The sequence below is a fragment of the Pseudomonas sp. NPDC089734 genome, from assembly GCF_044748865.1.
Taxonomy (GTDB): Bacteria; Pseudomonadota; Gammaproteobacteria; order Pseudomonadales; family Pseudomonadaceae; genus Aquipseudomonas.
This window is the reverse complement of the sequence record NZ_JBIVGV010000002.1, coordinates 345,235-400,168: the sequence shown is the minus strand read 5'-3', so window position 1 is coordinate 400,168 and position 54,934 is coordinate 345,235. Positions and strand designations below refer to the sequence as shown.

At 58.8% G+C, this 54,934-nt stretch carries 53 protein-coding genes, 1 tRNA gene and 2 pseudogenes (2 of these 56 running past the window's edge); 21 read left to right on the top strand and 35 right to left on the bottom strand.

Annotated elements, in window-relative coordinates; genetic code table 11:
• From ACIPY9_RS04490 to ACIPY9_RS04480, 3 genes are all read left to right on the top strand, one after another.
• Nucleotides 1–1,010 carry the 3' portion of an MFS transporter gene (locus ACIPY9_RS04490; protein ID WP_400697328.1) on the top strand. Its footprint begins 355 nt before the window's first position, so 1,010 of the gene's 1,365 nt are visible here — the last part of the coding sequence; the start codon falls outside the window, past its left edge; its stop codon occupies nucleotides 1,008–1,010.
• A gap of 21 nt (nucleotides 1,011–1,031) precedes the next feature.
• On the top strand, nucleotides 1,032–2,306 hold the full coding sequence (locus ACIPY9_RS04485) for a glucarate dehydratase family protein (RefSeq protein WP_400697326.1): 1,275 nt from the start codon (nucleotides 1,032–1,034) through the stop codon (nucleotides 2,304–2,306).
• A 167-nt stretch (nucleotides 2,307–2,473) separates the two neighbouring features.
• Nucleotides 2,474–2,803: a hypothetical protein gene (locus ACIPY9_RS04480; protein ID WP_400697324.1), complete on the top strand. Its 330-nt coding sequence runs from the start codon at nucleotides 2,474–2,476 to the stop codon at nucleotides 2,801–2,803.
• A gap of 301 nt (nucleotides 2,804–3,104) precedes the next feature.
• Here ACIPY9_RS04480 and ACIPY9_RS04475 read toward each other — a convergent pair whose 3' ends face one another.
• From ACIPY9_RS04475 to ACIPY9_RS04455, 5 genes are all read right to left on the bottom strand, one after another.
• The gene (locus ACIPY9_RS04475) at nucleotides 3,105–4,373 is read right to left on the bottom strand and encodes a methyltransferase (RefSeq protein ID WP_400697322.1); all 1,269 of its coding nucleotides are present in this window, start codon (nucleotides 4,371–4,373) and stop codon (nucleotides 3,105–3,107) included.
• Between the two features lies 1 nt (nucleotide 4,374).
• Nucleotides 4,375–5,064, bottom strand: coding sequence for an ABC transporter permease (locus ACIPY9_RS04470; protein ID WP_400697321.1), 690 nt, complete (start codon nucleotides 5,062–5,064; stop codon nucleotides 4,375–4,377).
• On the bottom strand, nucleotides 5,061–5,756 hold the full coding sequence (locus ACIPY9_RS04465; RefSeq protein WP_400697319.1) for an ABC transporter permease: 696 nt from the start codon (nucleotides 5,754–5,756) through the stop codon (nucleotides 5,061–5,063). The genes ACIPY9_RS04470 and ACIPY9_RS04465 overlap by 4 nt, the downstream gene beginning before the upstream one ends.
• A gap of 66 nt (nucleotides 5,757–5,822) precedes the next feature.
• Nucleotides 5,823–6,587, bottom strand: a complete 765-nt coding sequence (locus tag ACIPY9_RS04460; protein ID WP_400697317.1) for an ABC transporter substrate-binding protein — start codon at nucleotides 6,585–6,587, stop codon at nucleotides 5,823–5,825.
• Nucleotides 6,588–6,600: 13 nt separating this feature from the next.
• A complete protein-coding gene (locus tag ACIPY9_RS04455; protein WP_400697316.1) occupies nucleotides 6,601–7,374 on the bottom strand; it encodes an ABC transporter ATP-binding protein in 774 nt (257 codons plus the stop codon).
• A gap of 531 nt (nucleotides 7,375–7,905) precedes the next feature.
• On the opposite strand from ACIPY9_RS04455, the gene gabP reads away from it, so the two are divergent.
• Complete coding sequence (gabP, locus tag ACIPY9_RS04450) at nucleotides 7,906–9,297, top strand: GABA permease (RefSeq protein ID WP_400697314.1); 1,392 nt, start codon at nucleotides 7,906–7,908, stop codon at nucleotides 9,295–9,297.
• Between the two features lie 126 nt (nucleotides 9,298–9,423).
• Here gabP and ACIPY9_RS04445 read toward each other — a convergent pair whose 3' ends face one another.
• The 5 genes and pseudogenes from ACIPY9_RS04445 to ACIPY9_RS04425 all read right to left on the bottom strand — a co-directional run bounded on the left by ACIPY9_RS04445 (nucleotide 9,424) and on the right by ACIPY9_RS04425 (nucleotide 13,167).
• On the bottom strand, nucleotides 9,424–9,909 hold the full coding sequence (locus tag ACIPY9_RS04445) for a hypothetical protein (protein WP_400697312.1): 486 nt from the start codon (nucleotides 9,907–9,909) through the stop codon (nucleotides 9,424–9,426).
• 138 nt (nucleotides 9,910–10,047) lie between these two features.
• Nucleotides 10,048–10,491, bottom strand: a pseudogene (locus ACIPY9_RS04440) (methyl-accepting chemotaxis protein); the annotation flags it as partial.
• A gap of 102 nt (nucleotides 10,492–10,593) precedes the next feature.
• Nucleotides 10,594–11,280, bottom strand: a pseudogene (locus ACIPY9_RS04435) (PAS domain-containing protein); the annotation flags it as partial.
• Between the two features lie 288 nt (nucleotides 11,281–11,568).
• Nucleotides 11,569–12,723: a T3SS effector HopA1 family protein gene (locus ACIPY9_RS04430; RefSeq protein WP_400697311.1), complete on the bottom strand. Its 1,155-nt coding sequence runs from the start codon at nucleotides 12,721–12,723 to the stop codon at nucleotides 11,569–11,571.
• Nucleotides 12,724–12,783: 60 nt separating this feature from the next.
• Nucleotides 12,784–13,167: a CesT family type III secretion system chaperone gene (locus ACIPY9_RS04425; RefSeq protein WP_400697309.1), complete on the bottom strand. Its 384-nt coding sequence runs from the start codon at nucleotides 13,165–13,167 to the stop codon at nucleotides 12,784–12,786.
• Between the two features lie 262 nt (nucleotides 13,168–13,429).
• On the opposite strand from ACIPY9_RS04425, the gene ACIPY9_RS04420 reads away from it, so the two are divergent.
• Both ACIPY9_RS04420 and ACIPY9_RS04415 read left to right on the top strand, forming a co-directional pair.
• Complete coding sequence (locus ACIPY9_RS04420) at nucleotides 13,430–13,858, top strand: DUF2231 domain-containing protein (protein ID WP_400697308.1); 429 nt, start codon at nucleotides 13,430–13,432, stop codon at nucleotides 13,856–13,858.
• Nucleotides 13,855–15,147: a PQQ-dependent sugar dehydrogenase gene (locus tag ACIPY9_RS04415; RefSeq protein ID WP_400697306.1), complete on the top strand. Its 1,293-nt coding sequence runs from the start codon at nucleotides 13,855–13,857 to the stop codon at nucleotides 15,145–15,147. The genes ACIPY9_RS04420 and ACIPY9_RS04415 overlap by 4 nt, the downstream gene beginning before the upstream one ends.
• 71 nt (nucleotides 15,148–15,218) lie before the next feature.
• Here ACIPY9_RS04415 and ACIPY9_RS04410 read toward each other — a convergent pair whose 3' ends face one another.
• The 5 genes from ACIPY9_RS04410 to ACIPY9_RS04390 all read right to left on the bottom strand — a co-directional run bounded on the left by ACIPY9_RS04410 (nucleotide 15,219) and on the right by ACIPY9_RS04390 (nucleotide 17,696).
• Nucleotides 15,219–15,455 (bottom strand): hypothetical protein, encoded by a 237-nt coding sequence (locus ACIPY9_RS04410; RefSeq protein WP_400697305.1) that lies wholly within the window; start codon nucleotides 15,453–15,455, stop codon nucleotides 15,219–15,221.
• 36 nt (nucleotides 15,456–15,491) lie between these two features.
• Complete coding sequence (locus tag ACIPY9_RS04405) at nucleotides 15,492–15,584, bottom strand: YHYH domain-containing protein (protein WP_400697304.1); 93 nt, start codon at nucleotides 15,582–15,584, stop codon at nucleotides 15,492–15,494.
• A gap of 238 nt (nucleotides 15,585–15,822) precedes the next feature.
• Nucleotides 15,823–16,260, bottom strand: coding sequence for a helix-turn-helix domain-containing protein (locus ACIPY9_RS04400; protein WP_400697302.1), 438 nt, complete (start codon nucleotides 16,258–16,260; stop codon nucleotides 15,823–15,825).
• Nucleotides 16,257–16,466: a hypothetical protein gene (locus tag ACIPY9_RS04395; RefSeq protein ID WP_400697425.1), complete on the bottom strand. Its 210-nt coding sequence runs from the start codon at nucleotides 16,464–16,466 to the stop codon at nucleotides 16,257–16,259. The genes ACIPY9_RS04400 and ACIPY9_RS04395 overlap by 4 nt, the downstream gene beginning before the upstream one ends.
• Before the next feature lie 351 nt (nucleotides 16,467–16,817).
• Entirely contained in the window at nucleotides 16,818–17,696 is an 879-nt protein-coding gene (locus ACIPY9_RS04390; RefSeq protein ID WP_400697301.1) for a LysR family transcriptional regulator, read from the bottom strand.
• A 101-nt stretch (nucleotides 17,697–17,797) separates the two neighbouring features.
• Here ACIPY9_RS04390 and ACIPY9_RS04385 point away from each other — a divergent pair, with 101 nt between their 5' ends.
• Both ACIPY9_RS04385 and ACIPY9_RS04380 read left to right on the top strand, forming a co-directional pair.
• Entirely contained in the window at nucleotides 17,798–18,727 is a 930-nt protein-coding gene (locus ACIPY9_RS04385) for an AEC family transporter (protein ID WP_400697299.1), read from the top strand.
• 155 nt (nucleotides 18,728–18,882) lie between these two features.
• Nucleotides 18,883–20,028: a hypothetical protein gene (locus tag ACIPY9_RS04380; RefSeq protein ID WP_400697298.1), complete on the top strand. Its 1,146-nt coding sequence runs from the start codon at nucleotides 18,883–18,885 to the stop codon at nucleotides 20,026–20,028.
• A 190-nt stretch (nucleotides 20,029–20,218) separates the two neighbouring features.
• On the opposite strand, the gene ACIPY9_RS04375 is transcribed toward ACIPY9_RS04380, so the two are convergent.
• From ACIPY9_RS04375 to ACIPY9_RS04355, 5 genes are all read right to left on the bottom strand, one after another.
• A tRNA-Phe gene (locus tag ACIPY9_RS04375) sits at nucleotides 20,219–20,294 on the bottom strand.
• Between the two features lie 102 nt (nucleotides 20,295–20,396).
• Nucleotides 20,397–20,669 (bottom strand): oxidative damage protection protein, encoded by a 273-nt coding sequence (locus tag ACIPY9_RS04370; protein ID WP_400697296.1) that lies wholly within the window; start codon nucleotides 20,667–20,669, stop codon nucleotides 20,397–20,399.
• Entirely contained in the window at nucleotides 20,666–21,733 is a 1,068-nt protein-coding gene (gene mutY / locus ACIPY9_RS04365) for an A/G-specific adenine glycosylase (RefSeq protein WP_400697294.1), read from the bottom strand. Before mutY ends, ACIPY9_RS04370 begins: the two co-directional genes overlap by 4 nt.
• A gap of 14 nt (nucleotides 21,734–21,747) precedes the next feature.
• Nucleotides 21,748–23,967, bottom strand: a complete 2,220-nt coding sequence (locus tag ACIPY9_RS04360; protein WP_400697292.1) for an AsmA family protein — start codon at nucleotides 23,965–23,967, stop codon at nucleotides 21,748–21,750.
• A gap of 103 nt (nucleotides 23,968–24,070) precedes the next feature.
• Nucleotides 24,071–24,475, bottom strand: a complete 405-nt coding sequence (locus ACIPY9_RS04355; protein ID WP_400697291.1) for an acetyl-CoA sensor PanZ family protein — start codon at nucleotides 24,473–24,475, stop codon at nucleotides 24,071–24,073.
• Between the two features lie 255 nt (nucleotides 24,476–24,730).
• On the opposite strand from ACIPY9_RS04355, the gene ACIPY9_RS04350 reads away from it, so the two are divergent.
• Nucleotides 24,731–26,392, top strand: coding sequence for an OFA family MFS transporter (locus ACIPY9_RS04350; RefSeq protein ID WP_400697289.1), 1,662 nt, complete (start codon nucleotides 24,731–24,733; stop codon nucleotides 26,390–26,392).
• A 62-nt stretch (nucleotides 26,393–26,454) separates the two neighbouring features.
• On the opposite strand, the gene ACIPY9_RS04345 is transcribed toward ACIPY9_RS04350, so the two are convergent.
• From ACIPY9_RS04345 to ACIPY9_RS04325, 5 genes are all read right to left on the bottom strand, one after another.
• Nucleotides 26,455–26,775, bottom strand: coding sequence for a DUF2388 domain-containing protein (locus ACIPY9_RS04345; RefSeq protein ID WP_201001189.1), 321 nt, complete (start codon nucleotides 26,773–26,775; stop codon nucleotides 26,455–26,457).
• An 84-nt stretch (nucleotides 26,776–26,859) separates the two neighbouring features.
• Nucleotides 26,860–27,309: an NfeD family protein gene (locus ACIPY9_RS04340; RefSeq protein ID WP_400697287.1), complete on the bottom strand. Its 450-nt coding sequence runs from the start codon at nucleotides 27,307–27,309 to the stop codon at nucleotides 26,860–26,862.
• A 10-nt stretch (nucleotides 27,310–27,319) separates the two neighbouring features.
• Complete coding sequence (locus ACIPY9_RS04335) at nucleotides 27,320–28,237, bottom strand: SPFH domain-containing protein (protein ID WP_400697286.1); 918 nt, start codon at nucleotides 28,235–28,237, stop codon at nucleotides 27,320–27,322.
• Nucleotides 28,238–28,313: 76 nt separating this feature from the next.
• Entirely contained in the window at nucleotides 28,314–30,098 is a 1,785-nt protein-coding gene (locus ACIPY9_RS04330) for a GspE/PulE family protein (RefSeq protein WP_400697284.1), read from the bottom strand.
• Nucleotides 30,099–30,207: 109 nt separating this feature from the next.
• Nucleotides 30,208–30,555, bottom strand: coding sequence for a hypothetical protein (locus tag ACIPY9_RS04325; RefSeq protein ID WP_400697282.1), 348 nt, complete (start codon nucleotides 30,553–30,555; stop codon nucleotides 30,208–30,210).
• 128 nt (nucleotides 30,556–30,683) lie between these two features.
• Between ACIPY9_RS04325 and ACIPY9_RS04320 the strand changes: the two genes are divergently transcribed.
• A complete protein-coding gene (locus ACIPY9_RS04320; protein ID WP_400697280.1) occupies nucleotides 30,684–31,154 on the top strand; it encodes an Lrp/AsnC family transcriptional regulator in 471 nt (156 codons plus the stop codon).
• A 65-nt stretch (nucleotides 31,155–31,219) separates the two neighbouring features.
• Here ACIPY9_RS04320 and ACIPY9_RS04315 read toward each other — a convergent pair whose 3' ends face one another.
• Nucleotides 31,220–32,587 (bottom strand): inorganic triphosphatase, encoded by a 1,368-nt coding sequence (locus ACIPY9_RS04315; RefSeq protein ID WP_400697278.1) that lies wholly within the window; start codon nucleotides 32,585–32,587, stop codon nucleotides 31,220–31,222.
• A gap of 159 nt (nucleotides 32,588–32,746) precedes the next feature.
• On the opposite strand from ACIPY9_RS04315, the gene argE reads away from it, so the two are divergent.
• Together argE and argA are read left to right on the top strand one after the other, a co-directional pair.
• Nucleotides 32,747–33,895: an acetylornithine deacetylase gene (gene argE / locus ACIPY9_RS04310; RefSeq protein WP_400697276.1), complete on the top strand. Its 1,149-nt coding sequence runs from the start codon at nucleotides 32,747–32,749 to the stop codon at nucleotides 33,893–33,895.
• A gap of 126 nt (nucleotides 33,896–34,021) precedes the next feature.
• Entirely contained in the window at nucleotides 34,022–35,320 is a 1,299-nt protein-coding gene (gene argA / locus ACIPY9_RS04305; RefSeq protein WP_400697274.1) for an amino-acid N-acetyltransferase, read from the top strand.
• 65 nt (nucleotides 35,321–35,385) lie between these two features.
• Here argA and gshA read toward each other — a convergent pair whose 3' ends face one another.
• The 3 genes from gshA to ACIPY9_RS04290 all read right to left on the bottom strand — a co-directional run bounded on the left by gshA (nucleotide 35,386) and on the right by ACIPY9_RS04290 (nucleotide 39,916).
• A complete protein-coding gene (gshA, locus tag ACIPY9_RS04300) occupies nucleotides 35,386–36,975 on the bottom strand; it encodes a glutamate--cysteine ligase (RefSeq protein WP_400697272.1) in 1,590 nt (529 codons plus the stop codon).
• A gap of 236 nt (nucleotides 36,976–37,211) precedes the next feature.
• Nucleotides 37,212–37,595, bottom strand: a complete 384-nt coding sequence (locus ACIPY9_RS04295) for a PaaI family thioesterase (protein ID WP_400697270.1) — start codon at nucleotides 37,593–37,595, stop codon at nucleotides 37,212–37,214.
• Nucleotides 37,595–39,916: a Tex family protein gene (locus tag ACIPY9_RS04290; RefSeq protein WP_400697268.1), complete on the bottom strand. Its 2,322-nt coding sequence runs from the start codon at nucleotides 39,914–39,916 to the stop codon at nucleotides 37,595–37,597. The genes ACIPY9_RS04295 and ACIPY9_RS04290 overlap by 1 nt, the downstream gene beginning before the upstream one ends.
• Nucleotides 39,917–40,216: 300 nt before the next feature.
• Between ACIPY9_RS04290 and ompR the strand changes: the two genes are divergently transcribed.
• Nucleotides 40,217–40,957 (top strand): two-component system response regulator OmpR, encoded by a 741-nt coding sequence (gene ompR / locus ACIPY9_RS04285; protein WP_400697267.1) that lies wholly within the window; start codon nucleotides 40,217–40,219, stop codon nucleotides 40,955–40,957.
• A gap of 157 nt (nucleotides 40,958–41,114) precedes the next feature.
• Nucleotides 41,115–42,428 carry an ATP-binding protein gene (locus ACIPY9_RS04280; RefSeq protein ID WP_400697266.1) on the top strand — a complete coding sequence of 438 codons (1,314 nt, stop codon included), beginning with the start codon at nucleotides 41,115–41,117 and terminating at the stop codon, nucleotides 42,426–42,428.
• A gap of 117 nt (nucleotides 42,429–42,545) precedes the next feature.
• Here ACIPY9_RS04280 and rimK read toward each other — a convergent pair whose 3' ends face one another.
• The 3 genes from rimK to ACIPY9_RS04265 are packed head-to-tail and all read right to left on the bottom strand — an operon-like array spanning nucleotide 42,546 to nucleotide 44,723.
• Complete coding sequence (gene rimK, locus ACIPY9_RS04275) at nucleotides 42,546–43,451, bottom strand: 30S ribosomal protein S6--L-glutamate ligase (protein WP_400697264.1); 906 nt, start codon at nucleotides 43,449–43,451, stop codon at nucleotides 42,546–42,548.
• Complete coding sequence (locus ACIPY9_RS04270; protein ID WP_400697422.1) at nucleotides 43,448–43,891, bottom strand: ATP-dependent zinc protease; 444 nt, start codon at nucleotides 43,889–43,891, stop codon at nucleotides 43,448–43,450. The genes rimK and ACIPY9_RS04270 overlap by 4 nt, the downstream gene beginning before the upstream one ends.
• 49 nt (nucleotides 43,892–43,940) lie before the next feature.
• Nucleotides 43,941–44,723 carry an EAL domain-containing protein gene (locus ACIPY9_RS04265; RefSeq protein ID WP_400697262.1) on the bottom strand — a complete coding sequence of 261 codons (783 nt, stop codon included), beginning with the start codon at nucleotides 44,721–44,723 and terminating at the stop codon, nucleotides 43,941–43,943.
• 176 nt (nucleotides 44,724–44,899) lie between these two features.
• On the opposite strand from ACIPY9_RS04265, the gene ACIPY9_RS04260 reads away from it, so the two are divergent.
• The 5 genes from ACIPY9_RS04260 to ACIPY9_RS04240 all read left to right on the top strand — a co-directional run bounded on the left by ACIPY9_RS04260 (nucleotide 44,900) and on the right by ACIPY9_RS04240 (nucleotide 49,380).
• Nucleotides 44,900–45,310 (top strand): RNA-binding S4 domain-containing protein, encoded by a 411-nt coding sequence (locus ACIPY9_RS04260; RefSeq protein WP_400697260.1) that lies wholly within the window; start codon nucleotides 44,900–44,902, stop codon nucleotides 45,308–45,310.
• 170 nt (nucleotides 45,311–45,480) lie between these two features.
• On the top strand, nucleotides 45,481–46,383 hold the full coding sequence (hslO, locus tag ACIPY9_RS04255; RefSeq protein WP_400697259.1) for an Hsp33 family molecular chaperone HslO: 903 nt from the start codon (nucleotides 45,481–45,483) through the stop codon (nucleotides 46,381–46,383).
• A gap of 179 nt (nucleotides 46,384–46,562) precedes the next feature.
• The gene (locus ACIPY9_RS04250; protein WP_400697258.1) at nucleotides 46,563–48,107 is read left to right on the top strand and encodes a phosphoenolpyruvate carboxykinase; all 1,545 of its coding nucleotides are present in this window, start codon (nucleotides 46,563–46,565) and stop codon (nucleotides 48,105–48,107) included.
• A 440-nt stretch (nucleotides 48,108–48,547) separates the two neighbouring features.
• Nucleotides 48,548–48,760 carry a DUF6124 family protein gene (locus ACIPY9_RS04245; RefSeq protein ID WP_400697256.1) on the top strand — a complete coding sequence of 71 codons (213 nt, stop codon included), beginning with the start codon at nucleotides 48,548–48,550 and terminating at the stop codon, nucleotides 48,758–48,760.
• Nucleotides 48,761–48,879: 119 nt separating this feature from the next.
• Entirely contained in the window at nucleotides 48,880–49,380 is a 501-nt protein-coding gene (locus ACIPY9_RS04240) for a GNAT family N-acetyltransferase (protein ID WP_400697255.1), read from the top strand.
• On the opposite strand, the gene ACIPY9_RS04235 is transcribed toward ACIPY9_RS04240, so the two are convergent.
• Entirely contained in the window at nucleotides 49,372–50,109 is a 738-nt protein-coding gene (locus ACIPY9_RS04235) for a hypothetical protein (RefSeq protein ID WP_400697253.1), read from the bottom strand. The two genes, ACIPY9_RS04240 and ACIPY9_RS04235, sit on opposite strands and share 9 nt — an antisense overlap.
• 260 nt (nucleotides 50,110–50,369) lie before the next feature.
• Here ACIPY9_RS04235 and ACIPY9_RS04230 point away from each other — a divergent pair, with 260 nt between their 5' ends.
• Both ACIPY9_RS04230 and ACIPY9_RS04225 read left to right on the top strand, forming a co-directional pair.
• The gene (locus ACIPY9_RS04230) at nucleotides 50,370–51,536 is read left to right on the top strand and encodes an AAA family ATPase (protein WP_400697251.1); all 1,167 of its coding nucleotides are present in this window, start codon (nucleotides 50,370–50,372) and stop codon (nucleotides 51,534–51,536) included.
• Between the two features lie 228 nt (nucleotides 51,537–51,764).
• Nucleotides 51,765–53,258 carry a methyl-accepting chemotaxis protein gene (locus tag ACIPY9_RS04225; RefSeq protein ID WP_400697249.1) on the top strand — a complete coding sequence of 498 codons (1,494 nt, stop codon included), beginning with the start codon at nucleotides 51,765–51,767 and terminating at the stop codon, nucleotides 53,256–53,258.
• A 3-nt stretch (nucleotides 53,259–53,261) separates the two neighbouring features.
• Here the strand turns inward: ACIPY9_RS04225 and ACIPY9_RS04220 are convergent, their stop codons facing one another.
• On the bottom strand, nucleotides 53,262–54,845 hold the full coding sequence (locus ACIPY9_RS04220; protein ID WP_400697247.1) for an ABC transporter ATP-binding protein: 1,584 nt from the start codon (nucleotides 54,843–54,845) through the stop codon (nucleotides 53,262–53,264).
• A gap of 1 nt (nucleotide 54,846) precedes the next feature.
• A protein-coding gene (locus ACIPY9_RS04215) for an ABC transporter permease (RefSeq protein WP_400697246.1) crosses the window boundary here: on the bottom strand, nucleotides 54,847–54,934 show its final stretch. The gene runs 935 nt beyond the window's last position; 88 of the gene's 1,023 nt are visible here — the last part of the coding sequence; the start codon falls outside the window, past its right edge; the stop codon is at nucleotides 54,847–54,849.

Sequence of the window (54,934 nt, the reverse complement as noted above, 5' to 3'; positions counted from 1 at the left end):
GTTTCTATGTGCTGCGTTTCATTCTGGGTGCCGCCGAAGCGGGCTTTTTCCCCGGCATCATTTATTACTTCACCCAATGGCTGCCGTCGTCCGAGCGGGGCAAGACCATGGCGGTTTTCCTCAGCGGTTCAGCCATCGCCTCCGTGATTTCCGGGCCGGTTTCCGGTGCGCTGTTGCATATCAACGGCCTGGGTTTTCATGGCTGGCAGTGGATGTTCCTGATCGAAGGCTTCGCCTCGGTCTTGCTGTGTGCGTTTGTCTGGTTCTGGCTGCAATCTCATCCCAGTGAGGCGAGATGGCTTTCTGATGAAGAGAGAAGCGTCCTGATCACGGCCATTGCCGATGAACAGCGCGAGCGGGAAGCCAATCAGGTTGCCCGGCCATCGATCTTCAAGCTGTTGGCGGACCGGCAGATTGCGCTGTTCTGCTTCATTTACTTTTCCATCGCCCTGACCATCTACGGTGCAACCTTCTGGCTGCCGAGCATGATCAAGAAAATGGGCAATCTGGGCGACTTCCAGATCGGCCTGTTCAACTCGGTGCCCTGGATCATTTCCATCGTGGCGATGTACGGCTTCGCCGCGATGGCCAGCAAGTGGAAGTTCCAGCAGGCCTGGGTGGCGCTGACACTGGTGATCGCCTCGTTCGGCATGTTCATGTCCACGACGGGCGGCCCGGTCTTCGCCTTTGTCGCGATCTGCTTTGCGGCCATCGGGTTCAAGGCGGCATCCGCGCTGTTCTGGCCGATTCCGCAAAGCTACCTGGATGCCCGCATCGCGGCGGCGGTCATCGCACTGATCAACTCCATCGGCAACCTGGGCGGTTTCGTCGCGCCCACGACCTTCGGGATTCTTGAGCAAACCACGGGTTCGATCGAAGGCGGCCTGTATGGCCTGGCGGCGACTTCGCTGCTGGCTGCCGTGGTGATCTTCTTTGCCCGCACAACGCCTGCCAGCCGACATGGCAAGCCAGCCGAAGCGGCTGCGCCGGGTCGCGCTGCCACACACTGATACTGGATCGGGAGCATTACCTTGAAAATCAAACGAGTGACCGTGACCCCCATCGCCTTTCGCGATCCACCGCTGCTCAATGCCAGCGGGATTCACGAACCCTTTGCCTTGCGCTCGATCATCGAGATCGAGAGCGACAACGGCTACATCGGCCTGGGCGAGAGCTACGGCGACGCCCCGGCGCTGGCGATTCAGGAGCGCGTGAAGGATCAGCTGATCGGCCTCGATCCGTTCAACCTCAACCAGTTGCGCAGCATCGTGCAGGCCACCGTGGCCGCCAACAAGACCGACAGCCTGGCGGGCGCTGAACTGGCACCCGGTTCTCATGCCAGCAAGGCGGTCAGCAACGCGTATTCGGCGTTTGAAGTGGCGTTTCTGGACCTTCAGGCCCATTACCTGAACGTCCCGCTGGTGGACCTGCTGGGCGGCGCGGTTCGTGATGAAGTACCGTTCAGTGCCTACCTGTTCTTCAAGTACGCGCAGCACATTGATTCGCCCTACAAACCCGACAACTGGGGCGAGGCCCTGAACGAAGAGCAGATCGTCGCCCAGGCCCGGCGCATGATCGAGGCTTATGGCTTCAAGAGCATCAAACTCAAGGCCGGAGCGCTGGAGCCCGAACATGAAGTGGCTTGTATCAAGGCACTGAAGAAGGCATTCCCCGGCTATCCGTTGCGCATCGACCCGAATGCCAACTGGTCGCTGGAAACCTCCATCCGCATGGCGGAACTGCTGGGCGATGACCTGCAATATTACGAAGACCCGACGCCGACGCTCGAAGGCATGTCCGAACTGCACAAACGCACCGGCCTGCCGCTGGCCACCAACATGGTGGTGACGGATTTCGACGAGTTCCGTCGCAGCGTGGCGTTGAACAGCGTCCAGATCGTGCTGGCTGACCATCATTACTGGGGTGGCCTGCGGGATACTCAAACCTTGTCGAAAATGTGCCAGACCTTTGGCCTTGGCGTATCGATGCACTCCAACTCGCATTTGGGCGTCAGCCTGATGGCCATGGCCCATGTTGCCGCTTCAGTGCCGAATCTGGACTACGCCTGCGACACCCATTACCCGTGGCAGGAGCCGGATGAAGAAGTGATCAAGGGCGGCAAGCTGCCCATCGTCGACGGCTGCGTAAAAATCACCCGCGCCCCTGGCCTTGGGCTGGAGCTGGACCACGACCAGCTCGGCAAGCTGCACGACCAGTTCCTGAGTTGCGGTATCCGTCAGCGCGACGACGTGAAACAGATGCAGCGCTACAAGCCGGACTGGAAAACGGTCAAACCGAGGTTTTGATTGATCGTCTTCGCGAATGAATTCGCTCCCACCGGTGTAGGAGCGAATTCATTCGCGACCAACCAGAATCCTCAAAAACACCCCTAAAAAGAAGCACATAGCTGGCCCTTTGATTTCTGTTTCGTTGGCAAACTCGCGTTCCTTTCAGAAACTTGGGTGCTGGCGCTATGCGGAGTCTTGCATTGACCGTTGCTGTTTTTGTCCTGGCCGGCGTCTCGTTCGGGGTTCAGGCCAAGGAGGTGAGCAAGAGCAATCGCTCGATATGCACATGGGGTTCAGGGATTGCCGCCGGGGCTCAGGAGTCGAAGCTGTCCGGGATTTCGCTCTACGGGGCACGCAAGAAGTTGCAGACCCGCAAATTTCCCCAACCCTGGATGCGCATGACCGCCATGGGCATCACCGAACAGACCTACCGAAGCACCTCCCGCCTCAAACCCGCTGCCATCAAGCAGACCTACTACGAGCAATGCATCAAGCATGAGCTGGCGCGCAGGTAGGTTTTGAAGACGTGGGTTTCGCGAATGAATTCGCTCCTACACCGATCTGCGTAGGAGCGAATTCATTCGCGAAAAACCTTACCCCCGCACCCTTTATGCACAACCCCTTCAGAAAAAAAACGTTTTTGCTTCCTTCGTACGCCATTGTTTGAAATTTGCCTGAAAGCCCCGTTTTTCAAGGCTTCTGACCGGGGCGTCAGAAAAAGCCTGGGGGCTTCGGTAATTGGTGTACCAAGGTTTTGAAACGCTTGTCTGAAAATTCATCAACAGAGTTATCCACAGGATGTTCTGTTGATGTGAGTCAATGCTTTTGAGCCAGGACAAGCAGGTTGCGGGGGGTGAGCTGGCTGTCGCAGAAGGTGCCGACACTGACGCTGTAGCCATGCTCCTGCACGTACATGGCCCGATCCAGGACCAGCCACAATTCCAGCGGTCGACGGAACAGGTTTCGCACCAGTTCCAGGTTGCGTACTTGGGCCAGTCGCTGCCAGCCGGTGGCCTCCAGCCGGGACCAGTCCTGCTGGCCCGGTGCAGGAAGGTTTTTCAGTTCGGCCAGTTCGCAGCAGTATTCGTTGTAGGGTTTATCCAGCCAGCTGACGGGCAGCGAAGGGGTCGGCAGGTATTCATCGACGCCCCGCAATGCTCGTTGCAGCAGGTCAAAGCCCAGGCGTCGGGCCATGGAGGTGTCGCGCTGGCGGCGTACTCGGGCACCTGCCGTGACGGTTTCGCTCAGTGGCAGGCCGAGGTCGTCCCGCGACAGTTTCAAGGCCGAGCTTTGGCCTTCTCTGGACAGCGCCTGATATTCGTCGAAACGTGTGCGGTTGTAGCAGCAGGGGGCTATGGCCATTTGCACGCAACCGGTCTGGCTGGCGATGTGCATCAATTGCACATGCAGGTCGCCGCAGGCGTGCAGCGCGACGGGAGTATGTTCTGGCTTGAGATGCCGCCAGGTGTCATCGGCCATGACGTCCTGCTCGATATGCATGGCCTCGATGTTCTGGCGGGCACTGAGTTTACGTCCGGCTTCGACCAGCGCCGGGTCGCGCTCCAGGCAGGTCAGCTGTTGTCCGGCCTGTGTCAGACGACGACCCAGGTGCCCTTTGCCGGAACACCAGTCGAGCCAGTGGCTGGCGGTGTGCCGGAAATCCAGGTGGCTGGCAAATGCTTCTATCTGCTGCCATTTGCGCCCCGGTACATCGACACTCTGACGTGCCGCTACCGCTTCGAGCGGGTAGACCGGAAGTGCACCAACCTGCGTCAGTGCGGAGGCTTCATCGGCCAGTTGTGGGAAGGGGTAGGGTGCGTCCACCTGTTCGGGATGATTGTGGGCGGCTTCGGCCTGAGCCAGTGTGCGCTGGCGCAACCATTGGGCCAGTGTTGCGTATTGCGCTTCCCACGGCAGGTGCTGCTGCGTAAAGGGTCTCGGTCGCCACAACGACTGGTGTGCGAATAGAAAACTGTCCAACGCCCGAAAACGGGAACGAAGGTGTTCATCCTGCAAACAAGTGTCAGAGGGCATGATGGTGACCGGGTATGAAGGGGTGGCCAAATGAAAGCCAGCCCCCTTCATATCAGCGTCCTTGGCTGGCGTCTACGCGCAATATCCGTTCCAGTAATCTGAAACCTTGTACAAGCACGTAGGCCATGATCAGGTAGAACATGCCGGCCGCGAAGAATATCTCCACCGGCAGGTAGGTGCGGGCAATGATGGTACGGGCCATGCCCGTCAGTTCCAGCAGGGTCACGGTACTGGCCAGAGCGCTGGCCTTGAGCATCAGGATCACTTCGTTGCTGTAGGCTGGCAAGCCGATGCGAGCGGCACGGGGCAGGACGATGTAGAACAGCGCCTTCCACTTGGACATGCCCAGAGCCCGTGCGGCCTCGACTTCTCCCACCGGTACAGCCTGGATCGCGCCACGCAGGATTTCAGCGATGTAGGCGGCCGTGTGCAGGGTCATGGTGATGACCGCACACCAGAACGGATCACGCAGGTAGGGCCACAACGGGCCTTTGCGCACGGCCTCGAACTGTGCCAGTCCGTAATAGACCAGGAACAATTGCACCAGCAGCGGTGTGCCGCGAAAGAAAAAGATATAGGCGTAGGGCAGGGCGCGAACGGACAGGTGTTTTGACGAACGGGCGATGCCCAGTGGAATGGCGATGATCAAGCCGACGACGACGGCAATTGCCACCAGCTCCAGGGTCAGCGTTGCGCCCTGTGCCAGTTTCGGCAGCCATTTGATGATGACGTCCCAGTTCATGACGCGTTCCTCACGAAGCCGCGAGCGGCGCGTTTTTCCAGAAAGTGCATGCCGATCATGGCCAGAATGGTCAGGCCCAGGTACATGAACGCGGCGACCAGATAAAACAGGAAAGCTTCCTTGGTGACACTCACGGCAATCTGCGAATGTCGCATGATTTCTTCCAGACCGATGACCGACACCAGAGCGGTGTCTTTCATCAGGATCATGAACAGGTTGCCCAGGCCAGGCAGCGCGATGCGCCACATCTGCGGCAGGATCAGCTTGAAGAGAATGCGCGAGCGTGACAGGCCCAGTGCCAGGCCAGCCTCTCGATGGCCCTTGGGGATAGCCAGAATGGCACCGCGAAAGACTTCGGTCGCGTAGGCGCCGAAGCACAGGCCAAGGGCGATGACGCCTGCGGCAAAGGCGTTGAGTTCCAGGCCGGGGATGCCCAGCAACTCGCCCAGGGCGCGCATGCCGTTGACGGTGCCGAAATAGATCAGCAATACCCAGAGCAATTCGGGGATGCCGCGTACCAGCGTGGAGTAAGTGCCGCCCAGCCATTGCAATGGCTTGTAAGACGACGTTTTTGCCAGGGCGCCGAGCAGCCCCAGCACCAGCCCTAGACACAGGGCCGAAAGGGCAAGCTGAACAGTCATCAGCGCACCAGCCGCAAGGGCCGGGCCGAATCCTTGAAGGTCAATATTCATGGGCAGGCTTTGCTAAGGACGGACCGTCACGCCGCTGAAAAGGGCGCGACGGTCACGTCAGGCAGATCAGAGAATGCTGAACGGGAAGTACTTGTCGTTGATTTTCTTGTAGGTGCCGTCAGCGATGATTTCTTTCAGGGCGTCGTTCAGGCGCTCACGTAGCGGATCGCCCTTGCGTACGGCAATACCGATCTTGTCGTTCTGCTCGACCGGGTCACCCTTGAACTCGAAGCCCTTGCCCGCGTCGCTTTTCAGCCATTCGTAGCTGACGTACTTGTCGGCCAGCATGGCATCGACACGACCGGACGCAAGGTCCAGGTAGGCGTTTTCCTGAGTGTCGTACAGCTTGACGGTCACGCTGTCGCCCAGCTTGTCTTCCAGCCAGGTGCCGGACAGGGTGGCGCGCTGGGCACCGACGATCTTGCCGTCCAGAGACTTTCTGGCAGCTTCGATGCTGTCGGTATTGATCTGCGAATCTTTCGGCGCAATGAACTGCAGCTTGTTGGAGTAGTACGGTTCGGTGAAGTCCACAGCCTGTTTACGTTCGTCGGTGATCGACAGCGACGAGATCAGGAAGTCGAACTTTCTGGCGTTGAGCGCCGGAATGATGCCGTCCCAGTCGGAGGTCACGACTTCGCATGTGGCTTTCATCCTGGCGCACAGGGCCTGGCCGATCTCGTAGTCGAAACCGACGACTTGTCCGCTGGCGTCCTTGTTGTTGAACGGAGGGTAAGCGGCTTCGATACCCATTTTCAGGGTTTCGGCAAAGGCGTTGCCGGTGAGTGCCAGGGTGGCAGCGGCTGCCAGCAGGAACTTTTTGTACGTCTGCATGGGTGTTGCTCCGTTAGCGGTGACTCGACATGAATTGTTTACACCTTTCCGACTGCGGGTTCTCGAAAACCTGCTCGGGTGTGCCTTGTTCTTCGACCAGTCCCTGATGCAAAAAGACCACTTCGCTGGAAACCTGCCGGGCGAAGCTCATTTCGTGGGTAACCAGCATCATCGTCCGGCCTTCTTCAGCCAGGCCGCGGATGACCGTGAGCACTTCCTGAACCATTTCCGGGTCCAGGGCGGAGGTCGGCTCATCGAACAGGATCACTTTAGGCTGCATGGCCAGAGTGCGTGCGATGGCAGCCCGCTGTTGTTGCCCGCCGGAAAGTTGCGTGGGGTAGGCATGGCGTTTATCGGAGATGCCGACCTTGGCCAGCAGGGCTTCAGCGACTTCGATGGCCTCGGCCTTGCTCTGGCCCAATACACGGCGTGGGGCTTCGATGATGTTGTCGAGCACGCTCATGTGCGGCCACAGGTTGAAGTTCTGGAAGACGAAACCGATCTCGCTGCGCATGCGATTGATCTGCCGGCTATCGGCGGCGATCAGTTCGCCATTTTTGGCGGCCTTGAGTTTCAGTTCTTCGCCAGCCACCAGAATCTGGCCCTGATGCGGGTTTTCCAGCAGGTTGATGCAACGCAGCAGCGTGGACTTGCCGGAACCGGATGAACCCAGGATAGAGATCACATCGCCGTCGCGGGCTGTCAGCGAGATGCCCTTGAGGACTTCAAGCTCGCCGTAGCGCTTGTGCAGATTACGGATTTCCAGGGCGGGCGTGGCCTCGGCCATGTGGGGACCTCATATGTATTGTGCGTGCCTTCTATCGGGCGAGCGCCAAGCTAGCACAGCGTTTGAAGGACAACCAACAAACGTCAGACCAAGCGAGCGAGGTTATGCAACGGGGTGTCGCATCATCGCAGCAGACTGTCGCCGCAAGACAAACGGTGTCTCTGCCTGGGGCTCGCTTTTCGGCCTGAGTGCGCGAAAAAGGCGCGATGTTGCCACCTTTGGCCGGGTGTTGGAAGCAGCTTCTGCCCGTTGGCGCACCATGGGCGTGCCGAATGGCTTTTTATTGTGCGTTTTCGGTGCGTGCGGGGGCGGGGCTGTTTTGAGGCGTTTGGTAACAAAATCTTCAAATTCGGTAAAAAAATTCTTTATTCATTCCCCTGAGTGCAAGGCTTCGACCGCTCTGTTCCGTGAGCGACGTCGTTTCTGGGATGCATTGGCGTGGTTCTTGCGTAAAGAATAAAGAACGGCACCGTTGCTTTCTTTTTACGAGTCAGTAGCGGTGCGCATCGCTCGTCTTGCAAAGGTGGTTTTATGAGTAGTGCTGCTAACTCTTCCGAGCTTGAACAGGGACTGAAACCCAGACACATCACCATGTTGTCGATTGCCGGTGTGATCGGTGCCGGTCTGTTCGTCGGTTCAGGCCATGCCATTGCTGAAGCAGGCCCTGCCGTGCTGCTCGCGTATGCTGCAGCCGGGACGCTGGTCGTTCTGGTAATGCGCATGCTGGCTGAAATGGCTGTGGCTTCTCCCGACACCGGCTCGTTTTCTACCTATGCGGATCGTGCCATCGGACACTGGGCCGGTTTCACCATCGGCTGGCTGTACTGGTGGTTCTGGGTGTTGGTGATTCCATTGGAGGCCAACGCTGCCGCGACCATTCTGCATGCCTGGTTCCCCAACGTGGCGATCTGGGTCTTTACTCTGGTCATCACCTTGCTGCTGACGGCGACCAACCTGTTCAGCGTGAAGAATTACGGCGAGTTCGAGTTCTGGTTCGCACTGATCAAGGTGGTGGCGATCATCAGCTTTGTGGTGTTGGGTGTGGCGGCCATCTTCGGCCTGCTGCCGACCAGTGATGTCAGCGGTGTCAGCCATCTGTTCGACACACAGGGGTTCATGCCCAACGGTATGGGTGCCGTGCTGGCAGCGATGCTGACCACGATGTTCTCCTTCATGGGCACCGAAATCGTGACCATCGCGGCGGCCGAGTCCAAGAATCCGGGCAAGCAGATCACCAAGGCCACCAATTCGGTGATCTGGCGGATCTTCCTGTTCTATCTGGTTTCGATCTTTATTGTGGTATCGCTGGTGCCGTGGAACGACAGCCGTCTGGCTGACGTGGGTTCCTATCAGACGGTGCTGGATGTGATGGGTATTCCCAACGCCAAGCTGATCGTGGATCTGGTGGTATTGGTCGCGGTGACCAGTTGCCTGAACTCGGCGCTCTATACCGCTTCGCGCATGTTGTTCTCCCTGGGCAAGCGCGGCGATGCTCCGGCCTTGTCCACGCGTACCAGTAAAGGCGGCACGCCTCACTGGGCTGTGATGCTCTCGACAGCGGCGGCTTTCCTGACCGTGTTCGCCAACTATGTCGCTCCGGCGGCGGTGTTTGAATTCCTGCTCGCCAGTTCGGGGGCAATCGCTTTGCTGGTGTATCTGGTGATCGCCGTTTCCCAACTGCGCATGCGGCAGAAGCGCATCGCCAAGGGCGAAGCCATCGACTTCAAGATGTGGCTGTTCCCCTGGCTGACCTGGGCGGTGATCTTCTTCATCGTGGCCGTGCTGACCGTGATGCTGGTTCAGGAAGACCATCGCATTGAAATCATCGCCACCGGCTTGCTCAGCCTGGCCGTGATTGCCGCAGGCCTGCTGGTGTCGCGTAACCGCAAGGCTTCCCGGCTCGGAGCCACTGCGTTGAGCTGATCGCTCCTCGGGAACACGACCGTAGGAGCGGATTTATCCGCGAAGACAGCATTCCAGGCAATGCATGTGTTGCTGATTCGCTGGCCTCTTCGCGGATGAATCCGCTCCTACATTGTTTTGTGTTGTTCAGCGCTGGCCTTTTGAATCCCGCTTGACCAGCAATTCGGAGGCTTTGTTGTAGTCGGCCTGGAATGCTGCGCTGCCGATCCATTCGACGGCGGTGTCCTCGTCTTCGTCGTGGTACAGGGCGCGGTAGGTGATGAGCAGGCCCATCATGAAGTCGGTGGCCTGTTCTTCGTCTTCTTCGCTGATGACCAGGGCCAGGACCGGGTATTGAAGGAAGACGACGCACAGCGCCAGCTGGCTGATGGCTTCGGCCGCTTTCATGGCGGCGAACAGGTCTTCGTAGTCCGCCGGGTCGAAACCGTTTTCGACGATGTCCGCGAAATCGAAGGTACTCAGGTCGATTTGCACGTCATCGAACGGCTGATCCACCAGAGCCGATGCAAAAACAGGGTGAATGACGTTCTGTGAAGACTTGCCCGAGCGGTTCTGTTTGGCCTTGATCTTGGCGCGCTTGGCACGTTTTTGCTGTTTGTCTGGCGAAGCCATGAACGGGTCCTTTGGCAGGCGATAAGGTGCAATGGCGGCCATTGAACCCCAGACCGTCTGAATAACCAAGCGATGTGAAGAGGCAGCGCCCAATGAAAACCCGCACAAGGCGGGTTTCATGGGGGGACATGACACGTGTCAGCCGTCGCGTCGGACCGGGGTGGCGAACATGCTGACCGCTTCCACGGCTTCGCTGGCACCGTCACGAATCTGGATGATGACTTGTCCGGCCTGATCGGCCAGGGTCACGCCCCGAATCGCGCCTTCCTGAGTAGTGCTCATGCTGGCGACGGCTTCGCGGGTTTCGTTCAGGATCTTGCCGATCATGTCCGCAATTTCCGTTGTGGAACCACTGGTACGCCCCGCCAGTTGCCGGACCTCATCGGCTACCACTGCAAAGCCGCGACCCTGATCGCCTGCACGTGCCGCCTCGATCGCCGCGTTGAGTGCCAGCAGGTTGGTCTGGTCGGCGATACCGCGAATCGTGTTGACGATGGCCGTGATCTGCTCGGAGCGAGAGCCCAGTTGCCCCACCAGCTTGGCAGATGCGCCGATACTGTCTGCAATCTGGCGCATTTCGCGCGCGGTTTCCTGAATAACCAGTGTGCCTTGCTCGGCCACTTTCTCGGTTTCTGTCGAGATGTGGTAGGCCCGAGAGGCCCCCAGCGAGTCGGCTTCCTGTTTCTCCACGCGCTCTGTGATGTCGCTGGCGAACTTCACGATCTTGCAGAGCTTGCCTTCGGCGTCATAGACCGGGTTGTAGGTTGCTTCCAGCCAGACCACCTTGCCGTGCTTGCCGATGCGCTTGAACTGGCCGCTGAAAAACTCACCCTGATTCAGCCGGCGCCAGAACTCGCTGTACTCCGGACTGTTGACCAGGCTCGGTTCACAAAAGCCGCGGTGGTGCTTGCCTTTGATTTCATTCAAGGCATAACCCATGGTGTGCAGGAAGTTGTCGTTGGCAGACACCACGTTGCCATTGAGGTCGAACTCACACACCGCCATGGCTCTGTCGACGGCCGTCAGCTTGCCGCGAGACTCGCTTTCCTGCATGACCTTTTGTGTGACGTCCAAGGCGTATTTCACCACCTTGAAGGCTTTGCCCTGGGCGTCCAGGACCGGGTTGTAACTGGCTTCGAGCCAGACGCTGTGCCCGTTTCTGTTCACGCGCTGGAAGGTGCCCGACACGAAGCGTCCGGCACGCAATGAGGCCCATAGCTCGCTGTACTGGCTGCTGCGTACCAGTGCAGGCGAACAGAACTCGCGGTGATTCTTGCCGATCAACTCTTCGGCACGGTAGCCCATGGCTGTCAGGAAGTTATCGTTAACCCGGATGATCTTGCCATCCAGATCGAACTCCGCAACCGCCATCGAACGTTCCAATGCCCCCATCAATCCCTTGAGTCCATCAACCTCGGCCTTCATGGCTGTCAGTTCAGCTTTGATTCTTGTCCCGAACATAACCTGCCCCAGTGCTGTTTTACGTACTGACACTCACGATGATATCGACCTGACAGTGAACGACATTAATCTGTCGGAACATTATTCCGATCGACGGAATGGCCAAATTTATGGCGTCAAAAAGCAGGGTCTGTTTTTGAGTGCTTCAGTGGCTGGAAGCACTCTTTTGAAGGCTTTGGGAGGCGGTCATCCTTGTGCTTACAAGGTGCGTCTGAAGGCCGGGTTTTCAGGGTTATAGCCCTTGTCGACCAGCGCTTCTTTCAGTCGGCTCTCCAGTGAGCCGCCTTTGCGGTGCAGAGCATCCAGAATGATTGCCGACCGGGAATCCCCATGACTCGATGACTGCCCACGCACCGTTTCCGCGTAGGAAAGTCCTTTGTCTAGCGCCTGCATGCCCGGAGGGGTGTGGCTGATGAAGGCTTCTGGTGGAAGACCGCTCAAGCTCTTGAGCTTCTGCCCCAGTTCCTGGGCTTGCTGAAAATCGCCTTTCACATAGAGGATGGCCGAGTCGGTCCTGCTTCCGTACCTTTCCGGGCCATCCACTTTCCCGCTGAAAATGGAGTCCTCGTTTTTGACCATGGCTCCCATGGCCTTGATCAACTGGCTGGCATATTGCGGTTGGACGCCAATGGTCAGGCGGCCCATGGTTTCCGATTTTTCACGCACAGGTTCAGGGGTGATCCTGTAGAACTCCTTGCGTGCATTGGGGTTCTCCTTGATGAATGGACCCAGAAGGCGATATTCCTTATTCAGCCCGTCCATGCTCTGAGGCGATACGCTGACGCCTTCATGAGCGTTGATCCTTCTGAGTCTCATCAGATAGGTATCTTGCTCTGCTCTGTTCATGGGGGTGACCGTGGGCTTGGCCTCTTTGAAAATATCGTAGATATCCTGCTTTGTAGGCTCCTTGAGTTTTTTCGCCTTCTTCGCCCAGTCATACAGGCTGGCGAAGGCCTCCTTGCCCTGGGGAACCCCACTGTCCGGTGTTACAGCACTCGCCGCCGAGCTGCTCTGGCCTTGTTCGATCCGCGCCTGCTGCACATCGAAGCGCTTGCCCAGCATTCTTTCCAGACGTGGTGCCGACGGGGTGGCGGCAGCCTTTTCGTTCAGCACCTGGGCGATCTGCGAGCGCTGGCTCTGACCGCCCAGCAAATGAGACGTGCCACTGAAGAACTTGTCGACCATGGCCTGTTTGTCGGGCTTCGACACCGCCAGCTTGCCGTCTGCGGCTGCACGGATTTCATACTGCTTGCCGTTGACTTCGATCCGTCCATGAGCCTTGAGGGCATGGACGTCAACGTCTGAATGTCTCAGTGCTTCAACGCTGGCGAAGCGCGACTGGATGGTGTTCACAGGTGGGTTCCTTGTCGAGCGATTGAAGAGTGGAAAGGTGTTTCAGGTACGGCGAGACGTTCAGGGGCGAATATCGCGCCAGCTTTTGAGCCACTCGACCATTGTTGCGATTTCACGCATCAGGACCGGTACGCTGAGCTTCTCTCGCGGGATGCTTTGATAGGCGAAATACAGGCCGCTCCGCTCGTCCCAGCCAAGCCCGGGGCCGGCGGTTAGCATCGGATTGAGTGCGCCGCCCAACAGGCGTTGCAGCGGTGGGTCCTTGGGCAGCTCAAGCAGGCCGATGATCAGCAAGCGCTCATGTACGTCGTTGCAGATCAGTTTCAGCGCAAAGGTTTCGTCGATGACCAGGTTGCAGATGCCTTGGGCATCAAATGCCAGAGGTCGCATTTCAAGGCGTTTCGAGAGATCGATGAGCAACGTTTTGTAGAAAAGGCCACTCATGGTCAGCCCTGTAGACGAGAGGAATTAAAGGGTGAGTGGAAAATGACGGGATGGGGTTCCATCGTGGATGAATATTTTTTCGGCCACTGCTTTTAGAGGCTGACGTCGGCATTGAGGGGGTTAAAAACATTTCGACACAAAACGCGGTGAACTAATTCGCATGCGGCACGATCCCTCCCTTTGCGCAGTCAGCGCGCCCCTGATGCATCAGTGCCTGCGGGCCGGGCATCAGTCCAGGGTTGTCAAACGATAAGGAGCCGTCGTGACCGCTATTACCCACCCCTCCTACCGAAGCACGCCAGGCCCGCTTCATGCGATCTTGCTGGCCGGAACCGTTCCCCTGTTTCTCGGCGCTTTGCTGAGTGATCTTGCCTACTTCAATACCTTCCAGATTCAGTGGAGCAATTTTGCATCCTGGCTGATTGCCGGGGGGCTGCTCTTCTGCGGGCTGGCGCTGCTGTTTGCACTGGCCAATCTGATCCGGGCCGAACAGAAGTCAGGGCGCCCACGGGTGTACTTTCTCCTGTTGCTGGTCTCCTGGGTACTGGGGCTGATCAACGCCTTTGAACATGCGAAGGATGCATGGGCCACCATGCCGTTGGGCCTGTTGCTGTCCGTTGTCGTGACGGTGTTGAGTATCGCAGCGGCATGGACCGGGCTGACCAGCCTGCGTTCGGGAGGTGCGGAATGAGACCTGCGAGCGCATTGACTGTCTTGAGTATGGCGCTTCTGTTGAGCGCCTGTGGTGGCGAAGCGGACAGCACCCAGTCTCTGGGACCTGATCCCAAGCTGCCCGAACCTCAGCGTGGCCTGTTGCCGAGCATGAGGATTGCCGAACCCGTGGCTTGGGGAGATCAGAAGCCCACCGTGCCTCAGGGTTACAGCATCACGGCCATTGCGACCGACCTCAGAATTCCACGCCAGACCCTCGTCCTGCCCAATGGTGACATTCTCGTTGCAGAAGGTCGTGGGGGCGGTGCTGCGAAGCTCAAGCCCAAGGACGTGATCGCCAGTGTCATCAAGGCCGAGGGCAACACCAAGGTCAAAGGCGGCAACCGTCTGACATTGCTTCGCGATGCCGACGGCGACGGCCAATACGAGCTGAAAACGGTATTTGCCGAAAATCTCAACGCGCCTTATGGCCTGGCCTTTGCCGATGGCAAGCTGTACGTGGCCAACCAGGATGCGTTGGTACGCTTTGATTATGCAGAGGGTCAGACCAAGGCCAGTGGTCAGCCGACCAGGCTCGCCGACCTGCCTTCCGCGATCAACCACCACTGGACCAAGGCCCTGACCATCAGCCCGGATGGTCGCTTCCTGTATGTCGGGATCGGCTCCAACAGCAATGTCACCGAGCGCGGTATGGAAGTGGAGGTCGACCGCGCCATGGTGTGGCAGATCGATGCCGAGACGGGTGCCCACAAGCCTTATGCAACCGGTCTGCGCAACCCGACGGCGTTGACGATTCAGCCTGAGACGGGGCAGTTGTGGACCGTGGTCAACGAGCGGGACGAACTGGGACCTGACCTGGTGCCGGATTACCTGACCTCTGTGCGTGAAGGCGGGTTTTACGGCTGGCCCTATAGCTACTGGGGTCAGAACGTCGATCCTCGTGCGCAACCACAGAACCCGGAACGGGTGGCGGCCGCCATCAAACCCGATTACAGCCTCGGCTCGCATGTCGCGGCACTCGGTGTCGACTTCTCCATCCCGGCTATGGGCGAGAAATTCACCGATGGGGTGTTCGTCGGCGAGCACGGCAGCTGGAACCGTGACAATCCAGTGGGCTACAAGGTGATTTTCGTACCGTTCAGCAACGGACGTCCCGCAGGTGATCCGATAGATTTCGCGACCGGCTTCCGGGGTACCGACGGCAAAACCCGTGGTCGCCCGGTGGGTGTCACCGTCGATCCGCGTGGTGCGCTGATCATCGCGGATGATCTTGCTAATACCGTCTGGAGAGTGACGCGTAATCAGTGAGTCCTGAGGCCTCATCGTTTACCGCACAGCGGCCATCACGGTCGCTGTGCGATGAGTGATGGGGCTTTTGCTCAGGTACGAGCCCGCACCAGTTGCCCCATCGACACTTCGTTCGTGACGTTCTGCAACTTCTCTTCACCCGCCTGCATCACGGTACATATCCGCAGCACAGCCTGAGCATCCGGTTCATTACCTGACGTGCTCAGTCGTTCGGCAATGCGCAGCAACTCCACGGCCGACCACTTCAGGTCGGCGGCAACGCCTTGCAGGTCACGACGCAGGTCCTGGTTGGGTTTGTTCAAGGGCATCTTTGTCTCCAGAAGGGCACTGGGCCGCAGTTGCAGTCAATGACAGTGTCGAGTGCCGGCTTTCTTGTCGTTATGACAGTTTGCTTTGTCGGTTCGCCCAGCATGTGTGGCGACTGAAAGGGAGGTCACGGTGAGACGAGCCGCGAGGAGGAGGGGGGGTGAGCTTCATGACAGATCCTTCTGCTGATACATCCTTGAGGCTTGCCGAAGTTTCAGAATGCTCGGGCAGGCAGAACACCATACTGAGCCCGTTGGATGGCTCCTTGATGTTGCTCGAATATAGCAAAGGTCAATTCGAGACAGGCAGAAAATTTATGGGGGGCCTTTGGGGGGATTGGAAGAAAGGTTAGGGTCGATTTGATTCTGGTCAGGCGGCGATGGCTTCTACCCAGTCATTTCCCTCAAGGGCGAAGGTGGCTGTTTCGGTTGGAGTGGTCGAACGTAGGGCTTGGTAAGGCCCATATTGGATGTGGCAATAAGCGGAATACAATCCGCGCATTGCTATGTCTGCCGGCCCGGGAATACCCTCTGCGCCTCGTTTCTCCCAATTAGCAATGGTCTGGGTGTCCACGCGTAAAATTTCTGCCAGTTCCAGTTGTACCAAATCCTGCTCCTTGCGCAGGAAGCGGAACTGGTGCCCTGTCATGGGTGAGGTTTGTTGGACGATGTCAGCAGCGATTGCCCTGTGCAGACCTTCAATATTCTCGATTGAAACGCCGGTGCCATAGGTCGTCTCCACGATGGTGTAACCATTTTTCAGGAAGATGCCGTTCAGGCCGCTGCCTGTATATTCGTACATTTTCATATTTCCCAAACAGTGATAGTGACGAGTTGGCTTGGTTCTGGCTCAGGATTCACGGCAACTACTACACATACGATATCCCGTGGAGAAGGTTCGCTCATCCGGAACTCGATGTTCTTATGCTGATGGTTGTAGGTCGGGCCTCTGACTATGGAGCCGCGTGCCAGGCAACGAATGACTTCAATGGTCGAAACGCCTCTTTCTACCATGCGTTCCAGGCAGTGATCGGTAAATACCACCCGAGCTGAGTCCCGTGCCAGGACATGTACCAAATCCTCCAGTTGTTGTTTTGTCCAAAGCGATTCGATTTTCATGCTGACCTATAAGATTTATAGGTCGTGAAAAGCTAAAGCACAACCCCTGTCACTTAACTGGAAGCCGGGTCTGAGACTCGGAGCCGACTTTCTGGAAAGCGCGGACTATAGGGCTATAAGCGTCCAAGGGCATTGAATCGTGTATCGATTGAGAAAATTGAGACGGTTCTGAACTCATCGAGGGTTTTAACTGCTTGGGTTAGTGCAGACCTCCTACATTCATGGCGTGATTTTGTCTCGTAGCCTTCAAATCTCAGCCCCGACCCCGCGCAAAAATGTCATCAGGCAAGGATTCTCATTGTCAGGGTTCCAGGCCACGCCAAACTCTATGTCAGCAGGAGCATCGATCGATTTGAACACAACCCCGGGCAGTTGCATCTTGCGCATGGAGGTCGGGACCAGTGATACGCCAAGGCCTTCGGCGACGAGATTGACGATGGTCTGTTGCAGGTGGGTCTGGATGCGGATCTGGGGTTCAAAGCCTGCGGCGCGACAGCCATTCATGAGGGCATCGTGCATGAGCGGTGCGTTGACTCTCGGGCAGGCAATGAAGGGTTCCTGGCTGAGGAGGCTGACATCGAAAGGCTCCGCCGATGCAAGCGGATGGTTGGCAGGTAATACCGCGCACAAGGGCTCGGCGTGCAGGCGGTGATAGCGCAACTGAGGCCTGTCAGGCATGGGGAAGGTCAGCGCCAGGTCCGTTTCGCCTTTTTCGACGGCAGGCCCGAGGTCTTTGGGAAGCAGCTCGTTGAGGTTCAGGGTGACGGCAGGATGCGCATCCGTGTACTGCTTGAGCAGTGCCGGCAGCAGGGTCCATGCGGCGACGGAAGTGAAGCTGACGTGCAGCTCGCCCCGCTCGCCGCGTGTAGCCGCCCGGGTCGAGCGCACGGCCAGATCGAGAGCACCGGTAATTGTCCTGGCATGTTGCAGAAACTCCATACCCGCCGCTGTCAGGGCCACAGAGCGCGAGTGGCGGGCGAACAGTGTGACGCCGACTTCCGCTTCCAGAGCGGCGATCTGGCGGCTCAGAGAGGGTTGCGTGAGGTGGAGTCTCTGCGCTGCCTTGCTGAAGTGCAGGGTTTCGGCCACCACAATGAAGTTGCGAAGTTGGCGGTGCTCGATCATCTATGTGTTTTTCGTATGGATTGAGCTGAAATCAAGCATTGGACAGCATGGATTGTCAATTCTAAGCTCGCCGCCTTCGTCTTCGTAAACGAGCTGTTTTCATGCACACCGTTCTTGCCGTGGTTCTGCCGATCTTCGCGTTGATTCTCGTAGGGTTCATCTGTCGCAAGACAAACCGGCTGGGCGACAAGGCGGCTTCTGAAATCAACCGCATGGTGGTGTGGCTGTGCCTGCCGGCCCTGCTGTTCAAAGTCACGGCGACGTCAAGCTGGGAGCAGATCTGGCAGCCGGGTTTTGTGCTTGCATTCAGTGCGGGCTGCCTGCTGGTGTTCTTCTCGACCCTGATATGGCGCTTGAGGCAGCGCCATACCCTGGTGGAGGCCAGTATCGACGGGCTGAGTGCTGCCTATGCCAACACGGGCTATATCGGGATTCCTCTGTGCCTGCTGGTGTTCGGCCAGCCGGGTCTTGAGCCAGCGTTGATTTCCTCGCTGATTGTGGTGTGCGTGCTGTTTGCTGTTTCCGTGGTATGCATCGAGATCGGTCTGCAAGAGGAAAAGCAATTAGGGCGTGCGGTGTTGACTGTACTGCGTGCGCTGTCCAGAAACCCCTTGGTGGTTTCTCCCATCCTCGGCGCAGGATGGGCCATGACCGGATTGGGGCTGAGCGAGCCGGTCATGCATTTTCTCGACATGCTGGCTTCTGCGACCACGCCCTGTGCGCTGATTTCTCTCGGGTTGTTTCTGGCGCAAAAACAGCAGGGTCGCCAGAGCGGAGCATGGCCTCTGGTTGCGATCAAACTCATCGGCCAGCCGCTGCTGACGGGGTATCTGGCATTCAAGGTCTTCAACCTGCCGACGCTATGGGCGCAGGCAGCCGTATTGTTGAGCGCACTGCCCACCGGAACGGGGCCTTTCATGCTGGCTGAATATTACGAGCGGGAGGCGGGTGTCGTGTCACGCAGCATTCTGCTGTCCACGATCTGCTCGCTGGTGACGCTGGCGGTGTTGCTGTATTGGATGGGGATTTGAGAAGGCCGTATTGAACTTTGGTTGTTAACTTTGTGGCTCATGTCTTGCTTGAAGCACCCTGTTACCGTCGCCCGTTTTTGGCTGGGCTGCAGAAATTGTAGGTGTAGGCGTAAAATCATCTTCGCATATTGCGTTTTTTATCCACCGGAGTCCCCATGGCATTGATGTTTTTTCACATTCCCAGGACTGGGGGATCAACGGTTTGGCATAGCCTGGCAGGTGTTGCTGCGAGGCAAAACAAGACCATTGCTGACCTTTACCACCAATCCAGGGAAATAACAGGGCACCCGTTCGCTCCAGAGGAGGCGGTCCAGTATTTCCATGATTTTCTGAAGCAAACAGGCCTCTGCTTCAATGAGGATGTCATTTACCATCACCACACCTATCAGCATGTGCCTTACTTGCTCGATTCAGATCAGTTACAGCGTGTGACCTTAATTCGCGATCCAGCGAGTCGTCTGGTATCTGAAGCGTTCTACATGCGTCGTTTCATCCGCGAGGAGCAGGCGAAGATTGATGCGGGGGAAGCGCCCTCGGAAGATTACGTGGTTCAACGTGAGCAATACGGTGAAGTGCTGTTCCACGAGATGATTGCGGCGGACGTCGACCCTGATGCACTGGTATTGGGATTTGCGCGTCATCATCAGAATTATTACCTGTCTTACTTCTCACACTTTGTTAAGTCTCGGTACGGTTGGGAAACCTTCGATGAGGTTTCCGCCCTGGGTCTGGCTCAGGAGGTACGCCAGTTATTTATCTGGATAGGTCAGTTTCCTGCATTGGGGGAATTCATGCAGGTGTGCGGGCTGCTTGCCGATCTGGACATATCCGTCAAGCAGGACATGCAGCACATCACCAACGGCAGTGCGGCGCCTGAGCTCAAGGAAGAGACCTTGGCGCAGATCAGGGCCATCAACAAGCTTGACTATTTATTCACTGATTCATTGTTGCAAGCGTACGACAAGCGTTTGCTTGATCGCCTGATCGATTTGAAAGAAAAGAAGATTTCTCAAGGCGAGAGTAGCGTGCATCCCCTCAACGATGAATTGGCCAGACAGACGCTTTTGGCGCAAGAACGACTTGATGAGAGTGCAACCGCTGAAAGGCGTACAGAAGAACTGCTGGACAAGATGGCTGCCTCTGATAAGCGCATCGAGGCATTGCTTGGTGAGATTGCCGCTTCCAATAAGCGGATAGAGGAGCTGGAGCGTTATAAAAGCCGGTTTCAGGCAATGAACAACTCAACATCGTGGAGAGTCACCGCGCCGCTGCGCAAGGTTGGCTCATGGATGAAGCGTTAAAGGCTGTCACGAGGCGCGTAGTGTAGCGCCGTACTCATCTCGCTCTTGGTCTTGCATGCGAGCACAAGAGCGGGATATTCGCCTGGGGCAGGGCTGAATGATCTAGAGTGCCCGGCCGATCTTGCCAATGAACATACGGCCCAAATGAAAAACCCCTGAGACCTTTCGGAATCAGGGGTTTCGGTATTAGTGGTGCCCAGAGACGGAATCGAACCGCCGACACGGGGATTTTCAATCCCCTGCTCTACCGACTGAGCTATCTGGGCAACGGGGCGCATTAGACGTGTTTTTCAGGAGGTCGTCAAGCGCCATGTTGAAAAAAATTTGAATTATTACCGACGCTTACGACCTTCACTGCTGGAAACGCTTTATTTCTCGGGGGGAACGTAGCCTTCGGCCTTGGCGTATTCCTCGCCGGAGAGGAACTTGTCCATCTCGGTCTGGAGGAATTTCCGGTCTTCGGCGTTCATCATGTTCAGGCGACGTTCGTTGATGAGCAGGGTCTGGTGCTTCTGCCAGTCGGCCCAGGCTTTCTGCGAGACGTGGTTGAAAATGTCTTCGCCTTTGGCGCCCGGGTAGGGTGCGCGTTCCAGGCCGGGCAGTTCTTCTTTGTATTTGCGGCACATTACAGTGCGGGTCATGACAGCTCTCCTGCATTCAATACATCGGCTGCACGTTTGAGCAGCTTTTTCACCGGGGCGGCAAGGCCCAGGCGCGGCGGGGTGGCGAGGTTATACCAGAGCCAGTCGGCTTCGGCCACGTGATGGACAGACTCCTGAACCTGCACCAGCCAGGGTTCGATGCTCAGTTGAAAGTGGCTGAAGGTGTGGACCAGTTCCGGTAGCTCATGATGTTTGCCCAGCTCCAGCGAATGCTGCTGCGCCAGATCCTGAAGGTCATCGAAGTCATCCAGTTCCGGCAGGCTCCACAGGCCGCCCCACAGGCCGCTGGAAGGACGGCGGTAAAGCAGGATGGCACCGTCGCGGTTGGCGAGCATCGGCATCAGCGTACGTTTTTGTGGAACGGTCTTGCGTGGCTTGGGTACCGGGTAGCGGGTTTCCAGGCCGAGCATGTGCGCTTCGCAACCACGTTCCAGCGGGCAGAGCAGGCAACTGGGCTTGCTACGGGTACAGAGCGTGGCACCCAGGTCCATCATCGCCTGGGTGTAGTTGTTCACGCGGGCGTGCGGTGTGAAGCGCTCGGCAGTGGCCCATAGCTGCTTCGCGACCCTGGGTTCACCGGGGTAGCCTTCCTGGGCGGTGAAACGTGCCAGGACGCGCTTGACGTTGCCGTCGAGGATCGGGGCCCGTATACCCATGCTCAGGCTGGCAATCGCGCCTGCGGTCGACAGGCCGATACCGGGCAACTGCGTGAGCTGTTCCACATCGTGGGGGAACTCACCGCCGTGTTCTGCCACGACGATTCTGGCGGCTTTTTGCAGATTGCGGGCGCGGGTGTAGTAGCCCAGCCCGGTCCACAGGTGCAGCACTTCGTCTTCCGGCGCTTCCGCCAGGGCCTGCACGGTGGGCAATGCCTCCATGAAGCGGTCGAAGTAGTTCAGCACGGTGCTGACCTGCGTCTGTTGCAGCATGATTTCCGATACCCAGACGCGGTAAGGGGTGATGCCTTGCTGCCATGGTAGGTCGTGCCGGCCATGGCTGTCGTACCAGCTCAATACGGCGCTGGAAAATTGCTCGGGTTGCATGACGGAGTCAGTTCTCATCGTTTGAACAGGTTCTTGAGGGCGTCCTTGAGTTCAGGGCTGACTTTGTCGCCGAGCTTTTCATCCAGTTTTTCGTTGAGCTTTTCATTGAGGCGTTCGCCTGCCAGTTTTGCCGCGATCTGGCCGATGCCTTCCTTGTCGAGACGACAGGCCTTGGCACCCAGCTCCAGCGGGCCACGGCACTGGACCGGCCATTCGATCCCCACATAACGCGGGTTGACCTCACAGGCCGGGTCCGGCATGTCGCTCTTGTCGCCTTCAATGATGATGCCCAGGCGATAGTTCATGCCCAGTACACGGAGATCGACATCGCCATTGCCGTTGACGGTCAGGCCCGGGATACGCGCCTTGAGGTCCGGGTTACTGGCCACACCGTTACGGAATGTCAGGTTGCCATTGAGTTGCTGGAACGGCGTGTCCTTGCCGCGAGGCTCGCCGGAGAGCGTCTTGCGGTTGAGGGTCGAGATGCCCTGGCACAGTTGCTGTTCAAGGTTGGCGTTGACCAGGACACCGTTGTTGAGCACAAAGCCGGCCGTGCCGTTAAGGCTGTCGACGATGGCTTTTTCACTGTTGCCCTTGCCGGTCAGGTCGCTATTGAGCGTCAGCAGGCCTCTGACGGGCGGTGTCTGGCCCTGGCTTTCCAGAACGCGTTCGACAGGAACCCGGGCGACTTTGGCCTGTACGCTGGCCAACGGCACATCGGGACGTGCGTCGAGGTTGCCCTTGAGCTCGAAATTACCGTTGTAGAGGTCGCCACGCAGACTGTCGACTTTGATGACGCCGTTCAATGCCTGTGTCTTGAGGGCGGCATTGTCGATAGGCAACTTGTCGATCACCAGCTTGCCGAAGCTCAGGTCGGCTTCGACATCGAGGGTACGCAAGCGCTCAAGAGGTAACAGCTTGGTGGTGCTCCAGGCCGCTTTGGTCGGCTGGTCAGGCAGGGGCGTCGTGCCGGAGGCCGCAGCGGCTTCACCGCTCTGGACTTCGGATTTGCGGGCGGCCTTGGCGCTTTTGCTTTCTTCGCTTTCAGCCGGGCGATAGCGGTCGGCATTGAATGTGTCGGCCTTGAGCTGAAGACGCAGGGCCTGCCTGGCGAAGTCGTCAACGGCGATGCGGCCGGTAAAGGTGCTGTCGTCGAGTTTCAGGTTGACGTCTTCGAGTGCCAGGCTGGTGGGCGTGCCGCTCAGGCGGGTGACCATTTCGACCTTGCTCAGCGCGCCTTCGGCCATGGGGGGCAATGGCTGGCCGATATTGTCGAAGAAGCTGCGCATATCGAACTGCGCGATGGACAGGCCGCCGCTGATCTGGGGTGTCTTGTCCAGATCACGGGCCCGTAGTTCACCCAGGGCTCGCAACTGGTTGGCGGAAATCTTCAGGCTGTTCCATTCCGCGATATTGGCGGCCAGGTCCACCAGAAGCTGGCCCTGAGCGGCGAAGGTCACGACCTTGCCCTGTAACGGTTCACCAGCGGCATCGCCTGACAGGCGCATGTCCTCGAACTGATAGCGCTTGAGTGCGCGATCCAGACGCAGGTCGCCGACCAGTTCGGTGCGGACCCGTACAACCGGCTGGTTGGTGCTCAGGAAGGCGGTCAGCTTGATTGCAATGTCGGAGGCTTCACGCACCGGGCCGGTGCTCAACTGGATGCTTTCGGCGGTAAAGGTCCGGCCTTTGCGAGCGTCGCTGTACTCAACACGGGCGTTGTTGACGGTCAGGCTGTCGATATCCAGCTTGATGGGCCTGGAGGGTTTGGCCGGCTTTTCTGCTTCCGCCGGGGACGCGGAGGACGGTTGTTCCGGGGCCGCCGCGGTTGCGGGCTTACCGATGTCCTCCCAGTTGCCATGCCCGTTTTCGTCACGGTTGAGGCGCAGGTTCAGGCCTTCTACCCGTATGTCGCTCATCTGGACTTCGCGGCGCAACAGCGGCAGGACCCGAACCGAAAGCCCCAGCATCTGCAGGTCGGCAAAGGGTGTCGTGGGGGCATTCAGGTTGGCGACGCTGGCGTCATGCAGCTCCAGACCCAGCCAGGGGAACAGGCTCCAGCCGATATCGCCATTGAGCGTCAGTTCCACATTGGCCTTGTCGCGTGCCAGTTGTCGAATCTCGTCTTTGTAGTCGTTGGGATCAAACAGATGGGTCAAGGCGAAGCCGAGAGCCACGATGATCAGCAGCAACCCGAGAATAAACAGCCCCAGGATTTTGCCGAACGCTTTCATGGGCGAGTCCTTGTTATCGATCGTTCAAAAAATAGCCCACGAGTATACCGTTCTCAGGCGTGTACCGGGCTTTGGATGCCCTCGGTGCCTGTTGCCGGAGTTTTCAGGTGTCTGTGACGTCCAGCGGCACGTTGAGCTTGGCCGCCAGGGCCAGGACTTCGGGAAGCGCGGCGGCTGTCTGCAAGCGTAGTTCGCAACCTGCTTCCATGGCCGATTTCCGCGCATCAGTCACAAGGCGTTCGGCCACCCCTCGTCGACGAGTGAGGGCGCGCACGCAAAGATGTGACAAGTGCCAGGTCCGGGCGGTTCGATCCAGTCGTGCCGCTCCCAGAAGCCGGTCATTGAAACGGGCGGCCAGCAATGTTCCTTCTTCTTCCATTGTTTTTATTAATTGCGGTGCGTCGATGAACGGTGAGAACAGCGCCTGCGGTGCATCGCGATATATCTTTTGAAGATCTTCCTGATCCTGATAAGTGGGGGAATTAATAATCCCAACTAAGACCGGCATTCTTTACCTCGGCACACAATTGATTGTATCTATTGCTTCATAGATGGCATGGATTGGATAAGTAATTAAATGATGTAACACGATACTTACAGCCTCTAGTAAGTGGTAGTCTCTCGCCATCGCTGGCAGGGTGCGGCTTTTTGCCACGCCCTTGGAAGTTTCACCAATAAAACAATCAGGGCCGTTCGGGCATGGAGATTGTGGGTGGGGCCAGCGAAAAGTCCTGCGAGCATTACACATTTGGGGGTAATAACAATGAGCACAAGCACGGCCTTGGGCGGCTCCACCGCTCAGCCCGCGTTCTTGTCAAAGGAACGCATCATCGCCAAGCCCGGTTTCAACCGTTGGCTGGTTCCGCCAGCAGCGTTGGCCATCCATCTCTGCATCGGCATGGCTTACGGCTTCTCGGTCTTCTGGTTGCCGCTGTCCAAAGCCATCGGCATCTCGGCTCCCGTAGCCTGTACACCTGACATGGGTTTCTTCGCACAGGTCTTCTCGTCGACCTGTGACTGGCAAATCTCCATGCTGGGCTGGATCTACACCCTGTTCTTCATCTTCCTGGGTTGCTCGGCTGCCATCTGGGGTGGCTGGCTTGAACACGCTGGCCCGCGCAAGGCCGGTGTGGTTTCGGCTCTGTGCTGGTGCGGTGGTCTGCTGATTTCCGCGCTCGGTATCTATACCCACCAGATCTGGCTGATGTGGCTTGGTTCCGGTGTGATTGGGGGTATCGGCCTGGGACTGGGTTATATCTCCCCCGTTTCGACCCTGATCAAGTGGTTCCCGGACAAGCGCGGCATGGCGACCGGCATGGCGATCATGGGCTTCGGCGGTGGTGCGATGGTCGGTGCACCTCTGGCCACGGCTCTGATGGGCTACTTTGCCTCCGCTGAAAGCGTTGGCGTATGGCAGAGCTTCGTGGTGATGGCGGTGATCTACTTCATCTTCATGATCGGCGGTGCTCTGGGCTACCGCGTTCCACCGACAGGCTGGAAGCCTGAAGGCTGGACGGCTCCTGCCAAGAAAGCCAGCAATGCAATGATCACCAACCGTCACGTACACGTGAGTGTGGCCTGGAAAACGCCGCAATTCCGTCTGGTATGGCTGGTGCTGTGCCTGAACGTTTCGGCGGGTATCGGTATCCTGGGCATGGCGTCGCCACTGCTGCAGGAAGTGTTCGCCGGTAAACTGCTGGGCAACGACCTGACGTTCAGCCAGCTCAGCGCCGACCAGCTCAAAGCCATCGCAGCCATTGCGGCAGGCTTTACCGGTCTGTTGAGCCTGTTCAACATCGGTGGTCGTTTCTTCTGGGCTTCGTGCTCCGACTACATCGGTCGTAAAGCGACCTACTTCGTGTTCTTTGCGCTGGGCTTCCTGTTGTATGCGTCGGTCCCGACCCTGAGCCACATTGGCAGCGTTGCGCTGTTCGTCGCGGCCTTCTGCGTCGTGCTGTCGATGTACGGCGGCGGTTTCGCAACCGTTCCGGCCTACCTGGCCGACCTGTTCGGTACTCAAATGGTCGGTGCCATTCACGGTCGTCTGCTGACCGCATGGGCCGCGGCCGGTGTACTGGGTCCGGTTCTGGTCAACTACCTGCGTGAATATCAGCTCAGCCACGGCGTTGCCCGTGCTGCAGCGTACGACATCACCCTGTACATCCTGGCTGGTCTGCTGGTCCTGGGCTTCATCTGCAACCTGCTGATTCGTCCGGTTGCCGACAAGTACTTCATGACTGAAGAAGAACTGGCTGCCGAGCAAGCCATCGGTCATGACAAGGGTGCTGCTGCAACCACTTCGCTGGAATGGAAAGCCTCCGAAGGCAGCAAGCCGTTCGTCATTGCCGCCTGGCTGGCTGTCGGTATTCCTCTGGCGTGGGGTGTGTGGGTGACCCTGCAAAAGACGGCCGTACTGTTTAACTAAACCGTAGGGCAACAAAAAAGCGCCTGCACAGCGATGTGCAGGCGCTTTTTCATGGGCGTCGATTACTGGTTTTCGGCAACCAGGTTCTTGGCCAGGATTGCATTGGCCAGCTCCATGTCCGTTGCATTCAGACCTGGATTGTCCTTGCGGACCTGCTGGATGGCCGCTTCCAGGAAGGGGCCGCGAATGCCGCCATCGCTGGCGACGAAACTGCCTGCGTCATCCTGTGCGGCCACAATCAACTTGTGATCCTTGAAGGTCAGGTAGGTCGAACCGGTGGTTGCACCGGAAGAGATCACGTTACGCCAGAAACCGTCGGCCATCGCTGAACCGACCGGAAGTGACAGTAAGGCACATGTGATGACAGCAAGTTTGAGACGCATGGTGAAGTACTCCGACTGTGGTTGTTCTGCTGGGTTTGATTGTCGGAGTACGGCGGTAGTTCAATTGCGTTCGGGGCCAGGGTTTCAATCCGTGACCGCTTCGACTTTCAGGATCACGCCTTCCTGGCCCACGACACGCACCAGACTGCCGACGGGCGAGTCCGGGCCTGCCGCGATCCAGACACTGTCTCCGGCCTTGATCTTGCCCCGTCCATCGACAATCGCGGTCTGGACCGTAAAGGTGCGGCCGATCAGTTCCTGACCGCGCATGTTCAGGCCCGGTTGATCCGAGGGCCGCGTCATGCTGCGTTGCCGATGCCACCAGTACACGGCCGTCAACACGGCCAGCAGGGCAAAAAGCAGGAACTGAAGAGTCCACGGCATTTCGGGTATGAAGAACGTCAGCACGCCGACGGCTGCCGCCGCCATGCCGATCCACAGCAGATAGCCGCCGGCACCGAACACCTCGAAGATCAGCAGCACCGTGCCCAGCCCGAGCCAGTCCCAGGCTGACAGGTTGTGCAGAAAATTCATCGTCAGAACCTCAGGATTTCTGGTTGAAAGTGGATTTGACGATTTCTCCGATACCGCCCACCGCGCCGATCACCTGGCTGGCCTCCAGCGGCATCAGGATCACTTTGCTGTTATTGGCGGATGCCAGTTTGCCGAGGGCGTCGACGTACTTCTGCGCGACAAAGTAGTTGATGGCCTGGACGTTGCCGCTGGCAATCGCTTCGGACACCACCTGGGTGGCCCGGGCTTCTGCTTCGGCCTGACGCTCCCGTGCTTCGGATTCAAGGAAAGCGGCCTGACGACCACCCTCGGCCTCCAGGATCTGTGCCTGTTTCTTGCCTTCAGCCGTGAGAATGGCGGCAGCTCGCAAACCTTCGGCTTCGAGGATTTGCGCCCGCTTGATCCGTTCGGCTTTCATCTGGCCGGACATGGCGGCCATCAAGTCGGCCGGAGGGCTGATGTCCTTGATTTCAATACGCGTGATCTTGATGCCCCACGGCGCGGTCGCTTCATCGACCGTGCGCAGCAGGCGCTCGTTGATGTTGTCGCGCTGGCTGAGCATGGCATCCAGCTCCATGGAGCCGAGCACGGTACGGATATTGGTTTGCAGCAGATTGCGGATGGCATGTTCGAGGTTGTTGACCTCGTAGGCAGCCTGGGCGGTGTTGACCACCTGAAAGAAGCACACGGCATCGATCTGCACGGTGGCGTTGTCGGAAGTAATGACCTCCTGGGGAGGGATATCCAGCACGCTTTCCATGACATTGATCTTGTGCCCGATGCGATCCATGACGGGCATGATGATATTCAGGCCCGGCTTGAGCGTGGTCGTATAACGTCCAAAGCGCTCTACGGTCCATTGATAGCCTTGCGGTACCACCTTGAAGCCCATGAACAAAATTGCGACCGCCAGACCGACGAATAACAGAACCACACTGCCGATTTGCATAACCTTTCCCTGTCTTTTACGAATGTTGAGTCAAATGCCGCTTATTTGGGTGAATACCGGCATGTTGAGGTGTTCTTCAGCGCTGCTCGCTTTGTGGCGTGACCCGCAGCACTTCTTCCAGTGTCGTCAGCCCTGCCGAGACTTTTTGGGCGCCTGACAGACGCAGGCTGCGCATGCCTTCCTTGAAGGCCTGGCGGCGCATGGCAGTCAGGTCCAGGTCGGCGCTGATCAAGGCTTTCACACTGTCGGACATAAGCATGATCTCGTAGACACCTGCTCGTCCACGGTAACCTGTTTCACGGCACTCCACGCAGCCCACGGCCTGGTGCGCGCCAGCAGGCACCGGTGCTTGCCAGGGGCGTGTCAGGGTCTGCCAGTCGGTCTCGTTCAGGTTGATCGGGGCCTTGCAATGCGGGCACAGGGTACGGACCAGTCGCTGTGCCATGACGCCAAGAATCGTGGCCTTGAGCAGGTAATGGGGAACCCCGAGTTCCAGCATCCGACTGATGGCGCTGGGCGCATCGTTGGTGTGCAGGGTCGATAGCACCAGGTGGCCGGTCAAGGCAGCCTGAATGGCCATTTCTGCGGTTTCCAGGTCGCGAATCTCGCCGATCATGATGATATCGGGGTCCTGTCGCATCAAGGCCCGCACGCCGCTGGCGAACGTCAGGTCGATATTGTGTTGAACCTGCATCTGGTTGAAGGCCGGTTCGACCATTTCAATGGGGTCTTCAATGGTGCACAGGTTGACCTCGGAGGTCGCCAGCTTCTTGAGCGTGGTGTAGAGCGTCGTGGTCTTGCCCGAACCGGTCGGGCCGGTGACCAGAATGATGCCGTTGGGCTGGGTGGTCATGCCTTGCCAGCGGCGCAGGTCATCGCTGGAAAAGCCCAGTTGGTCGAATTCCTTGAGCAGCACCTCGGGGTCGAAAATCCGCATCACCATCTTTTCGCCAAACGCGGTGGGCAGGGTCGAGAGGCGCAATTCCACTTCACCCCCGCCGGGAGTGGTGGTCTTGACCCGTCCGTCCTGTGGTTTGCGTTTTTCGGCGACGTTCATCCGTCCAAGGCTCTTCAGGCGGCTGACCACGGCCATGGTGACCTGTGACGGGAATTGATAAACGTTATGCAGCACGCCGTCGATGCGGAAGCGGACAGTGCCCTGTTCCCGGCGCGGCTCGATATGGATATCGCTGGCACGTTGCTGGAAGGCGTACTGAAACAGCCAGTCGACGATATTGACGATGTGAGCGTCGTTGGCATCCGGTTCCTGATCGCTGGCCCCGAGCTTGAGCAACTGCTCGAAGTTGCCCATGTTGCTCATTTTCTGATCGGTGGAGCTGGCTCCGCTCACGGATTTCGCCAGCCTGAAGAATTCCACTGTCATGCGCTGGATATCGACCGGGTTGGCCACCACACGCTTGATCGACAGCTTCAGCACATGGGCCAGGTCGGCCTCCCAGGCGCAGACATAAGGCTGGGCACTGGCGATGGTGACGGTTTCGCGATCGACCGCCACGGCAAGGATCTTGTGGCGTTGGGCAAAGGCGTAAGACATCAGTGGTGTCACGGCGGCCACATTGATCTTCAACGGATCGATGCGCATGTACGGCTGATCGCATTGCTGGGCGAGCCAACTGGTCAGGGTTTCCAGGTCGAGCTTCTTGCCGGTACGCTTGAGGTCGTCGAACTGCAGAGAGGCCAGGAACTCCAGCGGATGGAGTTGGATGTTCGCTGCGCTGCGGCGTTGAGTGAGGGCGGTTTCTGCATCGCTCTGGGCGAGGAAACCTTGAGCGACCAGATCGCGTAACAGATCGTTCAGATCGAGCCAGCGATCCTGTGACGATGGGGCGAGGACTGCCATGCGGGCTCCTTGAGACAATTCATCATCGGACGATGAGCAGAGTAGTCTCCAAGCGTGCCAGTGTTGAGCCCTCTATGCGACCGGGAATTGCGAATCTTTGCCAGACAATTCAGCTGGCGGCCAGTGCCACGGGCTGATGTACGGTGTCTGCGGCATGGATGGGGTCGACCTCGACCGAGCAGACGTCGATCAGATTGCGCATTTTTTCACCAATGACCTGTGCACGGTGCCAGCTCAGCCCGTCGACCTCGACCTCAATGCTCAGCATCTGGTCCTGTCGTTCGACACTGACATGGCGTGGCGTCAGGTATTGCATCGCGAACAGGTTCAGAACCTGGCACAACAAGGCGGGCTCGGCTTCTGCCAGCACCTGATAGCGCGCGCAGCATGAAACATTAATGGGAGACCATGTATCCGGGCGTCCTTGCGGTGCTGCAACGGCTTCAAGAGTGGGCATGCAGGTCTCTCCTGTATTGATGGGAGGGCATTTTTGCACGTTGAAACAGAATTTTCTGGTCTATGATGAGTAGGTTTTGAATTTTTTAGACTTGTTAATGCGGTAATTAAATTAAATAAGGATTGTTTATGTCGATTGAGCTGGATGCTTATGATCGAAAGATTCTGGCGCTGCTTCAGGAAGATGCTTCGCTTTCCAGTGCGCAAGTTGCCGAGCAGGTGGGGTTGTCGCAATCACCCTGTTGGCGGCGTATCCAACGATTGAAAGATGAAGGCGTGATACGGCGTCAGGTGACCTTGCTGGACCGCAAGAAAATCGGCCTCAACACCCAGATATTCGCCGAGGTCAAACTCAACGCCCACGGGCGTTCCAACTTCACCGAGTTCACCGATTCGATTCGTGGCTTTCCGGAAGTCTTGGAGTGTTACGTGTTGATGGGGTCGGTGGACTTTCTGCTGCGTATCGTGACGCCGGATATCGAAGCGTATGAGCGGTTCTTCTTCGAGAAGCTGTCGCTGGTGCCGGGGATTCAGGAAGTGAATTCGACCGTGGCGTTATCCGAGATCAAATCCACGACCAGCCTGCCGATTGTGAAGTAGTGTCTCTTCGCGACTGAAGTCGCTCCTGCGAATGCCGTGGGAGCGAATTCAGTCGCGAACAACGGTCACATACGCAACAGAAGTTTCCAGGCGCGGCTCTGGGAAACGGTCAGCGCCTGATGGGCACGGGCTTCGAGAACTTCATCGCTGATGTCCTGATTGGCCAGTTGCTCCAGCTTGTTCAACTCGCCATACAGACGATCCGGCTCCGGTAGCTCCAGAGTGCCGCGTGCCCGGTGCAGCCAGGCCTGGATGCGTTCGATACGAGGCAGTTGTTCGGCCAGGTCTTCGGGTTGTTGCTGATAGCGACCCAGTTGCAGGGCGGTGGCTTCGTCAGCTAGCAGGCGTGGCAACCAGCTTGCCAGCAGCGCCGCACCCTGGCGATTGCCGCGATTGCTGCGTTCGGCTGTCCAGCTGCGGTCCAGCAGCCAGCGCGAGGTGTTCAGCGAGAACTCGCCCCAACGGGTGTCCTGAAGCTCTTCGAGGAATTGCTCGTGGGCCGCGTTGCGCACGTCCTCGTCCTCCTGACCCGCCTGAACCAGCGGACGCCAGTCTTCCAGCAGGGCGTCCAGAGAGGTACGCAGTTGGGCTGTCGAAGCGCGAGGTGCGGCCTGACCCAGGCTGCTGGTCAGTGCGCGCAGTTCGGCCAGCAGTTCGACCCACTCTTGCAGCAGGCGCCAGTGGCCGTTGAAGCGGTATTGCTCGGCCAGACGCTGGCTGCTGGCCAGCAAATGCCAGGCGAGCGCCGAGTAGGCGTCGTCCAGTGGCGTTTCGGCGTTCAGTTGCGGCGCAGGCAGGCTCAGGGAGTAGCTGTTGGCATCGAACAGGCGATAGCCGCGCTCCGCCTTGCTGATGTCGCATGGCATCAGAGGCAGGGTAGCGGCCAGTTCGGCGGCCAGCTCCAGCAATGCAGCGGACTCGCCCTCACGCAATTCCAGTTCCAGCTCGCAGATTTCTTCTTTCTGTTTGCCGGCCACTACATGACCCAGGTCCAGTGCGGCTTCGATCACGACCTTGGTCTTGCCGCGACCCCAGGCAATTTCGGCCTTCTCACGGGTGAAATCGGTGCTGAACAGCGGCTTGATGGTTTTCTTGTCCAGGTCGGCCAGTTGCTCGGGCCAGCAGTCGCCTTCGAGCTTTTTCAGGTCCAGTTTGGCCTTTGGCAGGTCCCAGTTGAACTCGTTGCGCTCGGACAGGCCGGCCACGCTTTGCCCGCGAGTCTTCAACGTCTGGATGAGGCGGTCGCCATCGCGACGAATGCGCAGGGCCACCTTGGCCTTGGCCAGATCGCGTTCGGGGGTATCGAAATACTGGTTAGACAGCTCGATACGCTCCCAGCCACTTTTGTTGCGTTTCTTCAGCAACGGGTGCTCGCGCAGGGCGGCGAGGGTCTCGCGGCTGACGCGGAGTTTGATTTCGGTTTCTTTTTGCATGGCCGGAGAGTCCAAACGCTGATACTGATAACGGGGCGCAACCCATGAATCACGGTTGCTGAGGGCGGCAGTGTACAGGACATGGCCTGTAACGGTTTATTCCCGAGGCGCTATAGCCCTATGATGGTCCGTGTTTCGTCCCGATTACAGGAAGCGCCCATGCCCTTGCCGTCCATGAAAGATCAGTTCGCCGCGTTGATTGCCGCGCCTTCGGTGAGTTGCACCCAGCCTTCTCTGGATCAATCCAACCGCGCCGTGATCGATCTGCTGGCGGGCTGGCTGGGCGACCTGGGGTTCGCCTGTGAGATTCAGCAGGTCTCACCGGGCAAGTTCAACCTTCTGGCGACATATGGTTCAGGCCCCGGCGGCCTGGTTCTGGCCGGTCACAGTGACACCGTGCCGTTCGATGAAGCGCTGTGGAAAACCGATCCCCTGAAACTGACCGAGGTCGATGGCCGCTGGGTTGGCCTGGGCAGTTGTGACATGAAAGGTTTTTTCGCGCTTGTTATCGAGGCCGTGCGAGGCGTGCTCGATCAACCCTTCAAGCAGCCGCTGCTGATTCTCGCCACCTGCGACGAGGAAAGCTCGATGGCCGGTGCGCGCGCCCTGGCCGAGGCCGGTCGTCCGCTGGGACGTGCTGCCGTGATTGGCGAGCCGACCGGCCTCAAGCCGATTCGCCTGCACAAGGGCGTGATGATGGAGCGGATCGACATTCTGGGGCGCAGCGGGCACTCATCCGATCCCAGCCTGGGGCACAGCGCGCTGGAGGCCATGCATGATGCGATCGGCGCACTCAAGGGGCTGCGCCAGCAATGGCAGCTCGAATACCGCAACCCGCAGTTCAGCGTGCCGCAGCCGACGATGAATTTTGGCTGCATCCATGGTGGCGACAACCCGAACCGGATCTGTGGGCAATGCTCGCTGGAGTTCGACCTGCGCCCGCTGCCGGGCATGGACCCGGAGGTCCTGCGTGCGGCCATTCGGCAAAAGCTTCAGCCGCTGGCCGAGGCGCATCAGGTGCAGATCGACTACGCCCCGTTGTTTCAGGAGTGCGCCCCTTTCGAGCAACCTGCGGATGCGGAACTGGTGCGGGTGGCCGAGCGTCTTACCGGTCATACGGCAGCGGCAGTAGCATTTGGCACTGAAGCGCCTTATCTTCAGCGTCTTGGCTGCGAAACACTGGTTTTGGGCCCAGGTGACATCGCGTGTGCACATCAGCCGGGCGAATACCTTGAAATGTCACGCCTGGAGCCTACAGTGCGTCTGTTACGTCAGCTGATCGAACATTATTGCCTGAGCCCTCAATAAAACGGGCCAGACAGAACCTGATAAAGAAGGAGATTGCGCGTGTTGCCAAGCCTGTTCCGACGATAACCACCACACCGTTGTGCGTGTTTCTGTCTTTCGTCCATCTTTTTACAGGCTCTTGCGGTTATGCCCGATTACGTTAACTGGCTTCGTCACGCGTCTCCTTACATCAATGCCCACCGCGACTGCACCTTTGTCGTCATGCTGCCCGGCGACGGTGTTGCGCACCCCAATTTCGGCAATATCGTCCACGACCTGGTGCTGCTGCACAGCCTGGGTGTGCGACTGGTGCTGGTTCACGGTTCCCGGCCACAGATTGAAAGCCGCCTGGCCCAGCGCGGCCTGACGCCTCGCTACTATCGCGACCTGCGCATCACCGATGCCGAAACGCTGGAGTGCGTGATCGATGCCGTGGGGCAACTGCGTATTTCCATCGAGGCGCGCCTGTCCATGGACATGGCCGCATCGCCGATGCAGGGCTCGCGGTTGCGGGTCACCAGCGGCAATGTCGTGACGGCACGGCCTATCGGCGTGCTTGAGGGTGTCGATTACCAGCACACCGGCGAAGTGCGCCGGGTTGACCGCAAGGGTATCAACCGCCTGCTGGACGAGCGGCACATCGTGCTTCTGTCGCCATTGGGCTATTCGCCGACCGGCGAGATCTTCAACCTTGCCTGCGAAGATGTGGCCACTCGCGCGGCCATCGACCTGGGTGCCGACAAATTGCTGTTGTTCGGTGCCGAGACCGGTCTGCTGGATGAGCAGGGCCGTCTGGTCCGTGAGCTGCGCCCGCAGCAGGTGCCGGCGCATCTGCTGCGTCTGGGCAACAACTATCAGGCCGAGCTGCTGGATGCCGCCGCCGAAGCTTGCCGTGGCGGTGTAGGCCGCAGTCATATCGTCAGCTATGCCGAAGACGGTGCCTTGCTGAACGAACTGTTCACCCGCGATGGTGGCGGTACGCTGGTTGCCCAGGAACAGTTCGAGCTGGTGCGTGAAGCGGCCATTGAAGACGTGGGTGGTCTGATGGACCTGATCACGCCATTGGAAGAGCAGGGCATTCTGGTACGCCGTTCGCGGGAAGTGCTGGAGCGCGAGATTCAGCAGTTCAGCGTGGTCGAGCGTGAAGGTTTGATCATCGCCTGTGCCGCGCTGTACCCGATTGCGGATTCCGAGGCCGGTGAGCTGGCGTGTCTGGCGGTCAACCCGGAATATCGCCATGGCGGACGCGGGGATGAGCTGCTGGAGCGTATCGAGAGTCGCGCCAGGGCGTTGGGGCTGAAAACCCTGTTCGTGCTCACCACCCGCACCGCGCACTGGTTCCGCGAGCGCGGTTTTGAGCCGAGCAGCGTTGACCGCCTGCCGAGTGCGCGGGCTTCGCTTTATAACTATCAGCGCAACTCGAAGATTTTCGAGAAAGCGCTTTAATCGCGAATGAATTCGCTTCTACCGTACGTGTAGGAGCGAATTCATTCGTGAAGGCTTGTTGTTGATCAATTACTGATCGATAGAATGCTCGCCTGATACGCACCCACGAACGTGTCGAAATCCACGACTTCCTCGGTGGCCTCCAGTTCTGCCTGTTCTGCAATCGACGCTTTCGCCAGTTCCTCGAAATGAGCCTGATCTTCATTGCTCAACGGGTAGTTGCGGAAGTAATCGGCATGCTTCTGGCTTTGACGGAGCGAGAAGGCGGTGAAGCCTTCCTTGTGATCCCGCATGCTGGCCAGGACCTGTGCCGAAGGTGTCAGGGACGCGTCATCGATCTTGGCCTGCTGCGCAGCGAGTGACCGGATGTGTTCGTCGCTGCCGCTGGCCTTGTCCATCAACTGCGCCAATGGTGCGATCTTCTCCAGCAATTCGGTCGCCCAGGCTTTCAGCTCGATGTCTGAATGGTTGCGTTGCAGAGTCAGGCCAGGACGGCGGCCTTCCTTGACCACGGACAGGAAGTTCGAGCCGGCGTTGGCGCACTCGTGGCTGGCCAGTTGCGGGCTTTCCTCAAGGGCGCAGTACAGAATGAAGGCGTCGATGAAACGGGCCTGTTCCAGACTGATACCGGTCGGCAGGAAGGGGTTGATGTCCAGACAGCGGACCTCGACGTACTGCACGCCACGGGCCATCAATGCCTGGATCGGGCGTTCGCCCGAATAGGTCACACGCTTGGGCCGGATATTGGAGTAGTACTCGTTTTCGATCTGCAACACGTTGGTGTTGAGCTGAACCCACTCGCCATTGTGGTCGTGCGTACCGGTTTCCACATACGGCGGGTAGGGCGTAGCCACCGCCTTGCGCAGGCTGTCGGTGTAGCTCACCAGATTGTTGTAGCACGGCGTCAGGTCGGCTTGCGCCTTGCTCTGATAGCCCAGATCGCTCATGCGCAGGCTGGTGGCATACGGCAGATACAGGGTATCGGCGTCGAAATGCTCCAGTTGGTGCGCGCGGCCCCGCAGGAAACCGGCGTCCAGAGCGGGAGAAGCACCGAACAGGTACATCAGCAACCAGCTGTAGCGACGGAAGTTACGGATCAGGGCGATGTAGGAATGCGACTGGTAATCCCGGGCATCACCGGCGAAGTCCTCGGTCTGCTTGAGCAGCGACCAGACGCCTTCGGGCAGCGAGAAGTTGTAATGAATCCCGGCAATGCATTGCATGGTCTTGCCATAACGCAGGGCCAGACCCTTGCGATAGACGTACTTGAGCTTGCCGATATTCGAGGTGCCGTAATAGGCAATCGGAATGTCGTCTTCTGCCGGCAGCGGGCACGGCATGGACGGGCTCCACAGCAGTTCGTCGTTCAACTGGCTGTAGGCAAAACGGTGGATCTTGTCCAGGCTGTCGAGGGTCTGTTCCGGGTCAGCCAGTGCTGGCGTGATGAACTCCAGCAGCGATTCGGAATAGTCGGTCGTGATCATGCCGTTGGTCAGGGCTGATCCCAGAGAAGCCGGGTGGGGCGTCTGTGCCAGTTGTGCCTGATCGGTCACGCGCAGGCATTCACGTTCGATACCGTGCAGGCACTGCTCCAGCAGAGAGAGGTTGTTGCGCTCGCCAAGAAGAGCCAGGCGGCGGTTGAGAAGTTCGCTCAAGGTGGATTCCTTCACGCATCGGTCGCCCCGATATGGGGGTGGACAGAACGGTCTACAAGGGTGAAGAAAGGAACTGGCGTTGTCGCCTGGTTGGGGTCTTTAACGCCTGCTCACGATCACGGCTCTTTGTCGCACTGCCAAAATGGGTTCGACACCACGCTAATGGTGTCGAAATTACCCCAAATCGATTCTATAGAGCTAGCAAGTGATTGCTTTCATCACACATTCATAAAAGTCTAGATGACCGCAAAGGTGCCTTGCGCCTTGGCGACGAGCTTGTCGCCCTGAACCACTTCGGCCTCCACGACCAGCGTGCGACGCCCGGCATGCAGGACCTTGGCGATGCACAGCACTTCACCTTCGGAAACGCCGCGCATGTAGTTGATCTTGCACTCGATGGTGACGCTGCGTTGATCGAAACCGTGGGAACTGGAACAGGCCAGCCCCATGCCGATGTCGACCAGACTGAAGATCGCCCCGCCATGCATCACGTTGCCCCGGTTGCGCAGATGCGCCTCCAGAGGCAGCGCGACTTCAGCGACGCCCTGATCCAGACGCCGCAGCTCGCACCCGAGCATCTTGAAATAAGCGCTGTGGATCAGGTCCTCGGGAATATCCATCAACGTTTCTTCAGCTGCTTGGCGTTGGCGAACAGCGAAGCCATGGCGTTATTGGCCGGAGCCGCTGCCACGGTTTCCTTGCGGGGCGCGCTGCTCTGCTGGCGTGGTGCAGAGCCGGGACGAGGGCCGCGGGCACCGTCGATTTTCTCGCCGGGCGTATCGCTCATGCGCATCGACAGACCGACGCGTTTGCGCGGGATATCGACTTCCATGACCTTGACCTTCACCACGTCGCCGGCCTTGACCGCTTCACGCGGGTCCTTGATGAATTTCTCGGACAGCGCCGAGATATGCACCAGACCGTCCTGATGCACGCCGATATCGACGAAGGCACCGAAGTTGGTGACGTTGGTGACCACGCCTTCGAGGATCATGCCCGGTTGCAGGTCCTTGAGGTCCTCGACGCCTTCCTGGAACTCGGCGGTCTTGAACTCCGGACGCGGGTCGCGGCCCGGCTTTTCCAGTTCTTGCAGAATGTCGGTCACGGTCGGCAGACCGAAGGTTTCGTCGGTGAACTTCTTCGGGTCCAGACGCTTGAGGAAGCTGGCATCGCCGATCAGCGAGCGAATGTCGCGATCGGTTTCAGCCGCGATGCGTTGCACCAGCGGATAGGCTTCCGGGTGGACAGCGGATGAATCCAGCGGGTTTTCGCCATTCATGACGCGCAGGAAGCCGGCAGCCTGTTCGTAGGTCTTTTCACCCAGGCGGCTGACCTTTTTCAGCGCAGCACGTGTCTTGAATGCACCGTTCGCATCGCGGTGAGCGACGATGTTCTGGGCCAGTGTGGTGTTCAGGCCGGAAATACGGGCCAGCAAGGCTACCGAAGCGGTGTTCACGTCCACGCCCACGGCGTTCACGCAGTCTTCCACCACGGCATCCAGGCCACGGGCCAGTTTCAGTTGTGAGACGTCGTGCTGGTATTGGCCTACACCGATGGATTTCGGGTCGATCTTCACCAGTTCGGCCAGCGGGTCCTGCAGGCGACGGGCAATGGACACGGCACCCCGGATCGAAACGTCCAGGTCCGGGAACTCCTTGGCGGCCAGTTCAGAGGCGGAATACACCGATGCCCCGGCTTCGGAGACCATCACCTTGGTCATTTTCATGGCTGGATATTTCTTGATCAGCTCGGCGGCCAGCTTATCCGTTTCGCGGCTGGCGGTACCGTTGCCGATGGCGATCAGGTCCACCGAGTGCTTGGCGCAGAGGGCGGCCAGTACAGCGATGGTCTGGTCCCACTGGTTCTTGGGCACATGCGGATAGACCGTGGCGTGGTCGAGCAGTTTGCCGGTGGCATCGACCACCGCAACCTTGCAACCGGTGCGCAGGCCCGGGTCCAGGCCCAGTGTGGCGCGCTGGCCAGCCGGTGCAGCCAGCAGCAGGTCATGCAGGTTATGGGCGAAAACGTTGATCGCTTCGGTTTCCGCGCTGTCGCGCAGTTCGCCCAGCAGGTCGGTTTCCAGATGGCTGTAGAGCTTGACCTTCCAGGTCCAGCGCACGACTTCGGCCAGCCACTTGTCGGCCGGACGGTTCTGGTTATGCACGCCGAAACGCTCGCCGATCATCAGTTCGCAGGGATGCGTGGTGCCGGGCAGTTCTTCACCGACTTTCAGGGCCGAGCTGAGGAAGCCTTCGTTGCGGCCACGGAAAATCGCCAGGGCGCGGTGGGACGGCATGCTTTTGAGCGGTTCGTCGTGCTCGAAGTAATCGCGGAACTTGGCGCCTTCCTCTTCCTTGCCGGGGACCACGCGGGCGCTGATCACGGCTTCCTGCATGAGGAAGTTACGCAGCTTGTCCAGCAGGGTGGCGTCTTCGGCGAAGCGCTCCATGAGGATGTACTTGGCACCTTCCAGTGCCGCTTTCACGTCGGCCACGCCTTTTTCGGCATCGACGAAGCGCGCTGCTTCGGCTTCCGGGGCCAGGGACGGGTCGTTGAACAGGCCGTCCGCCAGCTCGCCCAGACCCGCTTCGAGTGCGATCTGGCCTTTGGTGCGGCGTTTCTGTTTATAAGGGAGGTACAGGTCTTCGAGGCGGGTCTTAGTGTCGGCCAGCTTGATGTCGCGGGCCAGCTCCGGGGTCAGCTTGCCTTGCTCTTCGATGCTGGCAAGGATGCTGACACGACGCTCGTCGAGTTCGCGCAGATAGCGCAGACGTTCTTCCAGATGGCGCAATTGCGTGTCATCAAGACTGCCAGTCACTTCCTTGCGGTAGCGCGAGATGAAGGGAACGGTCGAGCCTTCATCCAATAGTGCTACGGCCGCTGCGACCTGTTGAGGGCGCACGCCCAGTTCTTCGGCGATGCGGCTGTTGATGCTGTCCATAAGACCACCTGGAGTTGTGAGCAAAAAACTGGATTCTGTACAAAAAACGATCTTGCCTGACCTTTGCTCGACAGCCTTGTATCAGGGCTGGCGAACCGCCATAGTCCGGCATTGCCTGACTTTGAGGGCCGCGCATTATACCCGGCGCAGTCCGATTAGGGGATTGGCCGACAAACGCGAGCTGTTTTGCGCAACGGAATCACGCATTCATGTCGCCCCCAGTAAAATCTGCTAACAATGCACACGGTGCGCATCACCGCAGCTACGCCATAATGCGCCCCGAGATCAAAGGAGCATCCGATGAGCAGCACTGCACAAAATGCTGAAGGCGAAAAAATCCTGATCGTCGATGACGATCCGGGGTTGAGCAGCCTGTTAGAACGTTTTTTCACCAGCAAGGGCTATCGTGCCCGTGCGGTGGCCAATGTCGAACAAATGGACCGTTTACTGTCCCGCGAGGTCTTCAACCTTGTGGTTCTGGACTTGATGCTGCCCGGAGAAGACGGTCTCTCTGCCTGCCGTCGCTTGCGCTCCGCGAACAATCAGGTTCCGATCATCATGCTCACGGCCAAAGGCGACGAGCAAAGCCGTATCAAGGGGCTGGAGCTGGGCGCAGACGACTATCTGGCCAAGCCTTTCAACCCGGACGAACTGATGGCCCGCGTCAAGGCTGTCCTGCGTCGTCAGGCCGCGCCGGTTCCCGGTGCTCCGGGCAGTGAAGACGAGTCGGTCAGCTTCGGTGACTACGTGCTGTCCCTGGCCACCCGGGAGCTCAAGCGCGGTGACGAGGTACATATGCTCACCACCGGTGAGTTTGCCGTACTCAAGGCACTGGTCATGCACGCTCGCGAGCCGTTGACCCGCGACAAGCTGATGAACCTGGCCCGTGGCCGGGAATGGGATGCCCTGGAGCGGTCCATCGACGTACAGATTTCCCGTCTGCGTCGTCTGATCGAGCCGGATCCTTCCAAGCCGCGCTATATCCAGACGGTCTGGGGGGTGGGTTACGTGTTCGTTCCGGATGGAGCCGGGAGTCGTTGACCGGTCGCTTGTAAGCGCAGAGCACCGAAGTCCTTGTCCGTTACGTCGATAGCCTGAACAGGTTATCGACGTTTTGGTTTTTGCGTTTGTACCCCATGGTCCCGTGATCCGCGCACTGGCGAGTCCGGTTCGCCCTGCAAAGTGTATAGCTGCAGTTATGAAGACTCCGCTCTGGTTTCCGCAAAGCTTTTTCTCCCGCACCCTTTGGCTGGTGCTCATCGTCGTGCTGTTTTCCAAGGCGCTGACGCTGGTCTACCTGTTGATGAACGAAGATGTGCTGGTCGACAGGCAATACAGCCACGGTGTCGCCCTGACCTTGCGTGCCTATTGGGCGGCGAATGAAAACGACCGTGAGGCGATTGCCGAAGCGGCCGGCCTGATTCGTGTCGTCGGAGGCGGTGTGCCGGAGGGTGAACAGCACTGGCCGTACAGCGAAATCTATCAGCGGCAGATGCAGGCCGAGCTGGGTGCCGATACCGAGGTTCGTCTGCGCGTTCATGCGCCGCCCGCCCTGTGGGTACGGGCACCGAGCCTCGGGGATGGCTGGCTGAAAGTGCCTCTTTACCCGCACCCGTTGCGCGGTCAGAAGATCTGGAACGTCTTGGGCTGGTTCCTGGCCATTGGTCTGCTGTCCACCGCGTCGGCATGGATCTTCGTGCGGCAGCTCAACCAGCCGTTAAAACGGTTGGTGTTTGCCGCTCGGCAGCTGGGGCAGGGGCGCAGCGTACGTTTGCCGATCAGCGATACGCCCAGCGAAATGACCGAGGTTTATCGCGCCTTCAACCAGATGGCTGAAGACGTCGAACAGGCCGGGCAGGAGCGGGAGCTGATGCTGGCCGGGGTTTCTCACGATTTGCGCACACCCTTGACCCGTCTGCGCCTGTCGCTGGAACTGATGAGCGACGAAAACGAGTTCACCGAAGGCATGGTGCGCGATATCGAGGACATGGATGCGATTCTCGATCAGTTCCTGGCATTCATCCGTGATGGCCGCGACGAAGAAATCGAAGAGGTCGACCTGAGCGATCTGGTGCGTGAAGTGGTCGCGCCGTTCAACAGCGCTGACGAACACATTCGTCTGTGCCTTGAGCCGATTCCACCTTTCCCGCTGCGTCGGGTTTCGATGAAACGGCTGCTGACCAACCTCATCGGCAACGCGATGCACCATGCCGGTAATGGCATTGAAGTTGCGGCTTATGTCTCCGGCGACACCAATGCGCCTTATGTGGTGTTGAGTGTGCTGGACCGCGGCGCGGGTATCGATCCGTCGGAACTGGACATCATCTTCAACCCGTTCATCCGTGGCGACCGTGCCCGCAGTGGCAAGGGCACCGGCCTCGGGCTGGCCATCGTCAAGCGGATCGCGGCCATGCATGGCGGTAATGTCGAGTTGAGAAACCGTTCGGGCGGCGGGCTGGAAGCACGAGTGCGCTTGCCGTTGGGGCTGATGCTGCCCCGGGATGCTGTCTGACGGTTGATTCTGAACTGTAGGAGCGAATTTATTCGCGAGAGGCCCGTGAAGTTGAAGAAAATCTATCGCCTTCAATGACGTCTCGCGGATGAATCCGCTCCTACAGGCGAGCGGGCTTTATCCTTTCCCTTTGGTCCGCGTCATGTGCGGGCCGCTGTTCTTTTCCAGATACTCGATAATCATCCCGGCCACGTCCTTGCTGGTCGTCATTTCAATGCCTTCCAGACCGGGTGAGGAGTTCACTTCCATGACCAGCGGGCCATGGTTGGAGCGCAGGATATCGACCCCCGCAACACTCAATCCCATCACCTTGGCGGCGCGAAGGGCGGTCATGCGCTCCTCCGGGGTGATCTTGATCAGGCTGGCGCTGCCGCCCCGGTGCAGGTTGGAGCGGAACTCCCCCGGACGTGCCTGACGCTTCATCGACGCGATGACCTTGTCGCCTACCACGAAGCAGCGAATATCCGCGCCGCCCGCTTCCTTTATGTACTCCTGCACCATGATGTCCTGCTTGAGGCCCATGAAGGCCTCGATCACCGATTCGGCCGCCGTGGCCGTTTCGCAGAGCACCACACCGATGCCCTGGGTGCCTTCCAGTACCTTGATGACCAGCGGTGCGCCGTTGACCATCTGGATCAGGTCGGGAATGTCGTCCGGAGAGTGGGCAAAGCCGGTAACCGGCAGGCCGATGCCCCGGCGTGACAGCAGTTGCAGCGAGCGCAGCTTGTCCCGGGAGCGGGCAATGGCCACGGATTCGTTGAGCGGAAAGACGCCCATCATTTCAAACTGGCGCAGGACCGCGCAGCCATAGAAGGTGACAGAAGCCCCGATCCGCGGGATCACGGCATCGAAGCCTTCCAGCGGTTTGCCGCGGTAGTGGATCTGTGGCTTGTGGCTGGCGATGTTCATGTAGGCACGCAGGGTGTCGATCACCACCATCTCATGGCCACGCTCTATACCGGCTTCGACCAGACGACGGGTGGAATACAGACGCGGGTTACGCGAAAGCACAGCGATCTTCATGCAGCACCTGAGGAAGTAGAGACCGGGAACACCGGCTTGTCTTGAACGTAAGTAATGCCCGGATTGACCACCAGTTGGCCGTCGATCAAGGCGTTGGAACCCAACAACAGTCGATAGCGCATCGACTTGCGACAGGCCAGCGTGAACTCCACCGGCCATATGCGATCACCCAGGGCCAGTGTGGTGCGAATCACGTAGCGCACCTGTGCCTGACCGTTGGAGCTTTTAATGGTTTTCATGGCAACCAGTTGCGCCTCGCATCGACGGTGTCGCAACTGCACCACCGTGCCCAGGTGCGCATTGAAACGAACCCATTTCTGGCCATCGCGTTCAAACGGTTCGATTTCGGTGGCGTGCAGGCTTGAAGTGCTCGCGCCGGTATCGATTTTTGCCCGCAGGCCCGCGACCCCCAAGTCTGGTAGCGCCACCCACTCGCGCAGGCCGATAACTGTCAGATGATCAAATGTCTTCAAGGCGATTCCATAAGGTTCAAGACTTCTGCCAGACACCAGGATCAACCTGGGCCAGTGCTTTGAACGCAGGCCGGGCGAACCAGTAGCCCTGCATCAGGAAAATTCCGCAGTCAGCGAGAAAGTCACGCTCTTCGGCATGTTCGATGCCTTCGGCGATCACTGTAATCCCCAACTCCACACACATTGTGACAACACTACGAACAATAGCCTGACGTGCACGATCACGATGGATATCCCGAATCAAATCCATGTCGAGTTTTATCAGGTCAGGTTGAAAGTTCGCCAGAAGCGTCAGCCCGGAATAGCCTGCACCGAAATCGTCGATGGCGGTCATGAAACCGAATTCGCGATATTCGCGCAGAATATTGCTCAAGTGGCCATAGTTATCTACATGCTCATGCTCGAGTGTCTCGAAAATCAGGCGCTCCAGCGGGAAGTTATGCTGCCGGGCCGCTTCCAGAGTGCTGCGGATACAAAGTTCGGGACGGTACACGGCATTGGGCAGGAAATTGATCGACAGGCGCTCGCTTATGCCCAGACCGGCGGCTCCGGCGATGGCCTGGGTTCGGCAGCGCTGGTCGAAGCGATAGCGGTTGGCATCCGTAACCTGGCTCAGCACCGAGTATGCGCCCTCGCCATTGGGGCCTCTGACCAGCGCCTCATGAGCGAAAATCGACTGGTCGCGAAGGTCCACGATCGGCTGATAGGCGAACTCGAACGAGAAATCCAGTGCAGGGCTGCCTGTGCATCCCTCACAGCCTTTTTTGGGTGTGGTCAATGAGGTCGGAAATTCAGTCATGTCGCGCTCCGGGGTGATGAGGGGATCAAATCCGCACTGACCTCTTTTGACAAGCATGGAAGGCTTGCCTCATGTTCGAGACGGCATGGGGGGATGTTCGATGACCGGCGATGGTATACGGTCACTTTTTGCAGTGAGCTTACAGGCTCGGACTGCTTCATGAATGAGGAATTCACATGGCGAAAAAGACTGAAGAGGACGACGACAAGGTTCGGCTGGACAAATGGTTGTGGGCCGCACGTTTTTTCAAGACACGTGCCCTGGCCAAGGCAGCCATAGAAAGTGGCAAGGTGCATTGTCGTGGCGAGCGTTGCAAGCCGGGCAAGGAGCCCCATGTCGGTGACGAGATTCTGGTGCGCACAGGCTTCGATGAGCGCACGGTTGTGGTCGAGGCGCTCTCCATCGTGCGACGTGGCGCGCCCGAGGCTCAAACGCTGTACCGCGAAACCCCGGACAGCATTGCCAGGCGCGAGCAGGCAGCAGCCCAGCGCAAGGCGGGCAATCTGGGCGTGACGACCGATGGACGACCGAACAAGAAGCAGCGTCGGCAACTGTTCGAGTTTCGTGGCAGCAATCACAGCGACTGATGATGTATGCCCCGGTGATCGGCCTGAATACCCGTTCGGCTTGGAAGAGAGCCGCATAGCCCATAAAATGCCCGGCAACGGTATGGCAGAGTGCGCCCATGGGCGTATGCGGTCTTTTTTCCGCCGACTGCCATCACATCAATTGTCACCCCTTCAGATACCTTCTTCTTATGCATGATTTCCCGGACATCGACTTCACCCAGCGCTTCATCTTTGACGAAAGCGACGTTCGTGGAGAACTGGTTGCGCTGGAGCGCAGCTACGCCGAAGTGCTCGCCAAACACCCCTACCCGGAACCGGTCGCGCAACTGCTCGGCGAACTGATGGCGGCCGCAGCCCTGCTGGTCGGCACCCTGAAATTCGACGGGCTGTTGATTCTCCAGGCGCGCTCCAGTGGTGCGGTGCCGCTGCTGATGGTCGAGTGCTCCAGCGAGCGCGAATTGCGTGGCATTGCCCGCTACGACGAGTCCTTGATCGCGCCGGGCGCAGGCCTGCAAGACCTGATGCCCGAAGGCTCGCTGACCCTGACGGTCGACCCGCGCCAGGGCAAGCGCTATCAGGGCATCGTGGCGCTGGATGGTGTCGACCTGTCGGAAAGCCTCTCCAGCTACTTTGTGATGTCCGAGCAACTGGGCACCCGTTTCTGGCTCAAGGCCGACGGGCATCGCGCCCGTGGTCTGTTGCTGCAACAGCTTCCTGTCGCACAGATCACCGACCCTGAAGAGCGCGACGCCAGCTGGGAACACGTCATTACCCTGGCCAACACCCTTTCGGCCGAGGAATTGCTGGGCCTGGACAACCCGACCATCCTGCACCGTCTCTATCACGAAGACCCGGTTCGCCTGTTCGATATCCAGCCGATCTGCTTCCGTTGCAGCTGCTCTCGCGAACGTTCCGCCAATGCGCTGGTCAGTCTTGGTCTGGAAGATGCGCAGCAGCTCGTTCAAGAGCACGAGGGTTCGATCGAGATCGACTGTCAGTTCTGCAATGAACGCTATTTGTTCGATGCCGCTGACGTCGCCCAGCTCTTTGCTGGAGGTGGCGTCGATTCGCCATCTGACACGCGCCATTAATCACTGGCGAAACTGTCTCAGAACATCGTGTGGGCGGCCGTAATGCGGTTCTGACAGGAGGGTCCTACCATTTTTGGGCTTTTCTGGCATAATCCCGCCCACTTTTCCGCTGTAGTAGTGGTTGTTTTTTTACTACAAAACCGTTTGAAGCACTCGGCCACTGGCCGACGGGGACCCTGATGACGCAAGCAAACAACGCTGTGTACACCGATCTGAGCATCGACGAACTGGTCAAGGAAGCCCTTGCCCGTGGCGAAGGCGAGCTTTCCGACACCGGCGCGCTGGTTGTGCAAACAGGCCATCGCACTGGTCGTTCGCCTGCCGATCGTTTCATCGTTGAAGAGCCGAGCACTCAGGACGCAATCGCCTGGGGCACGATCAACCGCAAGTTCCCGGCCGACAAGTTCGATGCCCTGTGGGATCGTGTTGCTGCTTACCTGAGCGAGCGCGAGCGTTTCGTTTCCCACGTCCATGTAGGCTCCGATCCGGCTCACTACCTGCCTGTCAAGATGACCACCGAGACGGCATGGCACAACCTGTTTGGCCGTTGCCTGTTCATCAACCCCGAGCAGTTCAACCCGGCTGGCAAGGACGAGTGGCAGATCTTCAACGCCCCTTGGTTCGTCTGCGAGCCAGAGCGTGACGGCACCAACTCCGACGGCACCGTCATCATCAACTTCGCGGCCAAGAAAGTGCTGATCGCGGGCATGCGCTATGCCGGCGAAATGAAGAAAGCCATGTTCTCGGTACAGAACTTCCTGCTGCCAGCTGCCGACGTGCTGCCAATGCACTGCGCGGCCAACATGGGCGAAGAGGGCGACGTGACCCTGTTCTTCGGCCTGTCCGGCACCGGCAAGACCACCCTGTCCGCCGACGAAAGCCGTTACCTGATCGGTGACGACGAGCACGGCTGGGGCGTGGGCGTTGTGTTCAACATCGAAGGCGGTTGCTATGCCAAGTGCATCGACCTGTCCGAGAAGAACGAGCCCGTCATCTGGAAAGCCATCCAGCACGGCGCCGTTCTGGAAAACGTCGTTCTGGACCCGGCCACCAAGAAAGCCGACTACGCCGACGACAGCCTGACTCAGAACAGCCGCGCCGCTTACCCGCGCGAGCTGATCGAAAAACGCGCACCGCTGAACCTGGGCGGCGAGCCAAACGCTGTGATCTTCCTGACCTGCGACCTGACCGGCGTACTGCCACCAGTGTCGATCCTCAGCGAAGAACAAGCGGCCTACCACTTCCTGTCGGGCTACACCGCACTGGTCGGCTCGACTGAAATGGGTTCGGGCGCTGGCATCAAGTCCACCTTCTCCACCTGCTTCGGCGCACCGTTCTTCCCGCGTCCGGCTGGCGAATACGCAGAGCTGCTGATCAAGCGCATCCGCGGCTTCGGCTCCAAGGTCTACCTGGTCAACACCGGCTGGACCGGCGGTGGCTACGGCGTGGGCAAACGCTTCAACATCCCGACCACCCGTGGCGTGATTGCAGCGATCCAGAGCGGCGCGTTGATCGGTGCTGAAACCGAGCACCTGGACACCATCAACCTCGACGTACCGAAGTCGGTACCGGGCGTTGAAACCGGCCTGCTGAACCCGCGCAACACCTGGGCTGACAAGGCTGCCTACGACGAAGCGGCCAAAGGCCTGGCTAGCCTGTTCATCGAGAACTTCAAGAAGTTCGACGTGAGCGACGCGATCAAGGCTGCGGGTCCGAAGTTGTAATACGGGCTTGCTGTACAAAAACCGCCCTTCGGGGCGGTTTTTTGTTTTTGGCGAAGGCTTTTCGCGAATGAATTCGCTCCTACAGGGGCGGGGTAGGAGCGAATTCATTCGCGAAAGGCCCACAAGAAATGTGACGATTCCGAAAGACCGATCCGTATCTTCTGCACGAAACTTCCCTGACAATCCCACCCCGCTTGTGCCTGCCCGAACATGGAGTAGCCTGCATCCGCCGCTGCAAAATCAGCGGTCGGGTGTGAGAACCTGTTTTGTTTGGGTAATAGCTCGTCGTCATTTGGCGTGTTCTATGGCGGCTGTGTACGGGCAGACTTCGGTCTGGCCGGGTTACCCTGCACCGGTTTCTCACCCTGTACACAGCTGCCACCCTTTGTCGTGTGAGATCGACAAAAGCTGGCTCCCGTTCAATGCAGGGAGAAATCGCAATGCTAAAAATAACCCCCGATCCCCCCATCAAACTCGAAGAAACGCTGTTGCGCGTTTCCGACCTTTTGCGCTGTGCATCGGCTGCAGCCTATGAAACCGGCGACCAGCTCAATGGCCAGAAACGTGATCTGGCCTTCTCAGTCATGTATTTGATCGAGATGGCGCAGGTGTTGGTCGATCGCTCGCTGGAGAATGTAGAAGTCGTGGCATGAGGCTTTTCGCGGATGAATCCGCTCCTGCACTGTAGGAGTGGATTCATCCGCGAAACCTCCTTGCAGACCCACGAGGTTTTATTGTTTCCTTGGGGCACATGACGACGAGGAGCAGTGTCTTGAGCGCGACCGATATCCAGATTCAACGTTTCGAGCCAAACGACCAACAAGGCGTGTTCGATGTGATCGTGCCGATCCAGCGTGAAGAGTTCGGCATTGCAATCACTGCCGAAGATCAGCCTGATCTCAAGGCCATCCCCGAGTTCTACCAGAGCGGTACGGGCGATTTCTGGGTTGCGAGGCAAGGTGAGCAGGTCATTGGCACGATCGGCCTCAAGGACATCGGTTCAGGGCAGGCGGCGTTGCGCAAGATGTTCGTGGCTGCGCCGTTTCGCGGTCGAGAGTTCGGGGTGGCGGCCCGTTTGCTGAGTTGCCTGATCGAAGGGGCGGGGAAGAAAGGCGTCAGTGAAATCTTCCTCGGCACCACGGACAAGTTCCTGGCCGCGCATCGTTTCTACGAGAAGCATGGCTTTACCGAAGTGGCCAAAGAAAGCCTGCCAGCCAGCTTTCCGATCATGGCGGTGGACAGCAAGTTCTATAAGCTGCGCCTTCTACCCTAACGGGTTGAAACCGTTGTCTGCGCTGCAATAGCGTTGCAGCGCAGCCTTGCTGGAGTCGGTCTGGGTCTTCTCCCATTTCTTTCTCCAGCTTTTGCATTGATCCCGGAAATACACCTTCGCGCCTTTGCGGCATTCACGGTACTCGAACGAGCCCTTGTTCCAGTTCGTGCAGACACTGCTGCCTTCGATGCGGTTATCGGTGATGTTCCAGACCGCACGGTAGTGGAGTCGCTTGTCCCATTGCTGCACTGTGGCCCATTCAACGCTTTGTGTCTTGGTGTGTCCTGACCGTGAGGTCTGTTGATCGGACCGGTATTGCGCCATGTACTGATCGGAAACCATGCCCTGAGCATGCGTATTGTGGAACGCCTGCGGGAACTGGCCGAAGCGACAGGTCGCGACAGAGTGGTCGATGAGGTTGTCCGGGCCGATGCAGTTGGCCAGCGGCTTTGGAGGCTGCGCGGTCTGCGGCTCAGAGGCTGGAAGCGAAGCGGTCGCCATGGTCGCCGGTGCCTGACGCTGGGGCTGGACATAGACCGTTTTACCGGTGAACACACGCTCGGTGCCGCTGTAATGAAACACGCCATAAGCCCCCAGGCTCACGGGTATCAGCACGGCCACTATATTGCGGTAGAACGTTGGAAGCCTCGATGGGCGGCGTTGCACATAATGCGCGGCGGCGTCCTCATCGGCACTGAGGTGCTCGTATGAGCTGCGTGAGTTTTGCATGGCATCCGTTCACTGAGTTGCGCGTCCTGCGCTTTAGAGTAAAGAGCGTAAACGGGATAGAGGCTGTTTGCCAGTGGCAGAGAGGCTGTTCGGAAATGTCTGGTCGATTTTTCAGACGGTTTGTTTGATTGTGTCAGTTCACTGCATGGCACTGGCGCACATACGCGATGAGTTCTCGATCGCCGCTCGATACACCGGTTGCAGCGGTTCAGGCCGGTGAGTGATAGTGCGCCTCCAGGTAATCAGGAACTGCCTTGCACATGTTGAAAACACTGGCCGTGGCCAACTATCGCTCGATCAATAATCTGGTGGTGCCGCTGGGACGGCTCAACCTTGTGACGGGTGATAACGGCAGTGGCAAATCCAACCTCTACAAGGCGCTGCGCCTGCTGGCCGAGACGGCTCAAGGGGGCGTGATCGAGGCTCTGGCGCATGAGGGTGGGCTGGACTCGACCTGGTGGGCCGGTCCGGACGTGGTGAGCCGCCGCATGAAAAACGGTGAGGTGCCGGTCGAGGCCGTGCAACGGCGAGAGGCCAAACGCCTGCGTCTCGGGTTTTCGACCGGGGACTTCGGTTTTGCCATTTCACTGGGGTTGCCAGAGCCTTTGCCATACCCCACGGCCTTCATGCTGGACCCCGAGATCAAGCGCGAATGCATCTGGGCAGGCGAGTGGTACAGGCCCGCCTCCTTGTTGATCGACCGTAAGGGCCCGATGATCCGTGCGCGGCAGGGGCGGGAGTGGGAAATCCTCCAGCAATACGGCCAGCCGTTCGACAGCCTGTTCGAGCAACTGGGCATTTCAAGGGATTTTCCTGAAATCGCTGACATGCGGGCGCTGATAAAAGGCTGGCGTTTCTATGACCATTTCCGCATCGACAGAGACGCCCCCGTCCGCCAGCCGCAACTGGGCACCCGCACGCCGGTGCTGAACCACGATGGCCGGAATCTGGCGGCGGCCTTGCAGACCATCATCGAAGTGGGCGAAGTGGAGGACTTGCAGCAGGCACTGACCGATGCGTTTCCGGGAACCCGCCTGGAGATCGACGCCGCCCCGGGCGGACTGTTCAGCTTGCGGCTTCACCAGAGTGGGTTGCTGCGACCGCTGACGGCGGCCGAGCTTTCGGATGGAACCCTGCGCTATCTGTTATTGATGGCGGCACTGCTGACCCCGAGGCCACCGTCGATGATGGTCTTGAACGAGCCGGAAACCAGCCTGCATGTCGATTTGTTACCCGCGCTGGCACGGTTGATCATCCGTGTGTCAGAGCGCTGTCAGGTGTGGGTGGTGTCTCACTCCAGTATCTTGATCCGGGAACTGAGCCGTCATGATGACTGCCAGAAAATCGTCCTGGAAAAGACCCTGGGCCAGACCGAAGTACAAGGCCAGCGACCTCTGGAGGCCCCGGCCTGGCATTGGCCTGATTGAGAAGGACGTTTTCCTGTACATACCGTTTTCGCGGATAAATCCGCTCCCACAGCGGTGGGCGCGGATTTATCCATGAAGACGGTATTAAGTTGCGCAAGATCATCGAATTGACACATTCTCTTACGTGCCTTTTAGTCATCCTATGACTTGGCCGGGCTTTTGCTCGGACAACGGGATAACCAGGGTGCTGTCTGCCTGTCGTTCGGCCCTCTCATAAGGAAGTATTTGATGCCTCCAGCTCCCCGTTTTCTTGAGCATTACCGCAAGGCCGATCGCATTATGCTCGGCCTGATCTGGCTGCTGTTTGTGTACTCGACAGGCTTGGCATTCTGGTACGACACCTTTACCCAGGCCATTGTCGTGGGCGGTGGCACCGCATTGGTGCTGACGGGGTTGTATCGCGCTATCAGCGGTACCCGATTGATGCGTTGCTGTGTGGGTGTCGGGCTGATGATCATGGCCGCCCTGCATATCAACCAGGCCCAGGGACTGGTGGAAATCCACTTCGGTATCTTCGTGTTTCTCGCGGTCTTGACCTTCTACCGGGACTGGCTGCCGATCCTGATTGCCGCTGCCGTCATCGCTGTTCATCACGTGGTGTTCCACGCGCTTCAGCATTCGGGCTTCCCGGTGTATGTCATGCACCATGCCGGGGGGTGGGGCATGGTGATGGTGCATGCCGTGTATGTCGTCGTGGAAACGGTGATCCTGATGTATCTGGCGATCCAGAATCAGGCCGAAGCCGTTGAAAACCAGGACATGCTCGACAAGATGCTCGCCACCGCTTCGCAACTCACGACCGACGCCAGGGCAGAGGAGCGAGCCGCCAGAATGTCGCTGACCCAGCGCTTCGAGAGCTTTCTGTCGCAGATCACCGGGCTGGTCGATGGCGTGGTGCGCGACACTCGTGGCCTGGGCGATCTGGGTCATGATCTGGCCCGCGCGAGCGGTACGCTGGAAACCGGTGCCCAGCATCAATTGAATGAAATCGCCCGCATGACCGACGCCATGCAGCGTATGGGCGATGCCATGAACGATATTTCCGGGCATGTCGCGCAGGCTGTACAGCGTGCCGGTGATGCCAGCGAGCAGGTGGCCCACGGGCGCGAAAGCGTCGATCGGGCGCAAAGTGAGATCACCCGGCTGGCCGAACGTATCAATACCACGGATGAAACCGTGCAGGCTCTGGCCGGGCAGTCTGAACAGATCGGCAAGGTGCTGGATGTCATCGGCAGCATTGCCGAGCAGACCAACCTGCTGGCGCTCAATGCCGCGATCGAGGCCGCCCGTGCCGGTGAGCAAGGGCGCGGCTTTGCCGTCGTGGCCGATGAGGTGCGCAACCTGGCGCAGCGCACGGCATCCTCTACCAAGGAAATCCAGGAAATCATCAACGGCCTGCAGCAAGGCAGCCGCGAAGCCGCTGCCGCCATGCACGACAGCCGAGAGGGCGTCGGGCGTTGCGTCGAGGACAGTCAGCGGGCTTCCGAATCGTTGCGGGCCGTGGGTGACGGCATTGGTCATATCACGCAACTCAACGGCCTGATTGCCGCCACCACTGACGAACAATCGACGGCCAGCCGTGAAATCGCCGATCAACTGCGTTCGGTGCAAAGCATTGCCGAAGACACCGCCGCCAACATCGACGTATTGGCGCAAAGCAGCCAACGCCTGCCACCGCTGGCCATGCGGCTTGAGGCATTGGGGCAGACCTTCCACAAATAGGCTTCACGCGAAGACCAGCCCCGAAGACCGCAGCAACTCTTGTGTATAGGGTTGCTGCGGACTGGCGAAAATCTCCCGTGACGGGCCTTGCTCGACCACTTTGCCTTCCTTGATGACGATCAGGTCATGCGCCAGTGCATGGACCACGGCCAGGTCATGGCTGATGAACAGGTACGTCAGACCATGGCGAATCTGAAGGTCACGCAGCAGGGCGACGATCTGTTTCTGGACCGTGCGGTCCAGCGCCGAGGTGGGCTCGTCCAGCAGAATCAGGTCCGGCTCAAGTACCAGCGCTCGGGCAATGGAGATACGCTGGCGCTGACCGCCGGAAAACTCATGGGGGTAACGATGGCGGGTGGCAGGGTCGAGTCCGACTTCCTGTAAAACCCGGATGACGGTCTGCTCTCGTTCTGCTGGCGTGCCGATCCCGTGAGTGACCAAGCCCTCGGCAATGATCTGTTGCACGGTCATGCGTGGGCTCAGGCTGCCGAACGGGTCTTGAAAGACCACCTGCAACTGACGCCGCAAGGGGCGCATCAGGTGCTGGCTGTGCAGGCTCAGTTCCTTGGTGCCGAAGCGGATGCTGCCTTCGGAGTCCACAAGGCGCAGGATCGCCTGACCCAGTGTCGATTTCCCCGAACCGGATTCGCCGACTATGCCCAGTGTCTTGCCCTTGAGCAGTTCAAAACTTACGCCGTCCACAGCCTTGATGTAGTGAGGGGTGCGCTTGAACCAGCCTTTGTTCAGCGGAAACCAGACTTTCAGGTCCTGCACCGACAGCAGGGTGTGTTGATGAGTCGAAGGCACTGGCTCGCCGTCCGGTTCGGCGTTGATCAACAGACGGCTGTAAGGGTGTTGCGGGTTCTCGAACAGCGTTTGGCAATCCGCCTGCTCGACGATCTGACCCTCACGCATCACACAGACCCGCTGGGCAATCCGGCGGACCAGGTTGAGGTCATGGCTGATGAGCAGCAATGACATGCCCAGACGCTGTTGCAGGGATTTGAGCAGTTCAAGGATCTTCACCTGTACCGTCACGTCCAGCGCAGTGGTGGGTTCATCGGCAATCAGCAGGTCAGGCTCGTTGGCCAGTGCCATGGCGATCATGATGCGCTGACGCTGACCGCCGGAAAGCTGATGGGGATAAGCCGTGAGACGTGAGAGTGGGTCACGGATGCCCACCAGTTCAAGCAGTTCAAGGGTTCGGTCACGGGCGGCCTTGCCCTTGAGGCCCTTGTGGGTGATCAGGATTTCGCCAATCTGTTTCTCCACGGTATGCAACGGGTTCAGCGAACTCATCGGCTCCTGAAAGATCATCGCCACCCGGTTGCCACGCAGGCTGCGCAGTTGCTTGTCACTGGCGCTCACCAGATCCACGCCGTTGTAGCGGATCGTGCCTTGTGTGCTGACGGTTTTCGCCGGTAACAGGCGCAGGATCGAATGGGCCGTGACGGATTTGCCCGAGCCGGATTCACCCACCAGTGCCAGGCATTCGCCACGACGGACATCGAGGCTGACGCCATGCACCACTTCGTTGCCGTTGAAGGCGACACGCAGGTCGCGGATTTCAATCAGGGTTTCTTGCATGTCAGCTCCGAGGATCAAAGGCGTCGCGGCAGGCTTCGCCGATGAACACCAGCAGGGAAAGAATCAACGCCAGGACCACGAAGGCTGTC

What these genes read in the sequence shown, in the direction of transcription:
- ACIPY9_RS04480 (WP_400697324.1), top strand. Translation starts at nt 2,474, where the DNA reads ATGCGGAGTCTTGCATTGACCGTTGCTGTTTTTGTCCTGGCCGGCGTC.
- ACIPY9_RS04475 (WP_400697322.1), bottom strand. Translation starts at nt 4,373, where the DNA reads ATGAAGGGGGCTGGCTTTCATTTGGCCACCCCTTCATACCCGGTCACC.
- ACIPY9_RS04470 (WP_400697321.1), bottom strand. Translation starts at nt 5,064, where the DNA reads ATGAACTGGGACGTCATCATCAAATGGCTGCCGAAACTGGCACAGGGC.
- ACIPY9_RS04465 (WP_400697319.1), bottom strand. Translation starts at nt 5,756, where the DNA reads ATGAATATTGACCTTCAAGGATTCGGCCCGGCCCTTGCGGCTGGTGCG.
- ACIPY9_RS04460 (WP_400697317.1), bottom strand. Translation starts at nt 6,587, where the DNA reads ATGCAGACGTACAAAAAGTTCCTGCTGGCAGCCGCTGCCACCCTGGCA.
- ACIPY9_RS04455 (WP_400697316.1), bottom strand. Translation starts at nt 7,374, where the DNA reads ATGGCCGAGGCCACGCCCGCCCTGGAAATCCGTAATCTGCACAAGCGC.
- gabP (WP_400697314.1), top strand. Translation starts at nt 7,906, where the DNA reads ATGAGTAGTGCTGCTAACTCTTCCGAGCTTGAACAGGGACTGAAACCC.
- ACIPY9_RS04445 (WP_400697312.1), bottom strand. Translation starts at nt 9,909, where the DNA reads ATGGCTTCGCCAGACAAACAGCAAAAACGTGCCAAGCGCGCCAAGATC.
- ACIPY9_RS04425 (WP_400697309.1), bottom strand. Translation starts at nt 13,167, where the DNA reads ATGAGTGGCCTTTTCTACAAAACGTTGCTCATCGATCTCTCGAAACGC.
- ACIPY9_RS04415 (WP_400697306.1), top strand. Translation starts at nt 13,855, where the DNA reads ATGAGACCTGCGAGCGCATTGACTGTCTTGAGTATGGCGCTTCTGTTG.
- ACIPY9_RS04410 (WP_400697305.1), bottom strand. Translation starts at nt 15,455, where the DNA reads ATGCCCTTGAACAAACCCAACCAGGACCTGCGTCGTGACCTGCAAGGC.
- ACIPY9_RS04400 (WP_400697302.1), bottom strand. Translation starts at nt 16,260, where the DNA reads ATGAAAATGTACGAATATACAGGCAGCGGCCTGAACGGCATCTTCCTG.
- ACIPY9_RS04395 (WP_400697425.1), bottom strand. Translation starts at nt 16,466, where the DNA reads ATGGTAGAAAGAGGCGTTTCGACCATTGAAGTCATTCGTTGCCTGGCA.
- ACIPY9_RS04390 (WP_400697301.1), bottom strand. Translation starts at nt 17,696, where the DNA reads ATGATCGAGCACCGCCAACTTCGCAACTTCATTGTGGTGGCCGAAACC.
- ACIPY9_RS04385 (WP_400697299.1), top strand. Translation starts at nt 17,798, where the DNA reads ATGCACACCGTTCTTGCCGTGGTTCTGCCGATCTTCGCGTTGATTCTC.
- ACIPY9_RS04380 (WP_400697298.1), top strand. Translation starts at nt 18,883, where the DNA reads ATGGCATTGATGTTTTTTCACATTCCCAGGACTGGGGGATCAACGGTT.
- ACIPY9_RS04370 (WP_400697296.1), bottom strand. Translation starts at nt 20,669, where the DNA reads ATGACCCGCACTGTAATGTGCCGCAAATACAAAGAAGAACTGCCCGGC.
- mutY (WP_400697294.1), bottom strand. Translation starts at nt 21,733, where the DNA reads ATGCAACCCGAGCAATTTTCCAGCGCCGTATTGAGCTGGTACGACAGC.
- ACIPY9_RS04360 (WP_400697292.1), bottom strand. Translation starts at nt 23,967, where the DNA reads ATGAAAGCGTTCGGCAAAATCCTGGGGCTGTTTATTCTCGGGTTGCTG.
- ACIPY9_RS04355 (WP_400697291.1), bottom strand. Translation starts at nt 24,475, where the DNA reads ATGCCGGTCTTAGTTGGGATTATTAATTCCCCCACTTATCAGGATCAG.
- ACIPY9_RS04350 (WP_400697289.1), top strand. Translation starts at nt 24,731, where the DNA reads ATGAGCACAAGCACGGCCTTGGGCGGCTCCACCGCTCAGCCCGCGTTC.
- ACIPY9_RS04345 (WP_201001189.1), bottom strand. Translation starts at nt 26,775, where the DNA reads ATGCGTCTCAAACTTGCTGTCATCACATGTGCCTTACTGTCACTTCCG.
- ACIPY9_RS04340 (WP_400697287.1), bottom strand. Translation starts at nt 27,309, where the DNA reads ATGAATTTTCTGCACAACCTGTCAGCCTGGGACTGGCTCGGGCTGGGC.
- ACIPY9_RS04335 (WP_400697286.1), bottom strand. Translation starts at nt 28,237, where the DNA reads ATGCAAATCGGCAGTGTGGTTCTGTTATTCGTCGGTCTGGCGGTCGCA.
- ACIPY9_RS04330 (WP_400697284.1), bottom strand. Translation starts at nt 30,098, where the DNA reads ATGGCAGTCCTCGCCCCATCGTCACAGGATCGCTGGCTCGATCTGAAC.
- ACIPY9_RS04325 (WP_400697282.1), bottom strand. Translation starts at nt 30,555, where the DNA reads ATGCCCACTCTTGAAGCCGTTGCAGCACCGCAAGGACGCCCGGATACA.
- ACIPY9_RS04320 (WP_400697280.1), top strand. Translation starts at nt 30,684, where the DNA reads ATGTCGATTGAGCTGGATGCTTATGATCGAAAGATTCTGGCGCTGCTT.
- ACIPY9_RS04315 (WP_400697278.1), bottom strand. Translation starts at nt 32,587, where the DNA reads ATGCAAAAAGAAACCGAAATCAAACTCCGCGTCAGCCGCGAGACCCTC.
- argE (WP_400697276.1), top strand. Translation starts at nt 32,747, where the DNA reads ATGCCCTTGCCGTCCATGAAAGATCAGTTCGCCGCGTTGATTGCCGCG.
- argA (WP_400697274.1), top strand. Translation starts at nt 34,022, where the DNA reads ATGCCCGATTACGTTAACTGGCTTCGTCACGCGTCTCCTTACATCAAT.
- ACIPY9_RS04295 (WP_400697270.1), bottom strand. Translation starts at nt 37,595, where the DNA reads ATGGATATTCCCGAGGACCTGATCCACAGCGCTTATTTCAAGATGCTC.
- ACIPY9_RS04290 (WP_400697268.1), bottom strand. Translation starts at nt 39,916, where the DNA reads ATGGACAGCATCAACAGCCGCATCGCCGAAGAACTGGGCGTGCGCCCT.
- ompR (WP_400697267.1), top strand. Translation starts at nt 40,217, where the DNA reads ATGAGCAGCACTGCACAAAATGCTGAAGGCGAAAAAATCCTGATCGTC.
- ACIPY9_RS04280 (WP_400697266.1), top strand. Translation starts at nt 41,115, where the DNA reads ATGAAGACTCCGCTCTGGTTTCCGCAAAGCTTTTTCTCCCGCACCCTT.
- rimK (WP_400697264.1), bottom strand. Translation starts at nt 43,451, where the DNA reads ATGAAGATCGCTGTGCTTTCGCGTAACCCGCGTCTGTATTCCACCCGT.
- ACIPY9_RS04265 (WP_400697262.1), bottom strand. Translation starts at nt 44,723, where the DNA reads ATGACTGAATTTCCGACCTCATTGACCACACCCAAAAAAGGCTGTGAG.
- ACIPY9_RS04260 (WP_400697260.1), top strand. Translation starts at nt 44,900, where the DNA reads ATGGCGAAAAAGACTGAAGAGGACGACGACAAGGTTCGGCTGGACAAA.
- hslO (WP_400697259.1), top strand. Translation starts at nt 45,481, where the DNA reads ATGCATGATTTCCCGGACATCGACTTCACCCAGCGCTTCATCTTTGAC.
- ACIPY9_RS04250 (WP_400697258.1), top strand. Translation starts at nt 46,563, where the DNA reads ATGACGCAAGCAAACAACGCTGTGTACACCGATCTGAGCATCGACGAA.
- ACIPY9_RS04245 (WP_400697256.1), top strand. Translation starts at nt 48,548, where the DNA reads ATGCTAAAAATAACCCCCGATCCCCCCATCAAACTCGAAGAAACGCTG.
- ACIPY9_RS04235 (WP_400697253.1), bottom strand. Translation starts at nt 50,109, where the DNA reads ATGCAAAACTCACGCAGCTCATACGAGCACCTCAGTGCCGATGAGGAC.
- ACIPY9_RS04230 (WP_400697251.1), top strand. Translation starts at nt 50,370, where the DNA reads ATGTTGAAAACACTGGCCGTGGCCAACTATCGCTCGATCAATAATCTG.
- ACIPY9_RS04225 (WP_400697249.1), top strand. Translation starts at nt 51,765, where the DNA reads ATGCCTCCAGCTCCCCGTTTTCTTGAGCATTACCGCAAGGCCGATCGC.
- ACIPY9_RS04220 (WP_400697247.1), bottom strand. Translation starts at nt 54,845, where the DNA reads ATGCAAGAAACCCTGATTGAAATCCGCGACCTGCGTGTCGCCTTCAAC.